Here is a 57,218-nt window from a genome sequence, read left to right as displayed (position 1 = left end):
TGTCGTGGGTCCAGATCGAACCGCAGTGGTACGACAGGGGGCTGAAGCCGGCGTCGTCCGTCGCCATGGTGCGCAGCCCGAACCCACCGGCGAGGACGTCGGTACTGAGCAGGTGCGCGACCTGGGCCTCCTCGTCGCGGTCGAGCAGGCCGGTGCCGAGCAGGTGGCCGATGTTGCTGGTCAGCGAGTCGACGGGCCGCTTGTCCCGGTCGAGGGCGAGCGCGGGTTGCGGGCCGTGGCGACCGTCGACCCAGAAGCTGCGCCGGAACCGGCCGACCAGCGCTGCGGCGTGCTCGCGCCAGCGGTCGGCGCCCGGTCGGCCGAAGGCGTCCAGCAGGGCGGCGCCGTTCACCGCCGCCTCGTGCGCGTACCCCTGCACCTCGGCCAGCACGATCGGCGCGGTGGCCAGGGAGCCGTCGTGGAAGCGGACGGCGTCACCGGAGTCCTTCCAGCCCTGGTTGGACAGTCCGTGCCCGGTGGTGTCGACGTATTCGACCAGGCCGTCGCCGTCCGGGTCGGCGTGCTCGCCGAGCCAGCGCAGCGCCGCCTCCAGGTGCGGCAGCAGCGGCTCGATCTGCTCGGCGGGCATCCCCCAGCGCCACGCGTCGTGCAGCAGGTTGACCCAGAGCATGGTGGCGTCGACGGTGCCGTAGTAGGCCGGTGGGAGGAGCAGCCCGTTCTCGGGTAGGGCGACCTCGTGCCGGCGCAGCTCGTGCAGGATCTTGCCGGGGGCCTCGCCGGTGGTCGGGTCGATCCGGGTGCCCTGCCGGCGTGCCAGCACGCGCAGGGTGCCGGCGGCCAGGTCGGTGCCGAGCGGCAGCATCATCCGGGCGGCCCAGAGGCTGTCCCGGCCGAACAGGGTGAGGAACCAGGGCACCCCGGCCCCGAGGAACACGTCCGCGGGTGAGCCGGTCTCGGCCAGTCGGAGGCCGCGCAGGTCGGCCAGGCTGCGGTCGAGCAGCCGGACCAGGCGGCGGTCGTCGGCGGTCACCTCGGGGCGGGACCACTCCGGCTCGCCGGCCGGGCCGACGACGACGGCCCGCGGGTCTTCGACGGTCAGCTGCCAGCGCAGCACGGTCTCGCCGCCGGGGGGCAGCTCGACCGGCCAGGCGAGCCGGGGCGCGGTGGCCCGTTCACCATTGGCGAGCACGTCGGCGTCGGGCGCGGTGACGGTGACGGTGATCCCGCCGGCCGACCAGGTGAGCGTGCCCGGCTGGCCGGTCTTGGCCTCCAGTGGGTCGGCGTTGGCACCGGACTTGACGACCTCGATGGGTGCCAGGTCGCAGCCGAGGTCGATGGTGACGGTGGCCCGTACGCCGACCGTGGCGGTGGAGACGATCCGCAGCTCTTCGGTGAGGCCGTTGCGGGTGGCCCGGCGGACCCGGTCGACGCGGACGGTGGGGTCGGGCGTGGGGTCACCGAGCCAGCGGGCCAGGCTGACGAAGCGTGCGCCGTGCGGGCCGTCGTCGCCGCGGGTCAGCCCTTCGAGCTCCCGTTCGTCGACCCGCAGCTCGGCGCGGGAGAGCACCCGGGCGTCGGCGTGGAAGACGCCCTGGACGCCGGTCGGGCGGATCTGCCCGGTCGCGTCCCCCAGCGCGCTGGTCGGGGCGAAGACCACCCCGGCCAACTCGTGCAGGAGGGGTTGCAGCTGGCGTTCGATCACGGTGTGGCTCCAGATCCTCGGGGTGCGGGGCGGACGTCTTGACAACGCGCCCCTGGCGGTGCAAAGTGCGAAACATTCCAGAAACTTGAACGATCTAATCCTGCCTTATCCAGATTGGATCGTTCAAGATGGCGAGAGGGATTAAGTGGCCGAAAAGGTGACCATCGCGACGGTGGCCCGGCACGCCCGAGTGAGCCGGCAGACGGTGTCCAACGTGCTCAACGCCCCGCACATCGTGCGGCAGGAGACCCGCGAGCGGGTCGAGGACGCCATCAAGGCGCTCGGCTACCGGGCCAACCAGGCCGCCCGGCAGATGCGCACCGGCCGGTCCCGCCTCATCGCCGCCCGGATCGAACCGACCCGCGACGGCATCAACGGCTCCGTGCTCGACCGCTTCCTGCACGGCCTCACCGAGACCGCCGACGCCGCCGGCTACCGGGTGCTGCTCTATACCGCCACCGACGACGAGCGGGAGATCGCCACCTACGGTGACCTGCTCGGCACCTACGAGCTGGACGCGTTCGTGCTGGTCGGCACCAAGTACGGCGACCCGCGTACCGAATGGCTCGCCGACCGGGACGTGCCGTTCGTGACCTTCGGCCGCCCCTGGGACGCGCTCGACGCGCACCCCTGGGTGGACGTGGACGGCGCCGCCGGCACCGCCCAGGCCACCCGACACCTGCTGGAGGCCGGCCACCGACGGGTCGCGTTCATCGGCTGGCCGGTCGGCTCCGGCGTCGGCGACGACCGGCGTGCCGGCTGGCGCGACGCGCTGCTCGCGGCCGACGTCGATCCGAGCGGGTTGCACCGGGAGACCGAGGACGGCATCGGCGAGGGTGAACGCCTGATGCGGGACCTGCTCGTGGCCGTGGCGCCGAGCGCCGTGGTCTGCGCGAGCGACTCCCTGGCCCTCGGCGCCCTCCAGGCGATCCGCGGCGTCGACCCGCCCGTGTCGGTGATCGGCTTCGACGACACGCCGGTGGCCGCCGCGGTCGGGCTGAGCAGCGTCAGCCAACCGCTCGGCGAGGCCGCCGCCCGCTGCGTGGACCTGCTCACCGGGGTCCTCGACGGCAACCACGAGACGCCCACTCCCGTGCTGCTCCAGCCCTCGCTGGCCCTGCGGCACACCGCGTAGTCACACCCCCCACCAGGAGAAACCAATGGCACCTCGAACCATCACCCGAGCGGCGGTGGCCGGCCTCGCCGCCGTCGCCCTTCTTGGCTCCGCCGCCTGCGGCAGCGGCTTCGACGACTCGTCCGGCGACGCCGCCCAGTCCAGCGGTCCGGCCAGCCTCCAGATCATGATCGGCTCGTCCGGTGAGGCCGAGACCAAGGCCGTGCAGGACGCCGCGGCGAAGTGGGCCGGCAGCTCCGGCAACACCGCGACCGTCACGCCGGCCCAGGACCTCACCCAGCAACTCGGTCAGGCCCTCGCCGGCGGCACCCCGCCGGACGTCTTCTACGTGGACGCGGCCCAGTTCGCCAACTACGCGAGCGTCGGGGCCCTCGAGCCGTACGGCGACAAGGTCAGTAACTCGGGCGACTTCTACGAGAGCCTGCGCACCACGTTCACGTACGACGGCAAGCTCTACTGCGCGCCCAAGGACTTCTCCACCCTGGCCCTTCAGATCAACACCGACCTGTGGACCAAGGCCGGGCAGACCGACGCCGACATCCCGACCACCTGGGAGCAGCTCACCGCGGTCGCCCAGAAGATCAAGGCCAAGGGGCAGGTCCCGCTGGCCCTCGGCGACACCCGGGACCGGATCGGCGCTTTCCTGGTGCAGAACGGCGGTTGGCTGATGAGCAAGGACGGCAAGCAGCCCACGGCCGACACCCCGGAGAACCTGGCCGCCCTCCAGTACGTCAAGACCATGCTGAGCACCGGCCTGGCCAAGTACCCGAAGCAGCTCGACGCCGGCTGGTCTGGTGAGGCGTTCGGCAAGGGCAAGGCCGTGATGACCATCGAGGGCAACTGGATCAAGGGCGCCCTGCAGAACGACTTCCCGAACGTGAAGTACAAGGTGGTGGCGCTGCCGGCCGGTGCCAAGGGGCAGGGCACGCTCTCCTTCACCCAGTGCTGGGGCATCGCCGCGAAGAGCAGGTACAAGGAGCAGGCGATCAAGTTCGTCGAGGCGATGACCAGCGGCGAGCAGCAGATGACCTTCGCCAAGGCGTTCGGCGTCATGCCGTCCCGCCAGTCCGCCCGCGACCAGTACACGGCCGCCTTCCCGGCGGACAAGGTGTTCATCGACGGTGTCGCGTACGCCCAGGGCCCGGTGAACGCCCCGAAGATGGACAGCGTCCTCAAGGACCTCGACACCGGTCTACAGGGGCTGGCGAACGGTGATCCGCAGACCGTGCTGCAGAACTTCGACAAGAACGCCAAGGCGGCGCTCGGCGGAAGCTGAGGTGCCGGCGGGGCCCCGGCGAACGGCCGGGGCCCCGCCGCATGTCGGCCCGAGAGAGGAGGGGAGGGAAGATGGCAACCGAGACACTGACCGCCGTGGCGACCGCGACCGGGGCGGGCCCGGGTCGACGCAAGGGCGGCATCCGGAGCAACGAGAACCTCGCCGGCTGGCTCTTCGTCGCGCCGGTGATCGTCATTCTGGGGCTGTTCCTGCTGCTGCCGATCCTGATGGCGTTCTGGGTCAGCCTGACCGACTGGAACGGCCAGGGCAGCCCGTTCACCGGCGACGTTCCGATCGTCGGCGCACACAACTACACCCAGTTGTTCACCGAGGACGGGCTGGCCCGCCGCGACTTCATGACCAGCGTCCGCAACAACATCTACTACGTGGCGATCGTGGTACCGACCCAGACCGTGCTCGCGCTCGGGCTGGCGCTGATCGTCAACAACCGGATGCTCAAGGGCAAGAGCTTCTTCCGCAGCGCCTTCTACTTCCCCTCGGTCACCAGCTCCGTCGCGATCAGCGTGGTCTTCCTGTTCCTCTTCGCCAACTCGGGCGCGGTGAACGCGTTGCTCGGCTTCGTGGGGATCGACGGGCCGGAGTGGTTCGCCGACTCCCGGGGCGTGCTGCACCTGCTGTTCGGCGTGGTCGGCGTCGACTCGCCGCCGGCGGCACTGACCGGCGGCGGCCCGTTCGGACTGACCTGGTGGGACTGGTTGGCCGGCCCCAGCGTGGCGATGATCTCGATCATCACGCTGGTCATCTGGACCACCTCCGGCACCTTCATGCTGATGTTCCTGGCCGGGCTGCAGAACGTGCCGGTCACACTGGACGAGGCGAGCATGCTCGACGGCGCGTCCCGGTGGCAGCGCCTGCGCCACGTCACCCTGCCGATGCTGCGGCCCACCACGTTCCTGGTGCTGACCCTCGGTCTGATCGGCTCCTGGCAGGTCTTCGACCAGGTGTACGTGATGAGCCAGGGCGACCCGGCCAAGACCACGCTCACCCCGGCCTACCTGTCGTACCGGACCGCCTTCCGGGACTTCGACTACGGCTCCGGCGCGGCGATCTCCTTCGTGCTGTTCCTGATCATCATCGTGCTCACGCTGATCCAGCGCCGGGCGCTGGCCGAACGGGACACCGACCGGCCGCGGCGCGGCTGGTGGCGTCGACGCGTACCGGAGAGGTCCTGAGATGGCCGTGCTCACCGACCGCCCGGCGGCGGCGCCCGCGCGGCGCGACGAGCGCGCGGCCCGCACCCTGGCCACCCGCTTCCTGGGGTACGCCACGCTGGTGTTCTTCGGGCTGGTGTTCCTCTACCCGTTCGTCATCCAGATCGGCAACGCGCTCAAGACCGAGCCGGACGCGGCGGCCAACCCGCTGTCGCCGTTCCCGGACCCGCTCACGCTGGCCGGCTTCGAGCGGATCTTCGCCGGCACCAACTTTCCGCTCTGGTTGGGCAATTCGCTGCTGGTGACGGTGCTGGTCACCGTCGGCCGGGTGTTCTTCGACTCGCTCGCCGGGTACGCGTTGGCCCGGCTGCGGTTCCGGGGTCGCGGCGGGTTGTTCGCCGCCGTCATCGCGGTGATGGCGGTGCCCGGGGTGGTGCTGCTGATCCCGAAGTTCCTGGTGCTCAACCAACTCGGCCTCTACAACAGCTACGCCGGTCTGGTGGTGCCGCTGCTGGCCGACGCGGCGGGCGTGTTCATCATGAAGCAGTTCTTCGAGTCGATCCCGATCAGCGTCGAGGAGGCCGCCCGGATCGACGGGGCCAGCATCTTCCGTACCTTCTGGTCGGTCGTGCTGCCGATGGCGAAACCGGCGCTGATCACCCTCACCATCCTGTCGTTCCAGGGCTCCTGGAACGAATTCCCGCACAGCCTGGTGTCGGTGCAGGACCCGGACCTGTTCACCCTGCCGCGCGGGTTGGCCGACCTGGTCAGCGGCTCGCTCGGCAAGGGCACCCAGTACCCGCTCAAGCTCGGCGCCGCGCTGCTGGCCACCATCCCGGTGGCGATCATCTTCGTGGTGTTCCAGCGGTACTTCGTCCGCGACGCCAACGACGGCTCGGACAAGGGCTGACCCGTCCGGTGTGGCGGCCCCACGCGGGGCCGCCACACCGGTTCACTCGGTCGGCACCTTCTCCGTCGGAACGGCCACGTGCAGGCGCACCTGCGGCACCAGCATGTCGTCGACGTCCAGCGCGCGGGCCGCCCCGTCGGGCTCCCACCCGGTGCTGGTGAGGAACTTGCGGGTCGCCTCGTCACCGTCGAACGCCCAGGCCACCGCCCGACTCATCCCGTCCTCGCGCCACAGGTCGACGGCGGCGGCGAGCAGCCGACTGCCGTGCCCCCGCCGGCCCCAGCGCGGCTCGACCAGCAGGTCGGTCACCGCGGCCACATCCGGGCCGAGCGCGTCCGCCGGCTCGCCCGGGGCCAACGCCTCGCCGTCGGCCGGGCCGGAGGCGGCGAACCCCACCAGATACGATTGCTCGGCCTGTTCGACGGCGACCAGCACCCGGTGCGCGCCGGAGGGCGGCTCCAGCACGGCGGCGCTCCACCGCCGGGCGAGGAACGCCTCGTCCAGGTTGTCGAGCACATGCCGAGGCAGGATCCGGCGGTACGCGACCCGCCAGGTCGCGAGCTGGATGCGTGCGATCTCGCCGGCGTCCTCGGGACGCGCCGGGCGGACGTACCCGAGAGCCATGGGACGGAAGCCTACGCAGGGCGGGGGAGACGACGGTGGCGCAGGGTGCCAACAGGACGACCGCGCAGGTCGTCGGGGTGGTGGTGCTCGCCGCGGCGGTCGCCGGGTTCCTCGCCGTCGCCGCCGTCCGGCACGGCTTCTTCGACCTGAAGGTCTACTACGGCGCGTTGACCTTCTGGGTGCACGACGGCGGGGAGATCTACGACTACCTCAAGCCGGGCACCCAGTACGGCTTCACCTACCCGCCGTTCGCGGCGCTGGTCATGCTGCCGATGGCGTACCTGCCGTGGTCGGCCGCGATCGTGGTGAGCGTGCTCGCCAGCGTGGCCACCACCACTGTGCTGATCTGGTGGTTGGTCGACCCGATCGCCCGCCGCGCCGGTTGGACCCGGTGGTTCGCCCTCGCCGTGGCGCTCTGCCTGGCCGCCGCGTTCGAGCCGATGCGGGAGACGGTCAACTTCGGCCAGGTCAACACGCTGCTGCTGTTCCTGGTGGCGGTGGATCTGCTGCGGCTGCTGCCGGCTCGCAGCCGGTGGACCGGCGTCGGCATCGGCCTCGCCACGGCGATCAAACTGACCCCGGGCGTCTTCATCGTCTACCTGTTGGTGACCGGGCGGTGGCGGGCGGCGCTCACCGCCAGTGGCACGGCCGCCGGAGTGTCGCTGCTGGCCGGCGCGCTCTTCCCGGACGCGTCCCGGGAGTTCTGGACCGAGGCGCTGTGGAACACCGGGCGGGTGGGCGAGTTGGCCTTCGTCTCCAACCAGTCGCTGCGTGGGGTGGTCGCCCGGCTCGACCCGGAACACCCGAACACGGTGCTCTGGCTGCTGCTGGTGCTCGGCACCCTGGCGCTGTGGGCCTGGCGGTCGCGAGCCGCCGTCGCGGCCGGCGACGAGGCGACCGGCCTGGCGCTGACCGGCGCGGTGATGTGCCTGGTCAGCCCGGTCACCTGGGTGCACCACCTGGTCTGGCTGCTGCCCGCGCTGATCCTGCTGGTCGACAACGCGATGGCCGCCCCGGCCGGCCGCCGACGGCGGGTGCTGCTGGTCGCCGCGACCATCGGGTACGCGCTGCTGATCAGCCGGACCGTCTGGTTCTGGGAGAAGGACTTCACCGGGGTCGACGGTTTCCTGGGCAGCAACGCCTACGTGTGGATCAGTTTGGCGCTGCTGGCCTTCCTGCCGATCCGCCGGTGGCTGGGCCCGGACGGGTCAACCGTCGAGGCGTCCGGCGTACCGCAGCTCGACGAGCCCGACCGGAGGGCTCCCGCCGGCCAGCGGCACCTGGTAGGTCGACCGTTCACCGTCCGGTGACAGGCCGGCCCGCTCGCAGAAGCGGCGGGCCCGCCGGTTCTGCGCCAGCACCCACGCCCGGTACCCGGTCCAACCCCGCTCGGTGAGACCGGCGCGGGCGGCGTCCAGCAGCGCGGCGGCGGTCCCGTCACCCCAGCACGCCGGCTCCACGTAGAGCGCCAGCAGCTCGCCGACCGTCGGGTCCAGGTCGTCGCGGTCCTGGTTGCGGCGGTACGGCCCGAAGGTGGTGAAACCCACGACCGACCCCTGCGCCTCGCCCAACAGGGTGGTGAACGGGTGCTCCGGATCGGCGGTGCCGACGTCGCGACGGCGCTGCGCCCAGGCCACCACGTTGAGCCGCCCCAGCACCTCGTCCGGCATGAAGCCCGCGTAGCCCGCCTGCCAGCCGTGCACGTGCACCCGGGCGACCGCCTCGGCGTCGTCCGGCTCCTCCCGACGGATGGTCAGCATTGCACCGTTCTATGCCCCGTTGGTCGTCACGTCCAGCTTCCCGCACCGACGTCGTACCGATGAATTAGGGTCGCCGACGATGACCGCACCGGAATCACTCTCGCTCGCCCAGGCCCGCCGGGTGGCGCTCGCCGCCCAGGGCTTCGCCGACCCGGCGCCGGCCGGGGTGCCCACCCGCCGGCACCTGCGTCGGGTGCTCAGCCGGGTCGGGTTGATCCAGATGGATTCGGTCAACGTCCTGCAACGCGCGCACTACCTGCCGCTCTACAGCCGGCTCGGGCCCTACCCGACCACGCTGCTCGACCAGGCCGCCTACCGGCGCCCGCGTGAGCTCTTCGAATACTGGGGCCACGAGGCGTCGCTGGTGCCGGTCGAGCTGCACCCGCTGCTGCGCTGGCGGATGGCCCGCGCGCACAGCGAGTCCTGGGGCGGCATGCGACGCATCGCCCAGGAGCAGCCGGAGCTGGTCGCCTGGGTCCGCGACGAGGTGGCCGCCCGAGGGCCGCTGACCGCCGCCGAGATCGAGCACGACGCGCCCCGAGAGACCGGCAACTGGGGGTGGAACTGGTCGGCGGTCAAGCGGGCGTTGGAGTTCCTCTTCTGGGCCGGGGAGGTGACCGCCGCGGAGCGCACCACCTCGTTCGCCCGCCGCTACGACCTGCCCGAGCGGGTGCTGCCCGCAGCGGTGCTGGCCGCGCCCACCCCGACCGACGCCGAGGCGTACCGCACGCTGGTGGGCCTCGCCGCACGTTCGCTCGGGGTGGCCGCCGAGCCGGAGCTGCGCGACTACTTCCGGCTGCCGCTGGCCGGTGCCCGGCAGGCCGTCGCCGAGCTGGCCGAGGCCGGTGAGCTGGTGCCGGTCACCGTGGCCGGCTGGCGTCAGCCGGCGTGGCTGCACGCGTCCGCCCGACTGCCCCGCTGGGTGCGGGGCAACACCCTGGTCAGCCCGTTCGATCCGCTGATCTGGGAACGTGCCCGCACCGAGCGTCTGTTCGACTTCAACTACCGGATCGAGATCTACGTCCCGGCGCCGCAGCGGGTCTACGGCTACTACGTGCTGCCGTTCCTGCAGGGCGACCGGTTCACCGCGCGGGTCGACTTGAAGGCCGATCGCAAGGCCGGGGTGCTGCTGGTCCCGGCCGCCTGGCTCGAACCGGGCGCGGCCCCGGGGGAGACCGCGGTGGCGCTCGCCGCCGAGCTGTACCGGCTCGCCGGATGGCTCGGCCTGGACGCGGTGGCACCGCCTGCGGGCGGCGACCTGGCCGGTCCGCTCACCGCCGCGTTGGCCGGCGTGTCCGGTGTACCGTGAGCGCGTGACGAGCGCTCCTGGACCGGTCGACCAGCCGCAGCCCGCCCCGGGGGCGGTCCACACGGCGTCGGCCGACGCGGGTTCCGGCGGCGCGGTGCCGCAGGGTTGGCCGGCGACCCCGCCGGGCGGTTACGCGGCGCCGGAGCCGGACCGGCTCACCCGGTTCGTGCTGCGACTCTACGAGCGCTCCCCGCGCTGGGCGGTGCCGCTGGCCGCGGTCGGTTGCGTCGCCGTCGGCATGAGTTATGCGCTGCTGAGCAACCCGACCCACGCCGACCCGGATGCCGCGCCCACCTGTCTGCTCAAGTTGACCACCGGGCTGGACTGCCCAGGCTGTGGTGGCACCCGCGCCCTCTGGTACGTGCTGCACGGCGATCTGCCGGCCGCCGCCCGGCACCACTTCCTGTTCGTCTTCGCGCTGCCGTTCCTCGCGTACCTCTTCGTGGCCTGGGCGGGAAGTCAGGCGTTCGGTTGGCGACTGCCCGAGCTGCGGATCAGCTCGAAGGTCATCGGTGGCTTCCTGGCCGCGTGGCTGGCCTTCTCGGTCCTGCGCAACCTGCCCTGGGCGCCGTTCACCTCGCTCTACGTCTGACCGTCGGGAGGGCCACTGGTGGCTGCCGTTCCGGTGGTGGAGGGGCCGGCGCGCGTCTCTCGTTGAGGGGAGTGGGACCTTGCTGTGCCCCTGTCGAGCTGCCCCAGATGTGGGGCGACGCGGGGGCGGGGTCTAGGTGCGGGAGGCCCGCAGCGCCTGCCCCAGATCTGGGGCAGCCCTACAGGCAGCCGAGAAGATGAACAAGGACCGGCAGCGCGTCGGCGAGCCTGTCGAGACCTTGGACACCTGGAGCCCCGGTGGTGCGGAGGGGTTAGGTGATTTTGCGGTAGCTGGGCGGTTTCTGCACCGCGAGCCCGAGTTGGGTGCGGGACCGCCGGCTACTACAGTCCCAGGAATGCCGGACATGGTGCAGCCCCAGGTCAAGTTGATCGCGTGGACCCAATTCGCGGCCCCGGACGACGTGCCGTGGTCGACCGACGCCGAGGGTGGCCAGGCGCTCGCCGAGTTCGCCGGCCGGGCCTGCTACCAGTCGTGGAAGAAGCCGAACCCGGCGACCGCCACGAACGCCGGCTACCTGGCGCACATTCTCGAGGTGGGCCACCTGAGTGTGCTGGAGCACGGGTCGGTCACCTTCTACTTCACCGGGGTGTCCCGCTCCTTCACGCACGAGCTGATCCGGCACCGGCACTTCTCGTACTCCCAGCTGTCCCAGCGCTACGTCCCCGAGCGGGACGCGGCCATGGTCGAGCCGGCCGTCATCGCCGACGACCCGGAGCTGCACAAGAAGTTCGTGGAGGCCGCCGAGGCGAGCGTCCGGGCGTACACCGAGTTGTTGGAGGGCCTCGAGCAGCGCTTCTCCGACGAGCCGAACCCGACGCTGCGCCGCAAGCAGGCCCGGCAGGCGGCTCGGGCGGTGCTGCCCAACGCCACCGAGACCCGGATCGTGGTCAGCGGCAACTACCGGGCCTGGCGGCACTTCGTGGCGATGCGGGCCACCGAGCACGCCGACGTGGAGATCCGTGAGCTGGCCGTGGAGTGCCTGCGCCAGCTCCAGGGGGTCGCCCCGAACGTGTTCGCCGACTTCGTGATCTCGACGCTGCCGGACGGCACCGAAGTGGCGGCCAGCCCGCACGAGGCGTCCTGAGCCCTTCCCCGGCGGGCCTCGGCTGGTCGTCCGCTAGGTTGGAGGGTATGACGCACGACCACCTCGACGCCGCGGCCCGACCGGCGTCCCGCCCCTTCGGCCGGCTGATCACAGCCATGGTGACCCCGTTCACCCCCGACGGCTCCCTCGACCTCGACGGTGCCGCCCGGCTGGCGAGCCACCTGGTCGACGAGCAGGGCAACGACGCGCTGGTGGTCAACGGCACCACCGGCGAGTCGCCGACCACCACCGACGCGGAGAAGGAACACCTGATCCGGGCCGTGGCGGAGGCCGTCGGTGACCGCGCCAAGGTGATCGCCGGTGTCGGCACCAACGACACCCGGCACACCATCGAGCTCGCCGCCGCCGCCGAGAAGGCGGGCGCGCACGGCCTGCTGGTGGTCACCCCGTACTACAACAAGCCGCCGCAGAGCGGGTTGCTGCGACACTTCACCGCGGTGGCCGACGCCACCGGCCTGCCGGTGATGCTCTACGACATCCCGCACCGCTCCGGCGTGCCGATCGACACCGAGACGCTGGTCCGGCTCGCCGAGCACGGCCGGATCGTCGCGGTCAAGGACGCCAAGGGCGACCTGGCCGCCGCCAGCTGGGTCACCAGCCGGACCACCCTCGCCTTCTACAGCGGCGAGGACGCCCTCACCCTGCCGGCGCTGGCCGTCGGATCCGTGGGCGTGGTCGGCACCTCGACGCACTTCATCGGGGCGCTGACCGCACAAATGATCGAGGCGTACGACGCGGGGGACATGCCGGCCGCGCTTGCCCTGCACCGGCGGCTGCTGCCGCTTTTCACCGGCATCTTCCGCACCCAGGGCGCCATCCTGGTGAAGGCCGGCCTGGCGTCGCTGGGCCTGCCGGCCGGCCCGGTGCGACCCCCGCTGGTGGACGCCACCGACGACGAGATCGCCCAGCTGCGCGCGGACTTCGCGGCAGCGGGCCTGGAGCTGCCCGAATGATCGAACGACACGATGGACGCCGAGTGACGGCGTCGCAGAATGAGGTGGACGCGTGACCGAGGCGCACATCGAGGCGGAACTACCCCCGCCGCTGCCGGAAGGTGGTTTGCGGATCATCCCGCTCGGCGGGCTCGGCGCCATCGGTCGGAACATGACCGTCTTCGAGTACGACGGCAAGCTGCTGATCGTCGACTGCGGGGTCCTGTTCCCCGACGTCGAGCAGCCGGGTGTGGACCTGATCCTGCCCGACTTCGGTCCGATCCTGGACCGACTGGCCGACGTCCAGGCGATCGTGCTGACCCACGGCCACGAGGACCACATCGGCGCGGTGCCCTACCTGCTCGCTCACAAGCCCGACATCCCGCTGGTCGGCTCACAGTTCACCCTCGCCCTGGTCGAGGCCAAGTTGGCCGAGCGGCGCATCCAGCCGTACACGCTGACCGTGCGGGAGGGTGGCCGCGAGCGGCTCGGCCCGTTCGAGTGTGAGTTCTTCGCGGTCAACCACTCGATCCCCGACGCCCTCGCGGTGGCCATCCGCACCCCCGCCGGCCTGGTCCTGCACACCGGCGACTTCAAGATGGACCAGCTCCCGCTGGACGGCCGGATCACCGACCTGGCCGGCTTCGCACGGCTCGGCGCCGAAGGCGTCGACCTGTTGCTGTCCGACTCCACCAACGCGGAGATCCCCGGCTTCGTCACGCCGGAGCGGGAGATCGGGCCGGTGCTCGACTCGATCTTCGCGAAGGCCAAGGGCCGGATCATCGTGGCCTCGTTCGCCTCGCACGTGCACCGCGTGCAGCAGGTCTTCGACTCCGCCGCCGAGCACGGCCGCAAGGTCGCGCTGATCGGCCGGTCCATGGTGCGCAACATGGGCATCGCCCGGGACCTCGGCCTGCTCAACATCCCGGCCGGCCTGGTCATCGGGATCGAGGAGGCGACCACGCTGCCGCCGGAGCAGATCGTGCTGATGTCCACCGGTTCACAGGGTGAGCCGATGAGCGCGCTGGGCCGGATGGCCAGCGGCGACCACCGGCACATCACCATCGCCCCCGGCGACACCGTCGTGCTGGCCTCCTCCCTGGTGCCCGGCAACGAAACCTCGGTCTACCGGGTGATCAACCGGCTGGCCCGGGCCGGCGCGGTGGTCGTGCACAAGGACGTGGCGAAGGTGCACGTCTCCGGGCACGCCCCCGCCGGGGAACTGCTCTACCTGCTCAACGTGGTCCGGCCCAGCAACCTGATGCCCGTACACGGCGAGTGGCGTCACCTGCGCGCCCACGCCCGGCTCGGTATCGAGTCCGGGGTCGCCGCCGACCGGGTGGTGATCTGCGAGGACGGCGACGTGGTCGACCTGGTCGAGGGCCGCGCCAGCCTGGTCGGGCACGTGAAGAGCCGGTACGTCTACGTGGACGGCCTCGCCGTCGGTGACGTCAGCGAGTCGCTGCTCACCGAACGGCGCATCCTCGGCGACGGTGGTTTCATCGCCACCACCGTGGTCGTCGACTCGGTCACCGGCAAGGTGGTCGCCGGGCCGACGCTCTCCGCGAAGGGCTTCTCCGAGGACCCGGAGGCGTTCAACCCGGTCATCCCGCTGGTCACCGAGGCGCTCAACCGGGCCGCGGCGGACGGCATCACCGACCCGCACCAGCTCCAGCAGATCGTCCGGCGGACCGTGGGGCGGTGGGTCAACGACGCGTACCGTCGTCGGCCGATGATCGTGCCCACCGTGGTCGAGGTCTGAGCAACTTTCGCTGACGCCGGTCCGCCCCCTTCCCGGGGTGGGCCGGCGTCGCCGCGCCGGGGTGTCAGGGCAGCGCGGCGACGGCCTCGGCGTACGCGACGCCGGTGGCGATGGCGGCGTCCATGAGGACCCGCAACTGCGCCGGGGCGACCCCGTGCGCCAGGTCGGTGGCGACGTCGCCGGCCAGCACCAACTCGTCGCCGAGGTCGTGCGCGTACGCCTTGGGCAGCAGTCGGTCGTGGTTCCACGCGTTGCAGAAGGCGTACGCCTCGGCGCGGCGGGTCGCCGGCAGCCGGCGGTCGGCCATGGCGCGGGCGTGCAGCACCTCACCGCGCTCACCGGCCCGCCGGAACTGGATCACCGCGCCGTCCCAGTGGCCGATGACCGTCTCACCCTCGTCCACCAGGTACTGGTCGCCGCGCCCGTCCAACACCGCGGTGATCATGCCGAGGGTGAGGGCGGACAACTCGCGCTCACCCATTCCGACCTCATCGTCGGGCCGGTGTGTGTCGGTCTCGTCGGGCCCGTCGGTCTCGTCGTCACCGGGCAGCGCGACCGGTGCCGCGAGCGGGCGTTCGGCAAGCCAGGCGGCCATCCGTCCGGAATGGTGCCCGGTGCCGTTGCGGGCGTCGAAACTGCCGGCCAACTCGCTGGCCATCCCGAACAGCAGCGCCCCGAGCGCGGTGACGTCCAGTTCGCTGGCTGTCCGCTCGCCGTACGCCGGGCGGGGCATCGTCCGCCCGCCCAGCCCGGCCTCCGCGGCGAGCCCGCAGACCAGCGCCCCGGCCGCGGCGAACTCCATGACGGCGAGGTCGTCGGTGGGCCGGTCCAACCGGGGCAGCTGCTCGGCCAGGATGGCCAGCCCGCGCTCCAGGTGCCCGCCCAGGGCGCAGAACCGCAGGTGCGCGGCGAGGTGCGGGAACGCCGCGCGTTCACGCCGGTGCCGGCGGTACGCCCGCACGTGTGCCGCCGCCGCCCGCTCCGGTTGGCCGGTACGCAGCGCCGGCAGCAGACCGGCGACCAGGTTCCGCTCGGGCTGGTCGGTGCAGGTGGACGGGTCCGCGTCGGAGTTGCTGAGTTCGGTGAGCGCGGCTGTCCACTCGCCCCAGCCGGTCAGCAGCTCGGCGCGGCGGGCCGAGGCGCAGCCCGGGCAGCCGCCGGCCGGGCCGGGCCGTTTTCCGGACCAGCGCTCGTACCAGTGCCGGGCGGTGGGCTCGTCGCCCAGGTGATCGGCGATCCGGCAGTGCAGCTCCGCCACGGTCGGGGTGTCCGGACCGTCCGCGCCGACCCGGTGGGCCAGGTCGTGCAGCAGGGACCGGGTCTGGTCCAGCCCGACCCGGGGGGTGCCGAGCAGCGCCTCCACCGCGTACCGCTGGTAGCGCAGCAGCAGCCCGGCCTCGGTGTCGGTGAGCAGGTCGGGCCGGTGGTCGGCGGCGGCCCGGCAGCGCCGGACCGGCTCCACCAGCCGCCACCGTTCCCCGTGCAGCAGGTACGCCTCGATCAGCGCGAACCGGGCGTCCATCCCGGACCGGACGTCGCCGGCCGCGTCGGCGCGTTCGGCGAGCCGTTCCAGCGCCACCTGCCGGGCCGGACCGTCGGGGAGGTCCCGGGCGTCGGCGAGCGCCGCCTCCAGCGCCGGTACCCGGCCCCGGGCCAGCCCGCCGCCGGTGGGTGGCGTGCCGGTGCGGCTGCCGGTGAACTCGTCGCGGCCGGTCATGACGGCACCGCGCCGGGCAGCCGACGGACCGCCACGGCCAGCTGGCAGCCGGTGGTGATGCCGCAGTCGAGCAGTTGGTCGAGCTGGTGGGGGGTGACCCCGCGTTCCAGGTCGGTGATCACCTCTCCGTACACCCGGGCCCGGCCGTCGTCGTCGACGTGCACGAACGCCTTGGGCCAGAGCCGGTCATGGTTCCAGGAGTTGCAGAACGCGTACAGGTCGGGCACTCGTTCGATGCCGAAGGTGGGATCGACCATGGTGCGGATCTGGAGCAGCTCCCCGTCCCCGCCGACGCGGAGGAACCAGATCATGGTGTCGTCGAAGTGGCCCACCAGCTCGCCGTCGCGGGTCAGACCGACGGGCCGGCCGCGGGCAGCGAGCACCGCGGCGACCAGTTCACCGGTCAGCGGACGCAGCGCACCAGGGTGCCCGGCCAGCGGATCGTCCGGATCGCCCTCGATTTCCGGCGACGCCATGGGGCATCCCTTCTGAGGCGGATATCACGACCGGCGGTGGGGTTCGTGTTGCGACGCGCGGACACGACCCGGAAAAGCGGGGATCTGCCCGGCCCCACCGTTACCGTGACTCTATGGCGGGCCGTACCTCTCAGGCGAGTCGGCGGCGCGGCGCGTCGCCGCGCGGTGGCACCAACAGTCGTGCCCGTCAACCGGCGAAGAAGGCCACCCGGGCGCCGGTCCGACGTCGTACCACCCCGCCGCGCCCCGGCCCGGCCGTCTACGTCGGCCGCGCGGTCGGTGCACTGTGGATGGGTCTGGCGCACGGGATGGGCTGGGCGGTGCGCGCCGCCGGCCGGCAGGCCGCCTCGGCCCGCGACCTCGACCCGGAGCACCGTCGCGACGGCGCGGGTCTGCTCATGTTCGGGCTCGCCCTGCTCACCGCCGTGGCGCTCTGGCTGTCCGGGGCGGGCCCGGTGGGCGCGCGACTGGCCGACACGATCCGGCTGTTCCTGGGCGCGATCTCGGTGGTCGTACCGGTGCTGTTGATGATCGGGGCGTGGCGGCTGATGCGTCAGCCGGCCGATCCGGAGCACCGGGGCCGCGGGTTGATCGGTTGGGGTTCGCTGCTGGTGTCGACCGCCGCGCTGCTCCAGATCGGTCAGGATCCGGTCGACCCGCTGGAACGGGACTTCGCCGGCGGGCTGGTCGGCGCGGGCGTCGGCGGGCTGTTGGAGCGCGCGGTGACCGCCTGGGTGGCGGTGCCGCTGCTCGTGCTGCTGCTGCTCTTCGGTCTGCTCGTGGTGACCGCGACGCCGATCAACAAGATTCCCGAACGGTTGGGTCTGCTCGCCGGTGGGCTGGTCGGTGCGCCGGAGACCGCCGAGGAGGACGCGGACGAGCCGGCCGCCAAGCCGGCGCGCAAGCGACCGGCGAAGCGGATGCCGCCGCCGCTCGACCCGGACGACTTCGAGGACCTGGAGGGCGCGGACCTCCAGGAGACCATGGTGCTGCCGCGCAAGTCACCGGCGAAGGTGCCGGCGAGCCGCAGGCCGCCGGTCGATCCGCCGGAGCACTCGCCCGCCCCGACCCGGGCCGAGCAGCTCGCGTTGACCGGGCTCGCCGGGGACTACACCCTGCCGCCGGCCAACATGCTCAGCGCCGGGGCCGCCGCGAAGACCCGCAGCAAGGCCAACGACGAGGTGATCGCGGCGCTGACCGGCGTGTTCGACCAGTTCGATGTGGACGCCGCGGTCACCGGCTTCACCCGTGGCCCGACCGTCACCCGCTACGAGGTGGAGTTGGGGCACGGCGTCAAGGTCGAGCGGATCACGCAGCTGTCCCGCAACATCGCGTACGCGGTGAAGTCGCCGGACGTGCGGATCCTCAGCCCGATCCCGGGCAAGAGCGCCGTCGGCGTGGAGATCCCGAACACCGACCCGGAGAATGTCGCCCTCGGCGACGTGCTGCGCTCGCGGGCGGCGACCAGCGACCACCACCCGATGGTGGTGGCGCTCGGCAAGGACATCGAGGGTGGCTACGTGGTGGCCAACCTCGCCAAGATGCCGCACATCCTCATCGCCGGCGCCACCGGCGCGGGCAAGTCGAGCTGTCTCAACACCCTGCTGGTGTCCATTCTCACCCGGGCCACCCCGGACGAGGTGCGGCTGCTGCTGATCGACCCGAAGCGGGTCGAGATGACCGGCTACGAGGGCATCCCGCACCTGGTCACCCCGATCGTGACCAACGCCAAGAAGGCGGCCGACTCGCTGGACTGGGTGGTCCGCGAGATGGACATGCGTTACGACGACCTCGCCGCCAACGGGGTCCGGCACATCGACGACTTCAACCGCAAGGTCCGCAACGGCGAGATCAAGGCCCCGCCGGGCAGCGAACGCGAGATGCGCCCGTACCCGTACCTGCTGGTGATCGTGGACGAGCTGGCCGACCTGATGATGGTCGCGCCGCGTGACGTGGAGGATTCGGTCGTCCGGATCACCCAGCTGGCCCGAGCCGCCGGCATCCACCTGGTGCTGGCCACTCAGCGCCCCTCGGTCGACGTGGTGACCGGTCTGATCAAGGCGAACGTGCCGTCCCGGTTGGCGTTCGCCACCTCGTCCCTGGCGGATTCCCGGGTCATCCTCGACCAGCCGGGCGCGGAGAAGCTGCTCGGCCGTGGCGACGGGCTCTTCCTGCCGATGGGCGCCTCCAAGCCGGTCCGCATCCAGGGCGCCTGGGTCACCGAGCGCGAGATCGCCGACGTGGTGAAGTTCTGCAAGGACCAGCGCGAACCGGAGTTCCGCAAAGACGTGCTGGCCCCGGCGCAGGAGAGCAAGAAGAAGATCGACGAGGACATCGGCGACGACCTGGACCTGCTGGTGCAGGCGGTCGAGCTGGTGGTCACCTCGCAGTTCGGCTCGACCTCGATGCTCCAGCGCAAGCTGCGGGTCGGCTTCGCCAAGGCGGGTCGCCTGATGGACCTGATGGAGACCCGGGGGGTGGTCGGGCCGTCCGAGGGGTCGAAGGCGCGCGACGTGCTGGTCAAGCCGGACGAGCTGGACGAGGTGCTGGTCGGCCTGCGCGGTGACGTGGACTGACCGGGAGCCGACCCGGGCCGCGTGGGCGGTCGACCCCGGACGCACGCCGGGCCCGCCGGATTCCGGCGGGCCCGTGCCGTGGCGGAGCGGTCAGTTGTTGATCAATGCGCCGATGATCACCAGGCTGATGATCGCGGCGACGACGCTCGCCACGGCCGCGTACCAGCCCAGTGGCTTGTCACCGAGCACCGCGCCGACGACGCCCGCGATGACGCCGAGCACGCCGAAGATGATCGGGTTGAGCAGCAGGGCCAGGACCGCGAAGACGAAGCCCACGATGGTGAGGATGCGGGCGGCGTTGCTGCGGGGACGGGCGGTGCTCGGCATGTCGGCCATGTCTTCCTCCGGGTGAGAGCCTGTCGTGACGAATCGATCACTACCCATTCTGGGCGCCGGTCACGCCTGCCGACCTGGCACTCAGTGGAAGATCTTCAACCCGATCACGCCCGCGACGACCAGCAGCAGGCAGAGGATCCGGGGCAGGCTCGCCGACTCGCCGAGCGCCAGCATCCCGACGAGTGCGGTGCCGACCGCGCCGATGCCGACCCAGACCGCGTAGCCGGTGCCGACGGGGATGTCCCGGAGCGCGTACGACAGCCCGCCCATGCTCAGCAGCAGAGCCACCACGAACACCACGGACGGGACCGGCCGGCTGAAGCCGGCGCTGCGGTCCAGGGCGATCGCCCAGGCCGCCTCCAGCAGTCCTGAGATCACCAGTACGAGCCAGGCCATCGTTCACCTCACCGCGAGCGCCCGGGGCTGCCGCGCCGGGACGAGTCGAGTCTGCACGTCACGCGGGGCGTCTTGGCCTGACCGGGTACGCCCACCACTCGTCCGGAGCGGCCACGAGCATTCGGGGCCACCGGTGCCGACGCTAGCACCGGTCCGGGCGGCGCGGCGGTGACCAGCGCCACGGCCCGTTGACTTCTACGTGACTTCAACTTGCAGTATCGGCATCATGACCCTGCTCTACGCCGACCCCGAGGTCGCCGCCGCGCTGGACGCCGCCACCACGGTCGACGCCATGCGCGCCGCACTGCTGGCCGCGTACGAGGGACGACTCGTCGCGCCGCCGCGGGCCGCCGCGCCGCTGGACGGCGGGCGGCTGGTGCTCACCGCCGGGCACCTGGTCGGCGAGTGGTACGGCTTCCGCTCGTACGACACCTTCGGCCACCCGCAGGGCGAGCAGTTGGTGGTGCTGCACGACGCCCGGACCGGGGCGATCCGAGCAGTCGCGGTCGGCGAGGAGTTGGGCTCCCGACGTACCGGAGGGTTGGGGGGCCTCGCGGTCGACGCGCTGTCCCGTCCCGACGCCGCCACCCTCGGGGTGGTCGGCTCCGGCCGACAGGCGTGGACCCAGGTCTGGGCCGCCGCCGCGGTCCGTCCGTTGCGTGAGGTGGTGGTGCACAGCCGCTCCGCCGCTCGCCGGGACGCCTTCGCCGCCCGGGTCCGTGGCGAACTGGGCGTGCCGGCCCGCGCGGTCGCCGACCCGGCCTCGGCCGTCGCCGGGCGGGACGTGGTGGTGCTCGCCACCACCAGCGCCACCCCGGTGCTCCGCGCCGCCGACCTCAGCCCCGGCACACACGTCAACGCGGTCGGCTTCAAGCAGCGCGACCGCAGCGAGTTCGGCACCGATCTGCTGGACGCCGCCGATCTGCTGGTCACCGACTCACCGGCCCAGGCGGCGGACTACCAACCGCCGATGCTCGCGGCCACACCCCCGTACGCCGGGCGGTTGCGGGACCTGGGGGCCATCCTGGCCGGCGCGGAGTCCGGCCGGACCAGCGCGGAGCAGGTCACCGTCTTCTGCTCCACCGGCCTGGCCGGCACCGAGGTCTTCCTGCTCGACGCGCTCACCCGGGTGGGCGCCGGGGCACGTTGACCGGCGGGCGGGACGGAGCCGACCGAAACGTGGTGTCGAGCGTCTCCGCAGCCCGCGTGCGTGGGCTTCCCAGGCCGGCCCGGTACCCTCGGATGGTGTCTGCCACCTCTCCTTCTCCCGCTGACCACGTCGAGGGTCGTCGCGTCGCCCTGCTGACCCTGGGCTGTGCCCGCAACGAGGTCGACTCGGAGGAGCTGGCCGCCCGCCTGCACGCCGACGGCTGGCAGGTGACCACCGACGGCGAGGGCGCCGACGTGGTGGTCGTCAACACCTGCGGTTTCGTGGAAAAGGCCAAGCAGGACTCGATCCAGACCCTGCTCGCCGCCGCCGGAACGGGCGCCAAGGTGGTCGCCGCGGGCTGCATGGCCGAGCGCTACGGGCGGGAGCTGGCCGACAGCCTGCCCGAGGCGCAGGCGGTGCTGAGCTTCGACGACTACCCGGACATCGCCGCCCGACTGAACGCGGTCGTCGCCGGTGAGCAGGTCACCGCGCACACCCCGCGCGACCGGCGTGAGCTGCTGCCGCTGACTCCGGTGCAGCGGCGCGACAGCGGGGTGTCGCTGCCGGGTCACGGCACCGTGACCCGCGGCACCGTCGACACCGACGAGCACACTCCGGCCCACCTGCGCCAGGTGCTGCGTCGACGGCTGGACACCGGCCCGGTGGCCTCGCTGAAGCTGGCCAGCGGCTGCGACCGTCGCTGCGCGTTCTGTGCCATTCCGGCCTTCCGTGGGGCGTTCGTCTCGCGTACGCCGGACGAGCTGCTCGCCGAGGCGGAGTGGCTGGCCAAGACCGGCGTACGCGAGCTGGTGCTGGTCAGTGAGAACTCCACCTCGTACGGCAAGGACCTGGGTGACCCGCGCGCGCTGGAGAAGTTGCTGCCGCAGCTCGCCGCGGTGACCGGCATCGTCCGCGTGCGGGTCAGCTACCTCCAGCCGGCCGAGACCCGCCCCGGGCTGGTCGAGGCGATCGCCGCCACCCCGGGCGTGGCACCGTACTTCGACCTGTCGTTCCAACACTCCAGCGAGCCGGTGCTGCGCCGGATGCGGCGTTTCGGCTCCACCGACCGATTCCTGGAGTTGCTGGCGAGTGCCCGTGCCCTGGCCCCGGAGGCGGGCGCCCGGAGCAACTTCATCGTCGGTTTCCCGGGTGAGACCCGCGCAGACGTCGACGAGTTGGTGCGGTTCCTGACCGAGGCCCGGCTCGACGCGATCGGCATGTTCGACTACAGCGACGAGGACGGCACCGAGGCCGCCGGCCTGCCCGGCAAGGTCTCCGCCGCGACGATCAAGCGACGTTACGACCGGCTCAGCGCCCTCGCCGACGAGCTCTGCTCGCAGCGGGCCGAGGACCGGCTCGGCTCGACGGTCGAGGTGCTCGTCGACTCGACCGCGGACGGCGTGGTGGAGGGTCGGGCGGCGCACCAGGCGCCGGAGGTGGATGGCTCCACCACCCTGGTCGCCCCGGCCGAGGGCGGGGTCGACCTGGCCGCGCTGCGCCCGGGTGACCTGGTACGCGCGACGGTGACCGGCACCGAAGGAGTGGACCTGCTCGCCGTGCCGGATGAGATGATCTCGGCGGCGCCCGGCGCGGCACGGTGACGGCGGGCCCGAGCGGAGCGGGGGAGCCAGGTGGTGCGGTGCCGGGAACGTCACGGCAGCCCGAGCGGAGTGCGGCGGTGACCGGGGCGACGGAGTCGACGCCGAGCCGGGTGGTGGCCGTGGTGCCGGTCGTCAACGCGGCCAACGCGCTGACCGCCCTGCGGCTGGTGCTGGTGCCGGTCTTCGCCGCCTCGGTGATCATGTCGGGGATGACCCACGCCGGTTGGCGGATGGCGGCCTGCCTGATCTTCGCGGTGGCCTCGGCGACCGACCTGGTGGACGGCTGGATCGCCCGCCGGTTCGGGCTGGTCACCTCGGTCGGCAAGGTGGCCGACCCGATCGCCGACAAGGCGCTCACCGGCGCCGCGCTGGTGCTGCTCTCCTGGTACGGCCAACTGCCCTGGTGGGTGACCGCGCTGATCCTCGTCCGTGAGCTGGGCATCACCGGGCTGCGGTTCTGGGTGATCCGGCACGGCGTGATCGCCGCCAGCCGGGGCGGCAAGGTCAAGACCGCGCTCCAGATCCTGGCCATCGCCTGGTACCTCTGGCCGATGCCGGACTCCCTCGCCGCCGTCGGCCCGTGGATCATGGCCGCCGCCGTTCTGGTCACGGTCGCCACCGGCTTCGACTACATAGCCCAGGCCCTCCGCCTCCGCCGCCCCGCCTGACCGTCTCCGGCCGGCCAGGCCGTCGCCCGCCCTGTTGATCATGAAATTTGTTGCCACCCGGGACGGCGTGTCGTGCCGCTAACTTCATGATCGACGCAACTGGGTCGGCAGGGTTGGGGGTCGGTGGGTGGGGAAGGAGTGGTTCATGCAGTGGGAGGCGGGTTCCGGGCGACCGGCGGATGGTGACGAGACGGGCAGTGCGGCGGCGGGCGCCGTGCACCGGCTGGCCCAACGGCACGAGACGCTGGCCACCGTCGAATCGCTCACCGGTGGGTCGCTGGCCGCCTCGATCGTGGACATCGCCGGGGTCAGCGGGATCTACCGGGGTGGCCTCGTGGTCTACGCCACCGAGTTGAAGGGCAGCCTGGCCGGCGTACCCGCCGACCTGCTGTCCGAGCGGGGCCCGGTGGATCCGGACGTGGCGGCGGCGCTGGCCGAGGGGGGTCGCCGGCGCTGCGGTGCGGACTGGGGGGTGGCCACCACCGGTGTCGCCGGCCCCGAGCCGCAGGACGGCAAGCCCGTCGGCCTGGTGTACGTCGCGGTCGCCGGCCCGAACGGCGGGACGGTCCGCCAGCTCGACCTGGCCGGCGGGCGGGATCATGTCCGTGCGGCAGCGGTGGTCGAGGCGCTGCGCCTGCTCTCCGAGCGCCTCCACGCCGCCGACGCCGCCGACGCCGAATCCGACTCCGAAGCCGCCGAATCCGACTCCGGCGCCACCGACTCCGACTCCGACTCCGATGCCGCAGAAGCCACGGCCGGGGCCGTCCCGGGCGGGGCGGGAACGGGCGGCGGCGTGCCCCGGTGAGCCCGTCGCGGCGAACCGACGGGCGGGGCGGGATGTCGCCCGGGCCCACAACGGGTACGGTTGCGGGAAGGCTCCGACGTTCGGGGTCGGCGCGGTCCGCCGCGACCGGCTGCCAGGCGCCGGGCGCGAGGTATCCCTCAGGGGGAGGTGCGATGATCCTGCTACGCCGGGTGATCGGTGACGCACTGCGAGCGCGCCGGCAGGGGCAGCAGCGCACGCTGCGTGAGGTCTCCACCGCCGCCAACGTCAGCCTCGGCTACCTCTCCGAGATCGAACGGGGGCACAAGGAGCCGTCCAGCGAGCTGCTCGCCGCGATCTGTGACGCCCTCGGCGCTCGCCTGTCCGAGTTGCTGCGTGAGGTGAGCGACACCGTGGCGCTCGCCGAGCAGATGCCCGGGGTGCTCGTCTCGATGCAGGACGAGCCGGCCGAGACCGCCGCCAAGACCACCGGCCGGGGTGTCCGTCAGGTCACCTCCGACGGCAAGGTCGCTGTCTCCGTCCGCCAGGACTCCCCGCTCAAGGCCACGCTGCGCAGCACCCGCGTCCGCCCGACCGAGCGCGACCGCGACGTGGTCTGCGCCGCCTGAGCCTCGCCGATCCGGTTGACCATGGGCGGGCTGGCCCCGGCCGCGTAGGGTTGCTCGCAGGAGCCGCCGGTGCTGTCGACCGCCCGGTACGGATGCCTCGTTGGCGTTCGGCTGGGACGATGGAGACCGGCCGGTCATGGTCGGTCCAGCCGGCCCGGCCGTGGTGGAGCGACGCTACTGAGGGGATACCACGGAGATGGCGAACCCGTTCGTCAAGGGTTGGAACTACCTGATGGCACTCTTCGGTGCCAAGATCGACGAGCACGCCGATCCCAAGGTGCAGATCCAGCAGGCCATCGAGGACGCCCAGCGGCAGCACCAGGCGCTGGTCCAGCAGGCCGCCGCCGTGATCGGCAACCAGCGTCAGCTGGAGATGAAGTTGTCCCGACAGATGACCGAGGTCGAGCGGTTGCAGGGCAACGCCCGGCAGGCCCTGGTGCTGTCCGACCAGGCCCGGGCCAAGGGCGACGAGGCCGAGGCGACCCGGTTCGAGCAGTCCGCGCAGACCCTGGCCAGCCAACTCGTCTCCGCCGAGCAGGCCACCGAGGACCTGAAGACCCTGCACGACCAGGCGCTGGGCGCCGCCGCCCAGGCCCGCCGTGCGGTCGAGAACAACTCGATGATCCTCCAGCAGAAGCTCGCCGAGCGCACCAAACTGCTCAGCCAGCTGGAGCAGGCCAAGATGCAGGAGACGGTGGCCCGCTCGCTGGAGTCGATGTCGTCGCTGACCGCGCCGGGCACCACCCCGTCGCTCGACGAGGTGCGCGACCGCATCGAGCGGCGGTACGCCAACGCGATGGGTCGCGCCGAACTGGCCGGCAACTCCGTCGAGGGCCGTATGTTGGAAATCCAGAAGGCCACCATCGACTCGGCCGGCTCCGCACGGTTGGAGCAGATCCGTTCCAGCATGGCGGGGGAGCAACTCGGCGGCGCGGCACAGCGACCGGCCGTGCCGCAGGCCGAGAAGGCCGCCCCGGCCAACGACCCGACGGCCGCCGCCCGGCTGGACGAGCTGCGCGCCAGCATGGCCCGCGAGCGGGGCACCGGCGACCCGACCGCCGCCGGCTGAACGACCGGACCGAGGGGGTCAGGGTGGCAGACGAGCGGACACGGTACTTCCGCAGGCTGGGTCGGCTTCGCCGGTCCGCCCGCCGGTGGAGTGTGCTGGCCGGTGGGCTCGGGGGCGCCGCGGCGGTGCTGACTCCGTACGCCGGCCTCGGTCTGCCCGACGCGGCCTGGGCCGGCGCCGCGGGCAGTGCGGTGGCGCTTGCCGCCTGGCGCTGGATCGACGTGCGTGCCCTGGCCGCCCAGCCGGCGCCCCCCGCGCTCGACCCGGCCGAGGCGGCGGCCCGGTCGCGGGCCCGGTTGGTCGCCGCCGTCGAGCGGCTGCCGGTCGGCCCCGGTGTGCTGGCCGAGGTGCGCCGGGTCCGTTCGCGGATCGCGCTGCGCGGCACCAGCGCCGGCGAGAAGTGGGCTCGACTGGACCGGGCGGCGCTCACCCTGGCCGGAATGGCCCCCCGGCTCACCGGGCTGGCCGAGCCGGCGGTGCTGGAGGCCGCAGCCGCCGACCGTTCGTTGCGCGACCTGGCCGCGCGGGTGGCCAGCGTCGAACGTGCGCTGCGGCTGGCCCCGGCGGACGCCCGGCCGCCCCTGACCGAGGCGCACGCCGTGCTGACCGCCCAACTGGAGGGTGGGGTGGCGGCGTACGAGCGGCTGGTGGTCGCCGCCGCCGGCTACCTGGCCGAGGACGCCCGACCGGAGACCGCCCACCCGGCCGCCGACCGGCTCACCGAGGCGACCGACCTGCTGCACGGCGTCGCCGGGGCCCTTGCCGAGTTGCGCGGCGTCGGCACCCCGCTGCGCGCGCCGACGCGCTGACCGGGGCCGCGCGTCGGCGCCGGCCGGTCACGGTGGCGTCGTCACCAGAACCGGCCCGCTGTACGGCGAGGTGCCCACGACGTTGAACGACCGGATCCGGTAGTGGTAGGTCACGCCCCGGGCCAGTCCGGTGTTGGTGAAGCCGCGGCCGGTGACGGTGAAGGTGGCCACCTCCTGGTCGAACGCCGGGTCCAGCGCCCGCTGCACGGTGAACCCCGACCCCGGGCCGCCGGGTGTGCTCGCCGCCCAGGCCAGGGTCACCGTCGCGGTGTCCGGTCCCGGTGCGCTGGCGGTGGCGCTCACCCCGGCCGGGGTGCCGGGCGCGGGAGGCGAGGTCACCGCGGCGACCGTCGACCACGCCGAGGCGGCCCCCAGGTAGGTGGTCCGGACCCGGTAGTAGTACGTTGTGTCCGGTGCGACGGTCGCGTCCAGGTGGTTGTCGCCCACCCCGATCGCCGTGGTGCCCGGGCCGCTGGTGAACGTCGGGTTGGTGGCCCGCTGCACGTCGATACCGGTGGCGAACGACCGGTTGGTCCAGCGCAGCGCCACCCGCAGCGGCGCGGCCGGCGGGAGCGTCGCGACCAGACCGCTCGGCGCGGCCAGGTGCACCGAGGCGGGCACTCCGTTGGACCAGGACGAGTAGCTGACCGCGTTCTCCGTCCGGATCCGGTAGTGGTACGTGACCCCGGGGGTGACTGTCGCGTCCGTGTAGCGGGTGGCGGCGGCCGCGACGGTGATCGTGGTGACCTCGCCGCCGAAGGTCGCGTCGGTGGCCCGTTGCAGCAGGTGGCTGGTGGCCGGTGGTCGTCCGCCGTTGCTGGTCCAGGCCAACGCGATCGCGGGTAGCGCGGTGGCCGAGCCGGGCACCGGTGTGGCGGTCAGCCCGGTCGGCGCCTTGGGTGCCACCCGCAGCACCAGCGGCCGGGTCATCCCGCCGTCGCGATGGCCGGCGAGTTGGCTGTGCCAGCGGTACTCCCAGCCCAGGTTGACCAGCTGGTTCACCACCGTGGCGGGTCGACCGTCCGCCGGGCTGATCGGGGTCGACCCGGTTCGGGTCCCGGGTGGGCGACCCGGGTCGAGCAGTCGGACGCTGTCGCCCAGCTTGAACGGCAGCGCCGGGGCGACCGGGCGCAACGCCACCACCACGTCCTCCCGGGGGTTGACCCGGACGATCCCCTTCCAGCCCAGCTCCGTGCCGTGCGGGAGCCGCACCGTGCCGTCCCAGCCGACCCGGTTGACCACCTGTACGTCGCAGCCGCCGATGTGCAACGGTTCGGTCTGCCGGACGTTGCCGCTGATCCGCCAGAGCTGGGTGCCGTCGGTGGCGGCGCCGATCGGCACGGCGGGGTCGGTGGCGAAGAGCACCTCGGTGACCGGATCGGTCGGACCGAGCGGCAGAGTCGCCGGGTTGAGCGGCCCGGCGTGCGGGTGCCCGACGCCGAGCCGCCCGGCCACCCGGCCGTGTTCCGGCTCGACGATCTGCTGCGCCGCCTTGACCGCGATCGGCAGGGTCACCGGGCCGGTCCCGGCCGCCGGCGTGAACGTCACAGTGGTGGCGTGCACCGGCACCGTAGTCAGCGCCGGGGTCCGGGTCCCGAACGCCGGGTCGTACGCCGGTTGCGGGACGATCGGCGGGCGTTGGCTGGCCGCGTACGCCAGGGGCAGTCGTTCGCGCAGTCGGCTCAGGTCGTACGGCGGCGCGGGTGTCCCGGTCACCCGGAACTGGAGCAGCGTACGGGTGTTCGGGCCGTACCCCGGTCGGGTCGGGGGCGGGCCACCCTCGGCGCTGTGGTCCGTGCCGTCGGTGTGCTGGTCGTAGCGGGGGTCGAAGCCGGGCAGCGGGGCCGGCGCGTCGTTGTACAGGATCAGCGTGCTGCCCGGCGGCACGGCGGAGAAGTCGGCGAGCACGTCGGCCCGCTCACCCGGGGCGAGCAGCAGAGTGTGCCCGTCGACGTTCAGCACGGTCGGGTCGAGCCGGTCGTAGCGGTAGCCGATCGGTCGGTTCGGCAGCACCACCGGGGCTGGCAGGAGGCCGGCCTCGTTACCGATCTGGACGAACTCCGGCCCGGCGGCGCGTGGGTCCGGCACACCGCCGTCGCGCCCGTCGATCGGCCACCCCGCCGGACGGTCCGCCGCCCGCGACGCGGGCACCATCGGCACCTCGCCGGCGTCGCCGTCGGCGAGCGCCCCGTCGGCCGTCCACATCGCCGCGTCCGAGCAGGCACGGTAGAGCTGGAGGTTGAGGCTGCGGTCCAGGCAGGCGTTGAGGATCCGGAACCGGTACGCGCGCGGGCGCACCTCCAGGTACGGGTAGGCGACGCCGTTGACGAGCGGGGTGTCGCCGTACGCCTCGGGAACGGCGGACGGGTGCGGCACGCCAGGGTTCACCGGCGGCTCGTCCGGCGCGCCCACCGGGTCGTGGTACGGGTTCGGCACCCAGCCGTCCGGGTGGGTGTCGTCCGGGGCGCAGGTGCGTGACCAGGGGCCGTAGTCCCACCGGCCGGTGGGGTTGCGGCCACCGGAGCGGTACGGGTTCTGCCGGGGCTGGTAGACGTGTGGGTGCCAGAGGCTTCCCCGGGCACCCCAGCGTTCCCGGTCCCACGTGGGGTCCTCGGCGGCGAGTTGGGTGTCGTCCGGGACGAACGTCTTGTCCTCGATCACCAGGGGCAGTTGGTCGTCCGGCAGCACCGCGTCGGCGACGAGTTGGTCCTCGGCCGGGTCGGTGAGCAGGTAGAGCGCGAGCTGTCCGGCGTAGACGGTGAGCCGGGCCAGGCCGAGGGTGTTGTCGTGGAACCACAGCAGCCGGCCGCTCTGCTCGTTCGGAAAGTAGAGCGTGGTGGCCCCGGCGCCCGGTGCCGGCATGTCCGGCACGTGGACCAGGCCCGGCCCGGTCGGGTACGGGGTGATCTCCCCGGCCGGCGTGATCCACTGCCCCGGGTTGCCCGCGCTGGTCCAGCCGGTCTGCGCCCCGGCCAGGTGCAGGACGGCCCGGTTCTGCGGGTACGGCGCCGGTCCGTCCAGTGGGCCGAGGCCGGCACCCTCCAGCGTGTCGTCGACCGGCAGGAACAGCTCACCGGCCCGACCGGTGGGGAGCTGGTTGATGAACTTCACCCGGACCGGTCGCCCCCGACGGGCGATGATCATCGGTCCGAGGTGCCAGGGGCGCTCCGGAGGAACCACGGTGTTGTGCCCGGCCGGGTCGGTGCCGAGGTTGAGCTGCCGGTAGCCGCGCAGCCGGGTGGCCGGCAGGTCCCGGTGCAGCCGTTGCGCGTACTCCTGGAGGCCGATCTCGTAGTAGTCGCTGCCCGGATAGCTGATCGTGTCCGGTGCCGCCACCGGCAGATGGCTGCCGAGGTCACCGCGGCCCTGGTGACCGGGGACGGGCAGCGGGTCGACGAACTTGCGCAGCCCGGTCCCGGGTGCCACCTGCCCGTCGGGGCCCCGCCTCGGGCGAGGGCTGTGGGCGTGGTTCGGCACCGGCCCGAAGTAGCGGGGCACCACGGCCGGGTCCAGGCTCGGCGTCGGAACGGCCTCCTCGGCGGTACGCGTGGCCGGCACGGACGCCACCCGGCCGTTGGCGTTGGCGTCGGTGTCGCGGGTGGTCCGCTCGAAGAAGGTGGAGCGGAGTCTGCGGAACATCGCCATGACTCTCCCCGGGTTCGGGGCGCGAAGTCCGCCACCCCGGCGTGGGGACCCCGGCACTCTGCTGACGGTCGGTGAGCGCTCAACCGCAGCATGCGACTCCGGCGGCCGGATAGGAATTACCCAATCGTCCGTTTCTGTGATGGGTCTTGTCCGACGGGTGCCCTGGTCAGCCGGATGACGCCGGACCGGGCCGCTCGGGCTGGCAGACCGGGCACCAGTAGGTGACCCGGTCACCCAGCTCCTCCTTGCGGATCGCGGTGCCGCAGCGGCGGCAGGGCTGGGCGCGGCGGCCGTAGACGTAACTGGTCTGCCCACGGTGCAGCGAGCCGGTGCTGCTCTGCGTCCACCGACCGCGGTTGGCGGCGAGCAGCCGCTGCGCGAGGGTCACCAGGCCGGGCAGATCGGGCACCCCGCCGACCGGTGTCCACGGTGACACCCCCCGCAGGAACAGCACCTCGCACTTGTAGAGGTTGCCCACGCCGGCGAGGTTGCGCTGGTCGAGCAGGGCCTCGCCGATGGTCTGCTCCGGGTGCTCGGCGAGCCGACGGACCGCCTCGGCCGGGTCCCAGTCCGAGCCGAGCAGATCGGGGCCGAGGTGGCCGACCAGTTGGTCCTCCTCGGCGGTCGGCACCAGGGCCAGCTCGTGCAGGTGGTAGCCGACCGCGACAGCGCTCGGGCTGCGCAGGATCACCCGGATCAGGTGCGCGGGCCGACCGCCCCAGCGTTCCCCCGGGGCGTACGCCCGCCAGGCGCCGTCCATCCGCAGGTGGGAGTGCAGGGTCCAGGCCCCCTCGGTCGGCGCGTCGAGGCGCAGCAGCAGGTGCTTGCCCCGGCTGGCCGACTCGCGGACGGTCCAGCCGGTGAGATCCGTGGTCGCCAGCTGCGGCACCCGGAAATCACTGCCGGTGATCCGCGCGCCGGCCAGCGCGCGGTGCAGCACGCGCGCGGTGTTCCATACGGTGTCGCCTTCGGGCACCCTGCCATCCTCCCTCTTTCGAGCAAGATTCGCATGTGTCGCTATTTGTACACCGGTTCCTCATGATCTCCTGACATGCGAGGGTCAGGGTGTTCTGAGGAGAATGCCCATGACGCGACCTTGTTGTCGTATCCCATCCGTCGCCCTCGTCGCCACCCTCTCCCTCCTGCTCGCCGCGGGGCTCCTACCCGCCACCGCCACCGTCCCGGCCGCACCCACCGGTGCGCCGATCACCCTGGTCGCGGCCGCGCCCGGCGACGAACGCTGGAGCGCCGACCTCACGATCGTCGACCGCGACGACGTCAACGTCCGACGCACCGCGGCCGGCCTACGGCTGCGCGAGGCCCGACCCACCGGGCACGGCGCGCGTAGCCCGCACAGCGCGGTGGCCGAGGGGATGCTGCTGACCGCTCCCCACGCCCTCGCCCGGCCGGCCACCCGGGTCCGCGCCGAGATCAGCGCCGCGGTCCCCACGGGGGCGACGGTGGAGGCGCAGGTCCGCGGCTGGCGGGCCGCCGGCTGGACGGAATGGCGGGCGGCCACCACCGGCGCGGTCTTCGACCGGCCGGTCACCCGGGTCCAGACCCGGGTGGTCCTCACCGCCCCCGATGGCGGCGCCACCGCGACGGTACGCAGCGTGCGGTTCACCGCCGACACGACGGCGGCCGTCTCCGCCGCCACACCCGGTCGCATCTACCGGGTGTACGCCACCCGCATCGGGCTGGTCGGCGAGCTGACCGCCAACGGCCGTACCGTCCAACCCCGGGACCACTTCGTGGCGCTGCCGTCGCGGCGGAGTCTCTCCCCGCTCAACACCGGCGACTACACCGTTCGGGTCTGCACGACCAGCGGCTCCCGTTGCGAGTACGCCCCGGTCTGGGACGTCGGGCCGTGGAACACCCGCGACGACTACTGGAACCCCTCATCGGTGCGGGAGAACTGGAAGACCCTGCCGCAGGGCCGGCCCGAGGCGCAGGCCGCGTACCAGTCCGGCTACAACGGCGGACGGGACCAGTTCGGGCGGACCGTGCTCAACCCGGCCGGCGTCGACCTCGCCGACGGCACGTTCTGGGACGGGTTGCGGCTGACCACCAACGCCTGGGTCGACGTCGCCTACCTGTGGACCGGGGGCGGGCCGCGCGGCGTGGTCGGTGACGGACCGCTGAACATCCGTACCGGACCCAGCACGTCGTCCTCGACCCGTGGCCTCGCCGCCCGGCTGGCCCACGTGCCGATCCAGTGCTACGTCATCGGCCAGTCGGTCGCCGGGCCGTACCGCACCACCACCCGCTGGAACCGCCTGGCCAGCGGCCAGTACGTCAGCCACGCGTACATCTCCACCGTGTACGGCGGCAGCGTGCCGGCCTGCTGAACCAGGCTGGCCCCGTCGGGCGTCGCGTCAGGGGCGCTCGTCGGGGCGGGCCGCGCGCACCATGTCCTGGTAGCGCGGGTGGCTGGCACCGTAGACGGCGTAGTTGAGTCGGGCGTGCGAGAGGCTCAGGTCGCCGTTCGGGCCACCCCGGACGGCGTCGGCGTCGGCGTCGGTCTGGCCGTCGTCGGTCCAGAAACAGACGGGGCAGGTCCCCCCGCCGGTCCTTGACGCACAGCAGGGACAGCCCACAGGAACCACATGCTCACCCACCGGAGAAGCATTCCACAGTCGAACATCACCCCGATACCCGCAGGAGGTCCCCCGGCGACACCTGAAGGACGTCCGCGGCCCGCCCGCCGTTGACCGCGACCGCGACCAGGCCGGCCGAGTCGACGTACACGACCAGGCCACCGGCCGGGGCGTCGCCGAAGGTCCGACCGTGCGCCGCCGGAAGGGCCGGCGCGGATCCCGGCGGGCCCACCCGGAGCGTTGCCGGCAGCGGATCGAGCAACTCCGGCGGTGCGGCCAGTTGGACGTTTCCGAAGTGGTCCACGGTCAACACCTCGGTGGTGAAGCCCTCGGCGTCCCGGGTCACCGTCGGCGTCGGCAACCGGACCAACCCCGCCGGGTCCACCGGCGGTCCCGCCTCGGCCAGCGGCGCGCCGAGCGCCAGCCGGGCCGCCACCGGCGCGAAGATGTCCCGGCCGTGGAACGTGCCGGACACCCGGGCGGCCAGCCAACGTGGCTCGGTCAGCTCGACCGCGTCGGTCACCCCGCCGAGCGCGGTGGCCGCGTCCAGCAGCAGACCGTTGTCCGGGCCGACCAGCAACCCGCCCGGGGTGGCCAGCGCGACGCCCCGCCGGGCGGTGCCCACCCCCGGATCGACCACCGCCACGTGCACCCCCACCGGCAGGTACGACACGGTCTGCGCCAGCACGGCGGCACCGCGCCGGACGTCCGCCGGCGGCACCAGGTGGGTCACGTCGATCACCCGGGCGGTCGGCGCGATCCGGGCGATGATCCCGTGACAGGCGGCCACGAAGCCGTCGGCGAGACCGTAGTCGGTGGTCAGCGAGATCCAGGGCACGGCGGACATCCCCGCAGGCTAGTGGAACGGGGTGGCGGATACGGGACAGCGCAGTGGCCGACCGGCCCCTCCCGCCACCGGTTGGCGTTGGGCAGACTGCCCTGGTGACAACACGGAACCTCCCCGCGATCGGAATCCTGCTGGTCGCCGTGGCGCTCGCCGCCGGCTGTGGCAGTGACGACGATGGTCGCCCGGAAGCGGCCCCGTCGGCCTCGTCCGAGTCGACCTCGACCGCGCCGACGACCCCGGCCTCGCCCGATGTCGCCGCCGCGAGCCCGCCGCCGACCGCCAGCCAGGGGCCGACGGAGCGGCGTGCGGCCAGCCCGCCGCCGGCGGTGCTACCCAAGCGTCCGGCCAGTGCGCCGGGTGCGAAGCAGGTCGTCGACGCCTTCCGGGCCGCGGGCCTGAAGGTGTCGCACCCGAAGGACCGCTCGGTCGACTGCGGGCCGGACGGCCTCGGCCTGGGGTGTTCCGAGTTGGTCGCCACCGACGGCGTCACCGTCTACGTGTTCCCGGACGAGACCAGCGCCAGCGACATCGCCGAGACCTGGAGCGGCCAGTCGTACCGGCGTGGCGCGGTGGTGCTCAACTACCTGGAGGCGAAGACCCCGGCCGCCGACCGGCCGCGCTACCAGAAGGTCCTCGACGGCCTGCGTTGAGTGGTGGCGGCGGCGATGCCGGGGGCATGTCGCTGCGATGAGCGGTATACCTCTGAGGCATAGATATGACTCACAGGTATACCGCTCGGTCGAATGTGACCGGGTCGCCGTTGCGCGTTCGGGCGCGTCAGCCGCGCAGGCGTAGCCCACGCGGAGTGGCCCGGAAGCCGGCGGCGGTCAGCGCGTCCCGCAGCGGCGAGGAGTGCACCGCCTCGCCGTCGGCCCGCTCCACCGACATCGCCCCCAACGCTCCGGAGTGGACCGCGTCGGCGAGCGCCTTGCCGGCCGCGGCGAGCGGGTCGGCGTCGTCGCTGAACGAGAGCAGCGTCCGGCCGCCGCGTTCGACGTAGAGGACGAGGTCGCCACCGACCTGTACCACCAGGGCACCGGCCTTGCGGCCGGCCCGGTGCCCGGTGGCCGGGGTGGCCCCGTCGCCGGAGTCGACGACCCGTTCCGGCCAGGGCAGCGCCGCGCCGTACGGGTTCGCCGGGTCGGTCGCGGCGAGCACGGTGGCCGCCGCGCCCCGGCCCCGGGCGCCGTCGGTCGGCTCGGCCAGCGCGCGCAGCCGGTCCACCGCACCGGGTACGGCGAACTGCGCCGCGCCGAGCCCTTCGACGAAGTAACCCCGGCGGGCTGCGCCGCGTTCCTCAAGCGCCGACAGCACCGGGTAGACCGCGGCGAAGCCGCCGACGACCTGCTCGGCCATCACCGCGCCGCGGGTGACCACCCCGTGTCGCTCCAGCAGCAGGTCGGCGAGCGCGGCGGCCCGCCGGGTCGGGTCGAGGTCCCGATCCGGGAGCCGCGACCAGCGGCCGGCGACCGTCGGCGGGCCACCTCGGGTGGGCAGCGCCACCCGACCCGGCCGCCGGTAACGGGTGCGGGGCGCGGACGGCCGTGCGCGGTGCGCGCCGCCGGCGCCCAGCACCGCGCGCAGCGGGGCGAGGGTGTCGTTGGTGAGGTGCCCCGCCCAGACCAGGTCCCAGATGACCCCGGTCAGCGCGGCGTCGTCGGTCGCGCCGACCCGGTCGGCCAACGGGCGGAAGAACAGCGCCTGCCCGTCACCGAGCGCGTCGAGCACCGCGTCGTGCAGCGGAGTACGGGTCAACGCCTCGTCGGGCGGCGGGAGCAGCAGCGGCGCGGCGTCCGCGTACGCCAGGGTGATCCAGCCGTCACCGCCGGAGATCGCGCCCGACCCCGCCCAGAGCACCTCCCCACTCGCGCACAGCTCGTCGAGCTGGGCGGGGGAGTAGTCCGCGACCCGCGCGGGCAGCACCAACCGCTCCAGGGCGGACGCCGGCACCGCCGCGCCCTGCAACTGCTCCACCGTGGCGGCGAGCGCCTCCACCCCTCGGGCGGACGAGCCGACCTGCTGCCAGCGGGGCAGGAACGTGGCCAGCGCCCGGGGCGGCACCGGCTCGATCTCCCGGCGCAGCGCCGCGAGTGAGCGCCGGCGCAGCATCCGCAGCACCTCGGCGTCGCACCACTGGGCGCCGGCCGAATCAGGGGTGAACTCCCCGGAGACCACCCGCCCGGTGGCGCCGAGTCGGCGCAGCGCCTGCTCGACGACGAACACGCCGAGCCCGAAGCGGGCCGCGCAGGTGGCCGCCGCGAACGGCCCGTGCGTGCGGGCGTAGCGGGCCACCAGGTCACCGAGCGGGTCGGCCACCGGCGCCAGGTACGCCTCGGCCACCCCCACCGGCAGCGCCACGCCGAGCGCGTCGCGCAGGCGGGCCGCGTCCTCGACGCCCACCCAGCGTTGCTCGCCCGCGATGCGCACCCGCAGCACCCGGCGGGTGGCCTCCAGCTCGCGCAGCCAGGTCTCCGGCACGCCCCGTTCGGTCAACTCGGCGTCGCTCAGGTCACCGAGCACCCGCAGCAACTCGACGACGTCCTCGGCGTCGCGGGGACGGCGCTGCTCGGTCAGCCACCGCAACTGCCGATCGGTCTCGGTGAGCACCGCCGGGTCGAGCAACTCCCGCAGGTCGACCCGGCCGAGCAGCTCGCCGAGGAGCGTGGAGTCCAGGGCGAGCGCGGCGGCGCGGCGCTCGGCGAGCGGGGCGTCGCCCTCGTAGAGGAACGCGCCGACGTAGCCGAAGAGCAGCGACCGCGCGAACGGGGACGGCGCGCTGGTCTCCACCTCGACCAGCCGGACCTTGCGGGTGGCCAGGTCGCGCATCAGCCCGGACAGCGCCGGCTGGTCGAAGACGTCCTGGAGGCACTCCCGGGCGGCCTCCAGGGTGACCGGGAAGTCCGCGTACTCGCGGGCGACGTCGAGCAGTTGCGCGGCGCGTTGCCGTTGCTGCCAGAGCGGTTGGCGGCGGCGCGGGTCGCGGCGCGGCAGCAGCAGTGACCGCGCGGCGCACTCCCGGAAACGGGCGGCGAAGAGGGCGGAGGTGCCGACCGACTCCTCCACGAGTTGGGTGATCTCGTCCGGCTCGAAGACCACCACGTCGGCGCCGGGGGGCTCGTCGGCGGTGTCCGGCAGGCGCACCACGATGCCGTCGTCGGAGGGCATCACCTGGGCGTCCATCCCGTACCGCTCGGCCAGCCGGCGGCCCACCGCGAGGGCCCACGGCCCGTTGACCCGGGCGCCGAGAACGCTGTGCACGGCCAGCCGCCAGTCACCCAGCTCGTCGCGGAACCGCTCGACAACGACCGTGCGGTCGTCGGGTAGCGAACGGGTCGCCTCCCGCTGCTCGCGCAAATACGCCATCAGGTTGCCGGCGGCCCAGTCGTCCAGCCCGCCGTCGCGCAGCGTGGTCAGAGCCGCCTCGTCGCTCTGGCGGAGCAGGGTGCGCACCCGGGCGCCGATGGCCCGGCCCAGCTCGACCGGCCGACCCAGCTGGTCGCCCTTCCAGAACGGCATGCGCGCGGCCTGCCCGGGGGCGGGCGACACCAGCACCCGGTCGGGGGTGATCTCCTCGATCCGCCAGGAGGACGACCCGAGCAGGAAGACGTCACCGACCCGGGACTCGTAGACCATCTCCTCGTCCAGCTCGCCGACCCGGGCGGCCCGCTCGGCGCCGGCCAGGAACACCCCGAACAGCCCCCGGTCGGGGATGGTGCCGCCGCTGGTCACCGCGAGCCGCTGTGCGCCGGGGCGGCCGGTGAGCAGGTCGGTGGCCCGGTCCCAGACCAGTCGGGGGCGCAGCTCGGCGAAGGCGGTGGACGGGTAGCGGCCGGAGAGCATGTCCAACACGGCGTGCAGCGCCGAGTCGGGCAGCTCGGCGAAGGGCGCCGCCCGGCGGACCAGCACGGCCAGGTCGCCGAGCGCCCACGGCTCCAGCGCCACCATCGCGACGATCTGTTGAGCCAGCACGTCCAGTGGGTTGCGCGGGTAGTGCAGCTCCTCGATCGCGCCGTCGGTCATCCGCTCGGCGACCACCGCGCAGGAGAGCAGGTCGCCGCGGTGCTTGGGAAAGACCACGCCCCGGGAGACCGCGCCCACCTGGTGCCCGGCCCGGCCGACCCGTTGCAGCCCGGCGGCCACGCTCGGCGGCGCCTCGATCTGCACCACCAGGTCGACCGCGCCCATGTCGATGCCCAGCTCCAGGCTGGAGGTGGCGACCACGGCCGGCAGCTGGCCGGACTTGAGCGCCTCCTCGATGTGCTTGCGCTCCTCCCGGGAGACGCTGCCGTGGTGGGCGCGGGCGATCACGGGTGCCGCCCCGGTGGCCGCGCCGGCCTGGGCCATCACCTCGGCCGGCGGCCGGTTGCGCAGCGGACCGGCGGGGCCACCCCACCGCTGCGCGCCGGAGGCCGGGCCGTCGTCGACCGCCGGGTGGTCGCCTGCCGGCGACCCCTCGGGTACGTCGAGCGCGCCTTCGTTGGACGCCGCGGCGACCGCTTCGGCGGCCAGCTCGTTGAGCCGGGCGCAGAGCCGCTCGGCGCTGCGCCGGGAGTTGGTGAAGACGATCGTCGAGCGGTGCTGCCCGATGAGGGTGAAGGCCCGCTCCTCCACGGCCGGCCAGATCGACGCCCGACGCGGCCCGGGGCCGCCGAGGTCGTCCTCGGAGGGTTGTTCCTGCTCGTCCAGGCGGGTCATGTCCTCCACCGGGACCTGCACGCTGACCTCGATGGTCTTCGGGGTGGCCGGCTGCACCACGTCGACCGGGCGGGCGCCGCCGAGGAACTGCGCGCAGGCGTCGATCGGCCGGACGGTGGCCGAGAGGCCGATGCGCTGCGCCGGGGTGGGCAGCAGCTCGTCGAGGCGTTCGAGGGAGAGGGCGAGGTGGGCGCCGCGTTTGCTGCCGGCCACGGCGTGCACCTCGTCGACGATCACCGTCTGGATGCCGCGCAGCGAATCGCGGGCCGCGGACGTGAGCAGCAGAAACAGCGACTCGGGCGTGGTGATGAGGATGTCGGGCGGGGTGCGGGTGAAGGCTCGTCGCTCGTCGGCGGGAGTGTCGCCGGTGCGCATGCCGACGGTGATGTCGGGCGGTGCGACGCCCAGCCGGGTGGCCGCCTGCCGGATGCCGGCCAGCGGGGCGCGCAGGTTGCGCTCCACGTCGACGGCGAGGGCCTTGAGCGGGCTGACGTAGAGCACCCGGCACCGCTGGCGGGCCTCGGCCGGGGCGGGCTCGCGGGCCAGTCGGTCCAGGGACCAGAGGAACGCCGCGAGCGTCTTGCCCGAGCCGGTGGGTGCCACCACGAGCGCGTTGCGACCGGCGGCGACCGACCGCCAGGCGCCGGTCTGTGCGGCGGTGGGCGCGGCGAAGGCGGCGTCGAACCAGGCACGGGTCGCCGGGCCGAACCCGGCGAGCACCGTGCCGCCGGCTGCGTCTGCCTCGGTCACCGGTCCATCCTGCTCCTCCGGTACGACAACGACGAGCGACCTCGCGACGGAATGAGCCAACAAAAGGCAAAAAGCGTGGAACGTGCGCTTAATACGTTAAGTCTCACTTAACTGCTTGCTTCTAAGGAGCAACATAAAGTAACTTCACTCGCAACGCGAACCGGGGTGAGGGGATTTGATGGCCGGCGAGCAGCACACCGTCGAACCGGGCACCGACGTGCTGATTCGCAAGGTCGACAGCCACCTCGCCGCGCTCCGCGCCGGACTGCACGGCCCCGAGCTCGAGCTGGCCGAACGTCTCGCCCGCTGCCTGCGCGAGCTGGTCCTGTGCACCGCCCACGCCAGTGCCGCCGACCGGGGGCAGGTCCGCGTCGCCGTCCACTACTTCGTGTTACGTCGTGAGAGCCGTGGCCGTCTGCTCGCGGTGCGGTCACTGACCGCCGCGGAGCGGGTGGTCGAACGGGTCGTCCGTCAGCTCGGCCGCCTCGACCTGCTGGCCGAGCTGCATCGCGACCGCCCCGCGCCGGACGACGCGCAACCCATCGGCAACGCGCTGCTGCGCTGACGCACCCCGCCTGTTCCCGTGTTGATCAAGAGGTTTGCGTCAGGAGCCGGGGCGAGGCTGACGCAAACCTCTTGATCAACGGCGGAGGAGCGGGGTGGGGTTGGGGTGGGGTTCGGGCGAATTCCGGCAAAATCGCCCGGCCGGGAACGAACTGGCGTCTGATCGCTGCTAGGCGCCACCGCTGCCACGGCGTCGGCCACGTCGATCGGGAGCGCAGGTGCTGGTACTGCTCGTCCTCCATCTCGTGGCGGCCCTCGCCGCGCCCCTGCTCGTCCGCTGGTGGGGTCCGCGCGCGTGCTACCCGCTGGCGCTGGCACCGGCCGCCGCGTTCTGCTGGGCGGTGGCCCGCACCCCGGTCGTCGCCGACGGCGGGGCGGTGGTCGAGACGTACCCGTGGATCCGACAGTTGGGCCTCGACATCGCGTTCCGGCTCAGCACGCTCTCCTGGCTGATGACGCTGCTGATCGGCGGCGTCGGCGCGTTGGTGCTGATCTACAGCGCCCGCTACTTCAGTGCCGGCTCCACCGGGCTGGCGCAGTACGCCGCGGTGCTGGTCGCCTTCGCCGGCGCGATGCTCGTCCTGGTCTTCGCCGACGACCTGCTGCTGCTCTACGTCGGCTGGGAGTTGACCACGATCTTCTCGTACCTGCTGATCGGGCACAGCACCGAACGGCGGTCCAGCCGCTGGGCGGCGGCCCAGGCGTTGACCGTCACCACGCTGGGCGGGCTCGCCATGCTGGTCGGGTTCATCATGCTCGGCGAGCACGCCGGCACCTACCGCTGGTCGGAGATCGCCGGGCAGCCGCTGCCCGGCGGCGGGTACCTGGTGGGCGCGGTGCTGCTGATCCTGACCGGCGCGCTGTCCAAGTCGGCGGTGCTGCCGTTCAGCTCCTGGCTGCCGGTCGCGATGGCGGCACCCACGCCGGTGAGCGCCTACCTGCACGCCGCCGCCATGGTCAAGGCCGGCGTCTACCTGGTCGGGCTGCTCGCGCCGGCGCTCGCCACGGTCGGCCCGTGGCGGCCGGTCGTGCAGGTCGCCGGGGTGGTCACCATGCTGATCGGCGGTTGGACCGCGTTGCGCCAGACCGACCTCAAGCTGCTGCTGGCGTACGGGACGGTCAGTCAGCTCGGCCTGCTGGTCGCGGTGACCGGCTCGGGCACCCCGGACGCGGCCCTGGCCGGCACCGCCATGTTGCTGGCACACGCGCTGTTCAAGGCGGCGCTGTTCCTGGTGGTCGGCATCATCGATCACGGTGCCGGCACCCGCGACCTGCGCGAGCTGTCCGGGGTGCGGCACTGGTCCCGGCCGCTGTTCGTGGTCGCGGTGCTGGCCGCGGCGTCGATGGCCGGAGTGCCGCCGCTGGTCGGCTTCGTGGCCAAGGAGGCGGTGTTCGGGGCGTTCACCGACCAACCGGCGCTGCTCACCGGTCTGGTCGCCGGGACGGTGCTCACCGTCGCGTACAGCGCCCGATTCCTCTGGGGCGCGTTCGCCGACCGGCCGGGGGTGACGCCCGTGCCGCCGGGGGCGATCGCCACGTCGCTACTGGTCCCACCCGCGGTGCTCGCCGGTGTCGGTCTGCTCGCCGGGCCCGCCGCGAGTGTGCTGGACGACCTGCTACGCCCGTACGCCGATCTGCTCGGTGGGGTCGGCGCGCACCTGGCGCTCTGGTCCGGACCGACCCCGGCGCTCGGCCTGAGTGTGTTGGCGCTCGGCGGCGGCGGCCTGCTCTTCGCCGTGCGCGGGCCGCTCGCCCCGGTGCTGGCCCGGCTCCGGTCGCCGGTGGGGGGCAACCAGGGGTACGAGTGGCTGGTGGGCCGGTTCGACCGGCTGGCCATCGAGGTCACCAGCGCGACCCAGCGTGGCTCCCTGCCGCAGTATCTGGGCGTCATCCTGGTCACCCTGGTGCTGGTGCCCGGTACGGCGATGGTCTCCGCCAGCCCCTGGCGGGCTCGGATTCCGCTCTGGGACACCCTGCTGCAACCGGTGGTCGTGCTGGTGATCACGGTGGCGGCGGTGCTGGCGGTCGGTGCCCGCCGCCGGCTGACCGCGATGCTGCTGGTGGGCGTGACCGGCTACGGCACGGCGATGCTGTTCGTCCTGCATGGAGCACCCGACCTGGCGCTCACCCAGTTCTTGGTGGAGACCTCGACGATCGCGGTCTTCGTGCTGGTGCTGCGTCGCCTGCCGGAGCGGTTCTCGGCCCGCCCGCTGCGCCGCACCCGGTGGGTCCGCCGCGCGATCGGGGTCGCGGCGGGCGTGGTGGCCGCCGGGCTGGCGCTCACCGCGGCCGCGGCCCGCCGGGCGCCGGACATCTCCGCCGCCTTCCCGGATCTGGCGGTGGTGCACGGGTACGGCCGCAACGTGGTCAACGTGACCCTGGTCGACATCCGGGCCTGGGACACGATGGGCGAGCTGGCGGTGCTGGTGGTGACCGCGACCGGGGTGGCCAGTCTGATCTTCGAGCGGTCCCGCACCGGGCCGCGGCCGCAGCGGGCCGAGTCGGACCAGCAGGGGGGTGGGCAGGGCCGGCCGGTGTGGCTGCGCGGCGGCCCCACCCTCTACGAGGAGCGTCGCTCGATCGTGTTGGAGGTGGTCATCCGGCTGATCTTCCACACCGTGGTGCTGTTCTCCCTGTTCCTGCTCTTCTCCGGGCACAACGCCCCGGGCGGCGGCTTCGCCGGCGGTCTGGTGGCGGGCCTCGCCCTGGTGGTCCGCTATCTGGCCGGCGGCCGGTACGAGCTGACCGAGGCGGCCCCGATCGGTGCCGGCGCGATCCTCGGCGCCGGGTTGGCGGTGTCGGTGGGCAGCGGTGTGGTGGCACTACTGGTGGGTGGGTCGGTCCTGGAGAGCGCCAAGGTCGACTGGGCCCTGCCGCTGATCGGCGACGTCCATCTGGTCACGTCGCTCTTCTTCGACATCGGCGTGTACCTGGTGGTGATCGGGTTGATGCTGGACATCCTGCGCAGCCTGGGGGCCGAGGTGGACCGGCACATCGAGGCCACCGGTACGGCAAGCGGCGGCCTTGCCGTCGACAAGGGAGAGCGGGCGTGAGCGCGAGGAGTGAGCCGGGTTTGCGAGCCCCGCAGTCGCGAACAGAGGTGTCACGGTGACGGCGGGTGGCGCGGGGCCGACGTTGGTGCTGGTGCTGGCCGTCGCGGTGCTGGTCGGTTGTGGGGTGATCCTGCTGTTGGAACGCAGCCTGACCCGAATCCTGCTTGGTGTGATCATGCTCGGCAACGGGGTCAACCTGTTGATTCTGTTGGGCGGCCGGTCGGGCGGGGCGCCGGTCGTCGGCACCGGGCCGGTGCGGCGGATGAGTGATCCGCTGCCGCAGGCGATGGTGTTGACCGCCATCGTGATCACGTTCGGGTTCACCGCGTTCCTGCTCGCGGTGGCGTACCGCAGCTGGTATCTCTCCGGCGACGACGAGGTGCCCGACGACCTGGAGGATCGGCAGATCATTCGTCGGGCCGGTCGGCGCGAGGCGGGCGCGGTCGACCTCGGTGGGGAGGGCCCGGACGGCGACCCGGAACAGGTCGATCCCGAGCCGGCCCGTCGTCGGCTGCGGCGCGGGGATGAGGCGTGATGAGCACTCTGGTGCCGCTGCCGGTGGTGGTGCCGCTGCTCGGCGCGGCGCTGACCCTGTTGCTGGCCGGCAGGCCCCGGCTGCAACGTGCGATCAGCGTGCTGTGCCTGGGTGGCACGCTCACGGTGGCGGTGCTGCTGCTGGTGCAGGCGTACCGGCATGGGCCGGTGGTGGTGGCGGTCGGGGCGTGGCCGGCGCCGGTCGGCATCGTCCTGGTGGCCGATCAACTCGCCGCGCTGATGCTGGTGGTGTCCTCGGCGGTGACCCTGTGCGTGCTGCTGTACTCGATCGGCCAGGGGCGCAGCGAGACCAGCGAGAGCAGCCCGGTGTCGATCTTCCACCCGACGTACCTGGTGCTCACCGCGGGTGTCACCAACGCGTTCCTGGCCGGTGATCTGTTCAACCTGTTCGTCGGGTTCGAGATCCTGCTGGCCGCCAGCTTCGTGCTGATCACCCTGGGCGGCACCGAGACCCGGATCCGGACCGGGTCGACGTACGTGGTGGTCAGCATCCTCGCCTCGATGATCTTCCTGACGTCGCTGGGTCTGGTGTACGCGGCCACCGGCACGCTGAACCTCGCCCAGCTCTCCCAGCGCCTCGACGAGCTGCCCGGCGGTGTCCGACTGGCCCTGGAGCTGATGCTGCTGCTGGCTTTCGCGATCAAGGCGGCGGTCTTCCCGCTGTCGGCCTGGCTGCCGGACAGCTATCCCACCGCGCCGGCCCCGGTCACGGCCGTCTTCGCGGGTCTGCTGACCAAGGTGGGCGTCTACGCGATCATCCGGACCGAGACGTTGCTGTTTCCCGGTGGGCGGGTCGACGTGCTGCTCATGGTCGTCGCCGGATTGACCATGGTGATCGGCATCCTCGGCGCGGTGGCCCAGTCCGATCTGAAGCGACTCTTCTCGTTCACCCTGGTCAGCCACATCGGCTACATGATCTTCGGGGTGTCGTTGAGCACCGCCGCCGGGCTCTCCGGCGCGATCTTCTACGTGGTGCACCACATCACCATCCAGACCACGCTGTTCCTCGTCGCCGGGCTGGTCGAAGAGCGTGCCGGCAGCACCGACCTGCGCCGCATCGGCGGGCTGGGCCGGGTGGCGCCGCTGCTCGGTGTGCTCTTCTTCGTCCCGGCCATGAATCTCGCCGGGGTGCCACCGTTCTCCGGCTTCCTCGGCAAGCTCGGCCTGCTCCAGGCCGGGGTGGCGGTCGGCGGTCCACTGCCCGGGGTGCTGGTCGCGGCCGGCACGCTGACCAGCCTCCTCACCCTGTACGTGGCGTCCCGGGTGTGGAACATCGCCTTCTGGCGCGCGCCCCGGCTCGCCACCAGCGAACCGGTCGTCCGGCTGCCGAGGCTGATGGTCGGGGCCACCGTGGCCCTGGTCGCCCTCGGGCTGGCGTTGACCGTGCTGGCCGGTCCGCTCTTCGACGTCACCGCCGACGCGGCGGCGGACCTGCGCCTGCGTACCCCGTACGTCCGTGCCGTGCTGCCGGGCGGCGTGCCGTGACCGGCTCGCGGCCGACGGCCGGGACCGCCGGCCGGCCGGAAGCGTTGCCGGGCCGGTTGGGGCGCTGGCGGGACCGGGCGGTGGCACTCGGGTGGCTGGTGCTGGTCTGGAACCTGCTCTGGGGTGACATCAACTGGGCCAACCTGGTCGGTGGCCTGGTGGTGGGTGTGGCGGTGCTGATCTTCTTCCCGCTGCCGGCGGTCAGCTTCGGTGGCCGGCTGCGGCCGTGGGCGCTCCTGGTGTTCGCGGGTCGGTTCGCCGTCGAGCTGGTCACCGCGAGCCTGCACGTCGCCCGGATCGCCGTGCAGCCCGGCTACCGGCCGCGCGGGGCGATCATCGCGGTCCGGTTGCGGTTGTCCACCGACCTGAACCTGGCGCTCACCGCCGAGGCGGTCTCGTTGGTGCCGGGCACGTTGATCCTCGAGGTGGACCGGGACTCCGGAACGCTCTACCTGCATGTGCTGGACACCCACGGCCCGGCGGACCTGGACGTGGCCCGGGAACGCACGCTCGCCGTCGAGCGGCGACTCGTCCGGGCGGTGGGCTCCACCGCCGAACTGCGCCACCTCGACGTCGCCTCGTCCGAGAAGGGAAACCGCCCGTGACCACGCTCCTGGCCGTCGTCCTCACCGTTCTGCTGTCGGTGACCGCGCTGCTCGCGCTGACCCGCCTCTACCGGGGCCCGTCGCTGGTGGACCGGGTGATCGCCGCGGACATGCTGCTCGCCACGATGGTCGGCGCGGTGGGCGCCGAAGCGGCGGTCAACCGGCACGCCAGCACCCTGCCCGTACTGGTGGTGCTCTCCCTGCTCGGCTTCGTGGGATCGGTGTCGCTGGTCCGCTTCGCCGTCCGGGAGCAGCAGTGATCGCGACGATCGCGGACTGGCTCGGCGCCGCCTGTCTGGTGGCCGGGGCGCTGCTCGGGCTGGCCGCCGGGATCGGCGTACTGCGTTTCCCGGACGCGCTGTCCCGGATGCACGCGGCCACCAAGCCCCAGGTGCTCGGGGTGCTCCTGCTGCTGCTGGGCATCGCGTTGCGACTGCGGTCCGCGGCGGATCTGGGCATGGTCCTGCTGGTGGCGGTCTTCCAGTTGGCGGCGGCTCCGGTCGCGGCACAGATGATCGGGCGGGCCGCGTACCGGTCGGGGCGGCTCGACCGGGGCCTGCTGGACGCCGACGAGCTGGCCGAACGCGGGTCGGGTGGCGGGTCGGCGGGGCCGGCGTGACGACCTGGGTCGCCCGGTGAACCGGATGATTCGCTCCTTCGGCCCACCCCCAGCGGAGTCCCAGCCAGCGCCGATAAAATAGCGGCATGATCGACTCTTCTGCCCAGGAGGGCAGCAGTAGCCAGCCGGGTCGTGCCCGGCATATCCCCGTACCGACGACCCCGGGAGCCCTGAGCGACCCGTGTTGATCGTCGTTGGTCTCCTTTTGATCATTGTTCTCACTGCCGCCACCGGCTATTTCGTGGCGCAGGAGTTCGGCTATGTCGCCGTGGACCGGGGCAAGCTGCGCCAGCTCGCCGATGACGGCGATCAGGCCGCCGCCCGGGCCCTGACCGTCACCAGCCGGCTCTCCTTCATGCTCTCCGGAGCCCAACTCGGCATCACCGTCACCGCGCTGCTCGTCGGTTACGTCGCCGAACCGTACCTGGGCGGCGGCCTCGCCGACCTGCTCGGCGTGGCCGGCGTCAGCGAGGCGGTCAGCCTGCCGCTGTCGGTGACGTTGGCCCTGGTCATCGCCACCATCGTGCAGATGGTCCTCGGTGAGCTGGCCCCGAAGAACCTGGCCATCGCGCGGGCCGAGCAGTTGGCCCGGGCGCTGAGCCGATCCACCCTGATCTACCTGGCCGTCGCCGGGCCGCTGATCCGGCTCTTCGACCGGGCCTCGGTCCGTCTGCTGCGACGCGTCGGCATCGAGCCGATCGAGGAACTGCCCAGTGGCGCCACCCCGGCGGACCTGGAACAGATCATCGCCGAGTCCCGCGAGGAGGGCAGCCTCGACGCCGAGATGTCCACGCTGCTCGACCGGGGTCTGGACTTCCGCGAGCTGACCGCCGGGGAGGCCATGGTGCCCCGGGTCGACGTGCACACCGTACGGGCGCACGAACCGGTCAGCAGGGTCGTCGAGCTGCTGGACACCGGTCACTCCCGCTTCCCGGTGCGCGGTGCGGAGGGCGTCGACGACCTGCTCGGCATCGTCGGCATCGCCGACGTGCTCGGCGTACCCCCGGACGAGCGCGCCACCACTCCGGTGAGCGCGGTGGCCGGGCCGCCACTACTCGTACCGGAGACGTTGCCCCTGCCCACGGTGCTCGACCGGCTGCGGTCCGGGCATCGGCAGATGGCGTGCGTGGTCGACGAGTACGGCGGTTTCGCGGGCGTCATCACGCTGGAGGACATCGCCGAGGAGTTGGTCGGCCCGATCCGGGACGAGGACGACCCGCCGGAGCGCGCACCGGCCCGGCAGGACGACGGGTCCTGGGTGGTGCCGGCCCGCTGGCGGATCGACGAGGTCGCCGACAGCACCGGCATCGCCCTGCCCGAGGCCCCGGAGTACGACACGCTGTCCGGGTTGGTGATGCGGGAGCTGGGCCGGGTGCCGGAGGTCGGTGACCGGCTGGAGATCAGCCTGCTGCCCGAGGGCGCGGACGGCGAGGACGACGAGGACGAGCCTCGGGCGCTGGTCGAGGTGCTGGCCGTCGATCGGCACGTGGCCGACTCGGTGCGGTTGCAGCTGACCAAGCCGGAGGTGACCGCATGAGCGCGAGGAGCGAGCTTGCGGGCCCCGCGGTCGCGAACGAGGGAAAGCACCGATGAGCCCGGGGATCGCGCTGTTCAGTTCGGTGATCCTGCTGGCGCTGAACGGGTTCTTCGTGGCCGCCGAGTTCGCCCTGGTGGCCAGCAAGCGCTACCGCCTGGAGCAGGCGGCGGCGAACGGTGGTCGGGCGGCCCGGGCCGCGCTGGACGGCGTACGCGAGCTGTCGCTGATGCTGGCCGGCGCGCAGCTGGGCATCACGCTGTGCACGCTGGGTCTCGGCGCGCTGGCCGAGCCGGCGATCGAGCACCTGCTCAGCCCGCTGCTGCACGCGGTGGGCCTGCCGGACGCGGCAAGTCACCTGATCGCCCTGGTGTTCGCCCTCGGGGTGGTGACCTTCCTGCACCTGGTGGTGGGGGAGATGGCGCCGAAGTCGTGGGCGATCACCGACGCGGAGCGCTCGGCGACGCTGCTCGCGTTGCCGTTCCGTGCCTTCGCCCGGGTCTCCCGGCCGGTGCTCTCCGCGCTGAACGCGCTGGCCAACGCGATCCTGCGGCTGGTCGGCGTCAACCAGCAGGACCAGCTCGCCCAGGTGCACGGCCCGGACGAGCTGCGGATCCTGTTGGAGCAGTCCCGTGAGCACGGGCTGCTCGGCGCCGAGCAGCACCAACTGCTGACCAGCATGCTGGAGTTGCAGGGCACGTCGGTGGCGCAGGTGATGGAACCGTTCGCCACCATGGTCACCGTCCGTCGGGACGACCCGGCCGGACGGATCGAGGAGGTCAGCCGGGACAGCGGCCGATCCCGGCTCGCGGTGCTCGACGAGGCGGGCGACGTGTGCGGCCTCGTGCACGTCCGGGAGGCGGTACGGGTGGTCACCACCGGCCGGGTCGCCACCGCCGGGGAGTTGATGACGCCCGCGTTCACCCTGCCCGCCACGTCGTCGGTGACCGAGGCGGTGGCGGCGATGCGGGCCCGGCAGTCGCAGCTCGCGCTGGTCCGCAACGGCGGTGGCCCGGCCCGACCGATCGGCTTCGTGGCTCTGGAGGACCTGCTGGAGGAGGTCATCGGGGAGTTCGACGACGAGACCGACACGGTGCCGCGCGGGCGGCGGTTGCGCTGACCCGCCGACCCGGCCGCACCGCAGAGGTGCGGCCGGGTCGACGCTGGGCATGGCGGCCCGTTCCACGTCGGCGGGCTTGAGATCACCTCGACGGGGTAGGCGCGGCTGGTGCGGGGTGTGCTGCCCCGTGCCGGGAGGGGGCGCGCGGTGCGGTTGACGGGGGTGTCACCGGAGTCCGGCGGGACCGGGCTGTCCGTGCAGACCACGCTCCCCAACCCGAGCACCCGCCCCGGCCTGAGCCTGCCCGGCCGGGTGACCCTGGCGGCCGGGCTGGACGACGTGTTGGTGCGGCACATCCGACTCGGCCTGGTCAGCACCGTCGAGCCGGACGACCCGGACGGGCCCCGGCGGCTCATGCAGTTCTACCAACTGCCGATCGCCGGCCGGTTCGTCGTCCCGGCCGGTCGACGGCGTGCGGTCGACTTCGCGTTGCCGCTGCCGTGGGAGACCCCGGTGACCACCTTCGGCGGGGTGCCGCTGTTGAGCCTGCGGATGGGCCTGCGTACCGAGGTGTCGCTCGACCCGGACCTCGACCAGGGGGCCATGGTGCCGGTCTTCGTGCACCCGATCCCCACCCAGCAGCACGTGCTGGCGGCGCTGGACACGCTGGGTTTCATGATCCGCCAGTCCGGTCTGGTCGAGGGCGGGTTGCCGGGGGTGGAACACACACTGCCGTTGCACCAGCGCTGGGGCTACTGGGTCGGGCCGCTCTACGCCGGTCCGATCACCGAGATGGAGGTGATCTTCGTGACCAACTCGGCGGGCCTGGAGGCGATCCTGTGGATGGACCGCAGGCTGGCGCTGGCCGGCATCACGCACCAAAGCATCAGCCGGTTCCGGATCTGGCACGAGGACGCCGGCCGGCGGGACTGGGTCGCCACCGTGGATGGCTGGATCCGCCAGGCGATCAACCGGCACGCCGCCGCCGCCGCGCACGCCGACTGGTCCGCGCAGATCGCGGGGTCAGCCCACGTCAGCCGCCATCCCGACGAGCCGATCCGACCGGGTTACGGCCTGGGCGGCACCGCCGGCGGCGCCGGGGTGGGCGGCGGCGGCTCCGGCGGCGACGGCACCTGACCCACCCGGCCCGCGCCCGCCCGCACCCACCCCCGCCCCGGTGGTTCAGCTGGCGTTGGCGGTGGCCAGTTTGAGGCTGAAGGCCAGGAAGAGGGCGGCTACCGCGGTGGTGCCGCCGGCGGCGAGGCGGCGGCGTTGGCGGAACTGGGTGGCCAGGAAGGTGCCCGCGAAGATCAACGCGGTCAGGTAGAGCGCGCTGGTCGCGGTGGCGATCAGGCCGAGCAGCAGGAACGACAGCGCCGGCCAGGCGTAACCCGGGTCGACGAACTGGATGAAGAACGAGACGAAGAACAGGATCGCCTTCGGGTTCAGCAGGCTGATCACCAGCGCCTTGCGGAACGGGCTGCGCATCGCCGACGGGTCGGCGGCGTCGATGAGCCGCGGGGTGCTCGGGTCGTTGCGGTCGCGCCAGCGCCGCGCGGCGCCGAGCAGCATGGTCACCCCGACATAACCGAGGTACGCGGCACCGGCGTACTTGATCACCAGGAACAGCGGCGGGTACGCCTTGAGCAGCGACGCCACCCCGGCGGCGGAGAGGAACATCAGCACCCCGTCGCCGACGAACACGCCAGCGGCGGCCCGGTAGCCGACCGTGACGCCCCGCTTGGCCGCGGTGGAGAGCACGAAGAGCGAGTTCGGCCCGGGCAGCAGGATGATGGCCACGGTGCCCAGCACGTACGTCCAGATGTCGGTGATCCCCAGCACGCCCGCCATCATCACGCCACCGGTGCCGTCCGCAGAAGTCTTTCTCGCAGCCTGACCTGTGCGTTCGGCCACTCGTCGACGGTCATCGCGTACTGCACGGTGTCGCGCCAGGAGCCGTCCGGGCGTTGCCGGTGCATCCGCAGCACCCCTTCCCGGGTGGCGCCGAGCCGTTCGATGGCCGCCTGGGAGCGAAGGTTGCGGATGTCGGTGTGCCAGGCCACCCGTACCGCGCCCAGGTCGTCGAAGGCCCGGCCGAGCAGCAGCAGCTTCGCCTCGGTGTTGATCCCGGTACGCCACCACGGTCGGCCGAGGAAGGTGTGCCCGATCGCCACCGCCCGCCGCTCCGGGTCGATCTCGTAGAAGGACGTGCTGCCCACCACGGCCCCGGTCGCCGCGCACCGCTGCACCCAGGCCACCCGCTCACCCCGGTGCTGGGCGGCCAGGGCGGTGGCGATCACCTCGGCGGTGTCCGCGGGCGCGGTGGGCGCGGCGACGCTCAGGTGCCGCCACACCTCCGCGTCCGCGGTGGCGGCGTGCAGCTCGTCGGTGTGCGCCAGCTCCAACGGCTCCAACCGGACGTGCTCGCCGTGCAGCGGCACCGGATCGTGCCAGGGCGTGCGGGCCGTGCGCAGGTACGCCGGCAGCGGCGCGGTGACCCCGGCGTCCGGCTCGGGTGGGCCGGCGGTCAGGCGCAGCGGCAGTACGCCGGCCCAGTGCGGCAGGTGCAGATCGGCCTCGTCCTCGCGGACCCCGCCGGCGCGGGCCCGCACGGACACCTCGCGCAGCGGCAGGGCCAGTACGGCCGTCTCGGCCAGCTCGCGACGGCTCGGCGGGCGGGTCGCCGCGCTGCGTCCCGGGCCGACCTTCTCGACCAGCGCGGTGAGCATGGCGAGCTTCTCCCGCTCGTCGGTGACCAGTCGGGCGGTGCCGTGGGCGACGACCGAGCGGTAGTTGGCGCTGTGGTGGAACTGGGAGCGGGCGTAGACGAGCCCGTCGAGCAGGGTCACCGCGACGCAGACCGGCAGCCCGTCGTCGCCCCGGGCGGCGAGCAGCGGCCGGCTGCCGGTGGAGCCGTGCAGGTAGAGCGTGTCGCCGACGCGGACGTGCAGGGTGGGCAGCACCCGTGGCTGGCCGTCGACGGTGAAGCTGAGCGCACAGTCGTACGCCTCGTCGAGCACGGCGTGGGCGGCGGCCTCGTCGTAGCTCATCCTGTCGCGGGAGCGGTGGGGTGTGGTCCGGGCGGTGGGTGGATACATGCGCGCGCCCCTTTGTTCTAGTACAATCTCTTGTTTGTGTCAGCACGCTATCAGCTCACCGGTTCGACAGCCGTCGAGATTTCGGCCAGCATCGAGTCGGGCATCCGTACCGGCGCCCTGCCGCCCGGGGCCGCCCTGCCGCCCGTGCGGGCACTCGCCGCCGAGTTGGGCGTCAGCCCCGCCACCGTCGCCCGCGCCTACCAGGAGCTGCGCCAGCGTGGCCTGCTCGCCACCGCCGGTCGGCACGGCACCCGGGTACGCCCCCGCCCGCCGGTGGCCGCCCGACGCTCCGCGCTGCGCCCCGCACCGTTGTCCGGCGCCCGAGACCTGTCCCGGGGCGAACCCGACCCCCGGCTGCTGCCCCCGCTGGGCCCGCACCTGGCGGCGCTCGCCGCCGAGGGGGGTCCGTCGGTCGGCTACTCCGACGCCGGAGTGCTGCCCGAACTGGCGGAGGCGGCCCGCGCCCGGCTGCGCGCCGACGGCGTACCGGCCGGAGAGCTGACTCTCACCGGTGGGGCGCTGGACGGCATCGAGCGGCTGCTCGGCGCGCACCTGCGCCCCGGCGACGCGGTGGCGGTCGAGGATCCGGGCTGGGCCAACCTGCTCGACCTGGTCGCCGCGCTGGGGTTGCGCCCGATCGGCGTGCCGCTGGACGACGAGGGACCGCTGGTCGCCGGGGTGGCCGCGGCGCTCGCCGCCGGAGCCCGGGCGCTGATCGTCACCAGCCGGGCGCAGAACCCGACCGGCGCCGCCGTCTCCGCGGCCCGCGCCAAGGCGCTGCGGACGCTGCTCGCCGGCCGGCGGGACCTGCTGTTGATCGAGGACGACCACGCGGCCGAGCTGGCCCGCGTACCCCTGCACCCGCTCGCCGGCGCGACCGCGAGTTGGGCCTTCCTCCGCTCGGTGAGCAAGCCGTTCGGCCCCGACCTACGGCTGGCGGTGCTGGTGGGCGACGAGACGACCGTGGCCCGGGTGAGCGGCCGTGCCCGGGTCGGCGCCGGCTGGGTCTCCACCGTGCTGCAACGCCTGGTGCTCGCCCTGTGGCGCGACCCGGCGGTCACCGAGTTGGTGCGGCGGGCGGCGCAGAGCTACGAACAGCGGCGCGAAGGGCTGCTCGCCGCGCTGGCCGAGCACGGCCTGACCGCCCACGGCCGCAGCGGCATCAACGTCTGGCTGCCGGTGACGGACGAGACCAGTACGGTGACCGCGCTCCGCGACGCCGGCTGGGCGGTGGCCCCCGGCGCGCTCTACCGGATCGCCGCCCCGCCCGCCCTGCGCGTCACCGTCAGCTCGCTGGACCCCGCCGACCTGGCCCCCCTGGCCGCCGCCCTGGCCCAAGCCGAAAATCCACCCCCCACCCAGGGCTTCCCCACCTGACCCACCCCACCCCCACCCCACCCCCGCCCGCCCCCGCGATCTTGCGGTATGTGTTGACGAAATGTCAGACCTGTGGTTGTTGGTCGGGACAGGAAGTGCAAGATCGCGGGGATTCGGGACGGTCGGGACGGGTATGCGGCGCCCGGAGGTGTGGGGACATGGCTTCTTCTGGGGCTCGTAAGGGGATTTGGATCGCCATCGCGGTGGCGATCATCATCATCGTCATCGTGCTGATCGCGCTCGCGTCCGGCGGCGACGGGGGCGGGGGCGGTTACTGACCCGCAGCGGGCGGCGCCACCCTCGGCCAGCGAGCCGATATCGACCGCGGCGAAGCGCCGGGGCGTACCCGGCACTGGGCACCGAACGGGTATATAACAGTCGGCATGGCCGAGCAGACCGGGAGCGCCCCGGGCGCCCAGCGCTTCATTCCGCCCGACGCCGACACCATCGACGACCTGCGCACCGCCGCCGGCGGCTGTCGGGGCTGTGAGCTGTACCGGGACGCCTCGCAGACAGTCTTCGGCCGGGGCGACGAGAGCGCCCGCGTGGTGCTGGTCGGCGAGCAGCCCGGCGACATGGAGGACCAGAAGGGGCTGCCCTTCGTCGGCCCGGCCGGGCGGCTGCTGCGCCGCGCGGTCGACGACGCCCAACTGGACCCGAAACAGCTCTACCTGACCAACGCCGTCAAGCACTTCCGCTTCGAGTTGCGCGGCAAGCGGCGCATCCACCAGACCCCGGACCAGGTGCACATCACCGCCTGCCGGCCGTGGTTGGTCGCCGAGTTCGCCCGGCTGCGTCCGGAGATCGTGGTGGTGCTCGGCGCGACCGCCGCCAAGGCGCTGCTGGGCCCGTCCTTCCGGGTCACCCGGCAGCGGGGCGAGCTGCTGCCCTGGCCGGAGTCGGCCCAGCACCCGGAGGATTTCCGGGGGGTGCCGGTGGACGACGCCGGCAAGCGGGCCGACGCACCGCCGACCCGGCTGCTGGCCACCATCCACCCGTCCGCGGTGCTGCGCGCCGACGACCAGGACAAGGCGTACGAGGGGCTGGTAACCGACCTCACCGTCGCTGCCCGCGCGATCGCCGGACGGCGGCGGACCACCCGTTCGTCGTGACCCTGCCGGACACGGCGGGCAGTCGTCGTCCCGAGCCGCCGGACCGGTCCGGCGGGAGCACTCAGGAAGCCGTGTCGGAGTAGACCTCGACGTCGTAGAGCAACTGCACGTGCTGACTGCCGTTCGTGACGCCGACGAAGATCGGATCACCGGCCGGGGTGCGGCCCTGACGCCACACCTGTTCCCGGGCCGCCTCCCGCGACTCGTGATGGTTCCTGCCCTCCTGGTGCAGTTGCAGGACGCGACGAGCGGTGCTCCGGTCGCTGTCGACGCGGACTCGCAGCAGAGGCATGTCAGGACCTCCTTGCCGATCGGCAGAGTCGAACTGTCGCACGTGGGCCGTCCCGGCCCCCAGCGAGTTTCCGCGTTCGGCACCGGCACGCGGCTGCCGATGCGGACAGCAACCCGCGGGGGCTGCGCGAGTGCGGCCTCCACGCCGCTGGCGAGCCCGATACCTACCGGAAACGGCATCGCGCGATCCACGTAACAGCCTCTCTGCAGACTCATGCGAGTCGATCTTGTTGGGGAGGCCGTTATGAGCGATCAGACGCAGTCGATGGTCAGCCGGCGTGGGTTCCTGCGCGCCGTCGGCATCAGCGGCGGAGCCGGCGCGATGCTCGCCACGATGGGCGCGATGGGGCTGGCTCCCAGCGCGGCCGCTTCGTCGACCCCGGAATTCCGGGCGCCGGAGCGCTCCGACTTCTCCCTGACCGGGCGGTCGGGTGCCAGCGTGGTCGTGCTCGGCGGCGGCATCGCGGGGCTCACCACGGCGTACGAACTGGGCAAGGCGGGCTACCACTGCACCATCCTGGAGGCCCGGCACCGCGTCGGTGGGCGGAACCTGACCATCCGGGGCGGCGACGTCGAGACCGACCTCGACGGACGCACCCAGCGGGCCGGTTTCTCCGACGGGGTCTACTTCAACGCCGGGCCGGGCCGCATCGCACAGTGGATGGTCACCATGGACTACTGCCGTGAGCTGGGCGTACCCATCGAGGTCTTCACCAACCAGAACGCCGATGCCTGGATCTACAACGAGTCCGCCGGGATGACCGCACCGATCCGGTACCGCACCGCCAAGGCCGACGTGTTCGGTTACGTCTCGGAACTGCTCGCGAAGGCCACCGACCAGGGCGCGCTGGACGCCCGGCTCACCACCGAGGACCGGGACCGGCTGCTGTCGTTCCTACAGAGCTTCGGCGCGATCGGCGGACGGACCAGCGACTTCGCGTACACCGGGACCAACCGTCGTGGCTACCTCGCCTACCCGGGGGCGGGCAACGACGTGGGGAGCCCGCTCGGCACGCCGCCGGCGCTCTCCGACGTCTTCGCCAGCAACGTCGGCCGGTACTTCTCCTTCGAGTTCGGTTACGACCAGGCCATGCTGATGTTCCAGCCGGTCGGCGGAATGGACCAGATTCCCCGGGCCCTGGCCAGGGCGGTGGGCCCGCACCGGATCCGACTCGACGCCGAGGTGACCGCGGTGACCGACCGGGGCAGCCGGGTCGAGGTGACCTACCGGCAGGGCGGCCGGCAGGCGCAGATCACCGCCGACTACTGCGTGGCGGCGCTGCCGCCGCACCTGATGGCCCGCGTACCGCACAACCTCGGTACGGCGGTGACCACGGCCCTGGCCGACTTTCCGGTCACCGCCGCCGGAAAGATCGGACTGGAGTACCGCAGCCGTTGGTGGGAGACCGATCAACGGATCTACGGCGGCATCACCGAGACCGATCTGGACCTGTCGCACATCTGGTACCCGTCCTACGGCTTCCACGGCAAGCGCGGCCTGGTCGTCGGCTACTACAACACCGGGGCGAACGCTCGGGCGTACAGCGCGCTCACCCCGGAGCAGCGCCGCGAGCGCGCGGTCGGCCAGGGCGTGAAGATCCACGGCGACAAGTACCGCAGCGAGCTGGTCACGTCGTACTCCCACGCCTGGGACCGGACCCGCTACATCGAGGGCGCCTGGACCTCGCCCCGGTACGGCACGCCCGGATACAACCTGCTGCTCCAGCCGGCCGGGCGGGTCTACTTCGCCGGGGACTGGCTCAGCCACGAGGTGGCCTGGCAGCACGGCGCGTTCGTGGCGGCACGTTCGGCGGTCTCCGCGCTGCACCAGCGGGTGCTGGCCAGCTGACCGTCGCGGGCCGGTCCGAGGTCGCGGGTGCGCCGGGGCTGACGGGCGGGCGGCGGTCAGGCGGCCGGTCAGGCGGGCGGGCTGTCGGGCGGCGGTCGGGTGGGCGGGCTGTCGGGCGGCGGTCGGGTGGGCGGCGGGCGGCGGGCGGCGCGGTGGGTGCGCGAGGATGGGTCACCACCGTCCCGAGGAGCACCGATGGCCACCGACCTGACCGCGCCGCGTACCGCCGCCGGCCCGGATGTCACGTCGATCCAGCGGCGCACCCTGCGGCTGCTCTTCACCACGCAGATCATCGGTGGCGTCGGCGTGACCATCGGCATCGCCGTCGGCGCGCTGCTCGCCGCCCGGATCGCCGGTACCGCGGTGGCCGGGGTCGCGCAGAGCGCCGGCGTCGTCGGCGCGGCGCTGCTCGCCGTCCCGGTCACCCGGATCATGGCCCGGCACGGTCGCCGGCCGGGCCTGGTGTTGGCGTACGCGGTCGGCGCGGTCGGCGGCCTGCTGGTGGTGTTGGCCGCCGCCACCCGCTCGGTGCCGCTGCTCCTGCTCGGCATGCTCCTCTTCGGCGGGGGCACCGCCGCGAACCTGCAGGCCCGCTACACGGCCGTGGATCTCGCCGAGCCGGCCCGCCGGGGGCGTCAGCTCTCCCTGATCGTCTGGGCGACCACCATCGGTGCGGTGGCCGCGCCGAACTTCGCCGCGCTGGCCGACCGGGTCACCACCGGCTGGGGGCTGCCCCCGTTGGCCGGCCCGTTCGCGTTCAGCGCGGTGGCGTTCGTGCTGACCGGCGGCGTACTCCTCGTGCTGCTCCGCCCCGACCCGCTGCTCACCGCGCGGCGGCTCGCGGCGGCCGGGGCGCCCGCCGCCGACCGGCCGCCGGTCGCCGACGCGGCGGCGGGCGCGGTGGCGGCCGACGCGTCCGCGGCCGGTGGCCCGGCGCCGGCCGCCGCGCCGGTCCAGGAGCGCCCGCCGCGCGGCGCCGGGATGCGTGCGGCCTGGTCGGTGGTACGCGGGCAGCCCGCCGCCCGGCTCGG

At 73.0% G+C, this 57,218-nt stretch carries 48 protein-coding genes, 1 pseudogene and 1 riboswitch (2 of these 50 cut by a window edge); of the genes and pseudogenes, 34 read left to right on the top strand and 15 right to left on the bottom strand.

What is annotated here, in order from left to right:
* Positions 1–1,663, bottom strand: partial view of a glycogen debranching N-terminal domain-containing protein gene (locus AB0J33_RS25210; RefSeq protein WP_363616532.1) — the 5' portion only. 443 nt of this gene lie to the left of the window's left edge; the window shows 1,663 of its 2,106 coding nt (coding positions 1–1,663); it begins with the start codon at positions 1,661–1,663; the stop codon falls past the left edge of the window.
* 145 nt (positions 1,664–1,808) lie between these two features.
* Here AB0J33_RS25210 and AB0J33_RS25205 point away from each other — a divergent pair, with 145 nt between their 5' ends.
* The 4 genes from AB0J33_RS25205 to AB0J33_RS25190 all read left to right on the top strand — a co-directional run bounded on the left by AB0J33_RS25205 (position 1,809) and on the right by AB0J33_RS25190 (position 6,156).
* Entirely contained in the window at positions 1,809–2,798 is a 990-nt protein-coding gene (locus AB0J33_RS25205) for a LacI family DNA-binding transcriptional regulator (protein ID WP_363616530.1), read from the top strand.
* A 25-nt stretch (positions 2,799–2,823) separates the two neighbouring features.
* Positions 2,824–4,074 carry an extracellular solute-binding protein gene (locus tag AB0J33_RS25200; RefSeq protein WP_363616528.1) on the top strand — a complete coding sequence of 417 codons (1,251 nt, stop codon included), beginning with the start codon at positions 2,824–2,826 and terminating at the stop codon, positions 4,072–4,074.
* 71 nt (positions 4,075–4,145) lie between these two features.
* Positions 4,146–5,267, top strand: coding sequence for a sugar ABC transporter permease (locus AB0J33_RS25195; RefSeq protein ID WP_363616526.1), 1,122 nt, complete (start codon positions 4,146–4,148; stop codon positions 5,265–5,267).
* A gap of 1 nt (position 5,268) precedes the next feature.
* Positions 5,269–6,156, top strand: a complete 888-nt coding sequence (locus AB0J33_RS25190) for a carbohydrate ABC transporter permease (protein ID WP_363616524.1) — start codon at positions 5,269–5,271, stop codon at positions 6,154–6,156.
* A gap of 42 nt (positions 6,157–6,198) precedes the next feature.
* On the opposite strand, the gene AB0J33_RS25185 is transcribed toward AB0J33_RS25190, so the two are convergent.
* Positions 6,199–6,780: a GNAT family N-acetyltransferase gene (locus AB0J33_RS25185; RefSeq protein ID WP_363616522.1), complete on the bottom strand. Its 582-nt coding sequence runs from the start codon at positions 6,778–6,780 to the stop codon at positions 6,199–6,201.
* A 35-nt stretch (positions 6,781–6,815) separates the two neighbouring features.
* On the opposite strand from AB0J33_RS25185, the gene AB0J33_RS25180 reads away from it, so the two are divergent.
* Positions 6,816–8,090 (top strand): glycosyltransferase 87 family protein, encoded by a 1,275-nt coding sequence (locus tag AB0J33_RS25180; protein ID WP_363616520.1) that lies wholly within the window; start codon positions 6,816–6,818, stop codon positions 8,088–8,090.
* Here AB0J33_RS25180 and AB0J33_RS25175 read toward each other — a convergent pair.
* Complete coding sequence (locus AB0J33_RS25175) at positions 7,989–8,540, bottom strand: GNAT family N-acetyltransferase (RefSeq protein WP_363616518.1); 552 nt, start codon at positions 8,538–8,540, stop codon at positions 7,989–7,991. The two genes, AB0J33_RS25180 and AB0J33_RS25175, sit on opposite strands and share 102 nt — an antisense overlap.
* Positions 8,541–8,619: 79 nt before the next feature.
* Between AB0J33_RS25175 and AB0J33_RS25170 the strand changes: the two genes are divergently transcribed.
* The 5 genes from AB0J33_RS25170 (at position 8,620) to AB0J33_RS25150 (ending at position 14,261) form a co-directional block, all read left to right on the top strand.
* Positions 8,620–9,849: a crosslink repair DNA glycosylase YcaQ family protein gene (locus AB0J33_RS25170; RefSeq protein ID WP_363616516.1), complete on the top strand. Its 1,230-nt coding sequence runs from the start codon at positions 8,620–8,622 to the stop codon at positions 9,847–9,849.
* A 94-nt stretch (positions 9,850–9,943) separates the two neighbouring features.
* Positions 9,944–10,441 (top strand): DUF2752 domain-containing protein, encoded by a 498-nt coding sequence (locus tag AB0J33_RS25165; RefSeq protein ID WP_363616619.1) that lies wholly within the window; start codon positions 9,944–9,946, stop codon positions 10,439–10,441.
* Between the two features lie 364 nt (positions 10,442–10,805).
* Positions 10,806–11,546: an FAD-dependent thymidylate synthase gene (gene thyX / locus AB0J33_RS25160; protein ID WP_030336847.1), complete on the top strand. Its 741-nt coding sequence runs from the start codon at positions 10,806–10,808 to the stop codon at positions 11,544–11,546.
* A 47-nt stretch (positions 11,547–11,593) separates the two neighbouring features.
* A complete protein-coding gene (dapA, locus tag AB0J33_RS25155; protein ID WP_363616514.1) occupies positions 11,594–12,520 on the top strand; it encodes a 4-hydroxy-tetrahydrodipicolinate synthase in 927 nt (308 codons plus the stop codon).
* A 52-nt stretch (positions 12,521–12,572) separates the two neighbouring features.
* Entirely contained in the window at positions 12,573–14,261 is a 1,689-nt protein-coding gene (locus AB0J33_RS25150; protein WP_139584782.1) for a ribonuclease J, read from the top strand.
* 64 nt (positions 14,262–14,325) lie between these two features.
* On the opposite strand, the gene AB0J33_RS25145 is transcribed toward AB0J33_RS25150, so the two are convergent.
* Entirely contained in the window at positions 14,326–15,978 is a 1,653-nt protein-coding gene (locus AB0J33_RS25145) for a YbjN domain-containing protein (RefSeq protein ID WP_363616512.1), read from the bottom strand.
* Positions 15,975–16,454, bottom strand: a complete 480-nt coding sequence (locus AB0J33_RS25140; RefSeq protein WP_363616510.1) for a YbjN domain-containing protein — start codon at positions 16,452–16,454, stop codon at positions 15,975–15,977. The genes AB0J33_RS25145 and AB0J33_RS25140 overlap by 4 nt, the downstream gene beginning before the upstream one ends.
* Positions 16,455–16,567: 113 nt before the next feature.
* Between AB0J33_RS25140 and AB0J33_RS25135 the strand changes: the two genes are divergently transcribed.
* Positions 16,568–19,030 carry a DNA translocase FtsK 4TM domain-containing protein gene (locus AB0J33_RS25135; protein ID WP_363616508.1) on the top strand — a complete coding sequence of 821 codons (2,463 nt, stop codon included), beginning with the start codon at positions 16,568–16,570 and terminating at the stop codon, positions 19,028–19,030.
* A gap of 90 nt (positions 19,031–19,120) precedes the next feature.
* Here the strand turns inward: AB0J33_RS25135 and AB0J33_RS25130 are convergent, their stop codons facing one another.
* Positions 19,121–19,366: a hypothetical protein gene (locus AB0J33_RS25130; protein WP_112586600.1), complete on the bottom strand. Its 246-nt coding sequence runs from the start codon at positions 19,364–19,366 to the stop codon at positions 19,121–19,123.
* 81 nt (positions 19,367–19,447) lie between these two features.
* On the bottom strand, positions 19,448–19,762 hold the full coding sequence (locus tag AB0J33_RS25125; protein WP_363616506.1) for an SMR family transporter: 315 nt from the start codon (positions 19,760–19,762) through the stop codon (positions 19,448–19,450).
* A 61-nt stretch (positions 19,763–19,823) separates the two neighbouring features.
* Positions 19,824–19,896: riboswitch (guanidine-III (ykkC-III) riboswitch) on the bottom strand.
* A 92-nt stretch (positions 19,897–19,988) separates the two neighbouring features.
* Between AB0J33_RS25125 and AB0J33_RS25120 the strand changes: the two genes are divergently transcribed.
* From AB0J33_RS25120 to AB0J33_RS25090, 7 genes and pseudogenes are all read left to right on the top strand, one after another.
* Entirely contained in the window at positions 19,989–20,912 is a 924-nt protein-coding gene (locus AB0J33_RS25120) for an ornithine cyclodeaminase family protein (RefSeq protein WP_363616504.1), read from the top strand.
* A gap of 92 nt (positions 20,913–21,004) precedes the next feature.
* The gene (gene rimO / locus AB0J33_RS25115; protein WP_363616502.1) at positions 21,005–22,513 is read left to right on the top strand and encodes a 30S ribosomal protein S12 methylthiotransferase RimO; all 1,509 of its coding nucleotides are present in this window, start codon (positions 21,005–21,007) and stop codon (positions 22,511–22,513) included.
* A gap of 77 nt (positions 22,514–22,590) precedes the next feature.
* Positions 22,591–23,181, top strand: coding sequence for a CDP-diacylglycerol--glycerol-3-phosphate 3-phosphatidyltransferase (gene pgsA, locus AB0J33_RS25110; protein ID WP_363616500.1), 591 nt, complete (start codon positions 22,591–22,593; stop codon positions 23,179–23,181).
* A 145-nt stretch (positions 23,182–23,326) separates the two neighbouring features.
* Positions 23,327–23,845, top strand: a pseudogene (locus AB0J33_RS25105) (CinA family protein); the annotation flags it as partial.
* 293 nt (positions 23,846–24,138) lie between these two features.
* Positions 24,139–24,573 (top strand): helix-turn-helix transcriptional regulator, encoded by a 435-nt coding sequence (locus AB0J33_RS25100; RefSeq protein ID WP_363616498.1) that lies wholly within the window; start codon positions 24,139–24,141, stop codon positions 24,571–24,573.
* A gap of 196 nt (positions 24,574–24,769) precedes the next feature.
* A complete protein-coding gene (locus AB0J33_RS25095) occupies positions 24,770–25,642 on the top strand; it encodes a PspA/IM30 family protein (RefSeq protein WP_363616496.1) in 873 nt (290 codons plus the stop codon).
* A gap of 23 nt (positions 25,643–25,665) precedes the next feature.
* Positions 25,666–26,451: a hypothetical protein gene (locus tag AB0J33_RS25090; protein ID WP_363616494.1), complete on the top strand. Its 786-nt coding sequence runs from the start codon at positions 25,666–25,668 to the stop codon at positions 26,449–26,451.
* Between the two features lie 27 nt (positions 26,452–26,478).
* Here AB0J33_RS25090 and AB0J33_RS25085 read toward each other — a convergent pair whose 3' ends face one another.
* Positions 26,479–30,096, bottom strand: coding sequence for a hypothetical protein (locus AB0J33_RS25085; protein ID WP_363616492.1), 3,618 nt, complete (start codon positions 30,094–30,096; stop codon positions 26,479–26,481).
* Between the two features lie 166 nt (positions 30,097–30,262).
* Complete coding sequence (locus AB0J33_RS25080; RefSeq protein WP_363616490.1) at positions 30,263–31,072, bottom strand: DNA-formamidopyrimidine glycosylase family protein; 810 nt, start codon at positions 31,070–31,072, stop codon at positions 30,263–30,265.
* Positions 31,073–31,181: 109 nt separating this feature from the next.
* Here AB0J33_RS25080 and AB0J33_RS25075 point away from each other — a divergent pair, with 109 nt between their 5' ends.
* Positions 31,182–32,444: a hypothetical protein gene (locus AB0J33_RS25075; RefSeq protein ID WP_363616488.1), complete on the top strand. Its 1,263-nt coding sequence runs from the start codon at positions 31,182–31,184 to the stop codon at positions 32,442–32,444.
* A 27-nt stretch (positions 32,445–32,471) separates the two neighbouring features.
* Here AB0J33_RS25075 and AB0J33_RS25070 read toward each other — a convergent pair whose 3' ends face one another.
* Both AB0J33_RS25070 and AB0J33_RS25065 read right to left on the bottom strand, forming a co-directional pair.
* Complete coding sequence (locus AB0J33_RS25070) at positions 32,472–32,714, bottom strand: CPCC family cysteine-rich protein (RefSeq protein WP_357349926.1); 243 nt, start codon at positions 32,712–32,714, stop codon at positions 32,472–32,474.
* Positions 32,715–32,739: 25 nt separating this feature from the next.
* Positions 32,740–33,540 carry an SAM-dependent chlorinase/fluorinase gene (locus AB0J33_RS25065; RefSeq protein ID WP_363616486.1) on the bottom strand — a complete coding sequence of 267 codons (801 nt, stop codon included), beginning with the start codon at positions 33,538–33,540 and terminating at the stop codon, positions 32,740–32,742.
* Between the two features lie 95 nt (positions 33,541–33,635).
* Between AB0J33_RS25065 and AB0J33_RS25060 the strand changes: the two genes are divergently transcribed.
* Positions 33,636–34,190: a hypothetical protein gene (locus AB0J33_RS25060; RefSeq protein ID WP_363616484.1), complete on the top strand. Its 555-nt coding sequence runs from the start codon at positions 33,636–33,638 to the stop codon at positions 34,188–34,190.
* A 127-nt stretch (positions 34,191–34,317) separates the two neighbouring features.
* Here the strand turns inward: AB0J33_RS25060 and AB0J33_RS25055 are convergent, their stop codons facing one another.
* On the bottom strand, positions 34,318–38,985 hold the full coding sequence (locus tag AB0J33_RS25055; protein WP_363616482.1) for an ATP-dependent helicase: 4,668 nt from the start codon (positions 38,983–38,985) through the stop codon (positions 34,318–34,320).
* 178 nt (positions 38,986–39,163) lie between these two features.
* Here AB0J33_RS25055 and AB0J33_RS25050 point away from each other — a divergent pair, with 178 nt between their 5' ends.
* From AB0J33_RS25050 to AB0J33_RS25005, 10 genes are all read left to right on the top strand, one after another.
* Entirely contained in the window at positions 39,164–39,550 is a 387-nt protein-coding gene (locus AB0J33_RS25050) for a hypothetical protein (protein ID WP_363616480.1), read from the top strand.
* 217 nt (positions 39,551–39,767) lie between these two features.
* The gene (locus AB0J33_RS25045) at positions 39,768–42,602 is read left to right on the top strand and encodes a Na+/H+ antiporter subunit A (RefSeq protein ID WP_363616478.1); all 2,835 of its coding nucleotides are present in this window, start codon (positions 39,768–39,770) and stop codon (positions 42,600–42,602) included.
* Positions 42,603–42,657: 55 nt separating this feature from the next.
* Complete coding sequence (locus AB0J33_RS25040; RefSeq protein ID WP_363616476.1) at positions 42,658–43,137, top strand: Na(+)/H(+) antiporter subunit C; 480 nt, start codon at positions 42,658–42,660, stop codon at positions 43,135–43,137.
* Positions 43,137–44,642, top strand: coding sequence for a Na+/H+ antiporter subunit D (locus AB0J33_RS25035; RefSeq protein ID WP_363616474.1), 1,506 nt, complete (start codon positions 43,137–43,139; stop codon positions 44,640–44,642). Before AB0J33_RS25040 ends, AB0J33_RS25035 begins: the two co-directional genes overlap by 1 nt.
* Positions 44,639–45,247 (top strand): Na+/H+ antiporter subunit E, encoded by a 609-nt coding sequence (locus AB0J33_RS25030; RefSeq protein ID WP_363616472.1) that lies wholly within the window; start codon positions 44,639–44,641, stop codon positions 45,245–45,247. The genes AB0J33_RS25035 and AB0J33_RS25030 overlap by 4 nt, the downstream gene beginning before the upstream one ends.
* On the top strand, positions 45,244–45,507 hold the full coding sequence (locus AB0J33_RS25025; RefSeq protein ID WP_363616470.1) for a monovalent cation/H+ antiporter complex subunit F: 264 nt from the start codon (positions 45,244–45,246) through the stop codon (positions 45,505–45,507). Before AB0J33_RS25030 ends, AB0J33_RS25025 begins: the two co-directional genes overlap by 4 nt.
* Positions 45,507–45,866 (top strand): monovalent cation/H(+) antiporter subunit G, encoded by a 360-nt coding sequence (gene mnhG, locus AB0J33_RS25020; RefSeq protein WP_363616617.1) that lies wholly within the window; start codon positions 45,507–45,509, stop codon positions 45,864–45,866. Before AB0J33_RS25025 ends, mnhG begins: the two co-directional genes overlap by 1 nt.
* 181 nt (positions 45,867–46,047) lie before the next feature.
* Positions 46,048–47,403 carry a hemolysin family protein gene (locus AB0J33_RS25015; protein WP_363616468.1) on the top strand — a complete coding sequence of 452 codons (1,356 nt, stop codon included), beginning with the start codon at positions 46,048–46,050 and terminating at the stop codon, positions 47,401–47,403.
* A 52-nt stretch (positions 47,404–47,455) separates the two neighbouring features.
* Positions 47,456–48,520, top strand: coding sequence for a hemolysin family protein (locus AB0J33_RS25010; RefSeq protein WP_363616466.1), 1,065 nt, complete (start codon positions 47,456–47,458; stop codon positions 48,518–48,520).
* A gap of 147 nt (positions 48,521–48,667) precedes the next feature.
* Positions 48,668–49,597: a sporulation protein gene (locus tag AB0J33_RS25005; protein WP_363616463.1), complete on the top strand. Its 930-nt coding sequence runs from the start codon at positions 48,668–48,670 to the stop codon at positions 49,595–49,597.
* Positions 49,598–49,642: 45 nt separating this feature from the next.
* Here the strand turns inward: AB0J33_RS25005 and leuE are convergent, their stop codons facing one another.
* Both leuE and AB0J33_RS24995 read right to left on the bottom strand, forming a co-directional pair.
* Entirely contained in the window at positions 49,643–50,314 is a 672-nt protein-coding gene (gene leuE, locus AB0J33_RS25000) for a leucine efflux protein LeuE (protein ID WP_363616461.1), read from the bottom strand.
* Complete coding sequence (locus AB0J33_RS24995) at positions 50,314–51,558, bottom strand: bifunctional pyridoxamine 5'-phosphate oxidase family protein/GNAT family N-acetyltransferase (RefSeq protein WP_363616459.1); 1,245 nt, start codon at positions 51,556–51,558, stop codon at positions 50,314–50,316. The genes leuE and AB0J33_RS24995 overlap by 1 nt, the downstream gene beginning before the upstream one ends.
* A 36-nt stretch (positions 51,559–51,594) precedes the next feature.
* Between AB0J33_RS24995 and AB0J33_RS24990 the strand changes: the two genes are divergently transcribed.
* The gene (locus AB0J33_RS24990; protein WP_363616457.1) at positions 51,595–52,935 is read left to right on the top strand and encodes an aminotransferase class I/II-fold pyridoxal phosphate-dependent enzyme; all 1,341 of its coding nucleotides are present in this window, start codon (positions 51,595–51,597) and stop codon (positions 52,933–52,935) included.
* Between the two features lie 383 nt (positions 52,936–53,318).
* Positions 53,319–54,047 carry a UdgX family uracil-DNA binding protein gene (locus AB0J33_RS24985; RefSeq protein WP_363616455.1) on the top strand — a complete coding sequence of 243 codons (729 nt, stop codon included), beginning with the start codon at positions 53,319–53,321 and terminating at the stop codon, positions 54,045–54,047.
* A 61-nt stretch (positions 54,048–54,108) separates the two neighbouring features.
* Here the strand turns inward: AB0J33_RS24985 and AB0J33_RS24980 are convergent, their stop codons facing one another.
* Complete coding sequence (locus tag AB0J33_RS24980) at positions 54,109–54,339, bottom strand: hypothetical protein (protein ID WP_363616453.1); 231 nt, start codon at positions 54,337–54,339, stop codon at positions 54,109–54,111.
* A gap of 243 nt (positions 54,340–54,582) precedes the next feature.
* On the opposite strand from AB0J33_RS24980, the gene AB0J33_RS24975 reads away from it, so the two are divergent.
* Together AB0J33_RS24975 and AB0J33_RS24970 are read left to right on the top strand one after the other, a co-directional pair.
* The gene (locus tag AB0J33_RS24975; protein WP_363616451.1) at positions 54,583–56,187 is read left to right on the top strand and encodes an FAD-dependent oxidoreductase; all 1,605 of its coding nucleotides are present in this window, start codon (positions 54,583–54,585) and stop codon (positions 56,185–56,187) included.
* Between the two features lie 195 nt (positions 56,188–56,382).
* Positions 56,383–57,218, top strand: the 5' portion of a protein-coding gene (locus tag AB0J33_RS24970; protein WP_363616449.1) for an MFS transporter. The gene runs 553 nt beyond the window's last position; 836 of the gene's 1,389 nt are visible here — the first part of the coding sequence; it begins with the start codon at positions 56,383–56,385; its stop codon lies beyond the right edge, outside the window.

It is taken from the genome of Micromonospora sp. NPDC049645, from assembly GCF_040675155.1.
In the GTDB taxonomy this organism is placed as follows: domain Bacteria; phylum Actinomycetota; class Actinomycetes; order Mycobacteriales; family Micromonosporaceae; genus Micromonospora.
The sequence above is the reverse complement of the archived record's forward strand: the minus strand, read 5'-3'. Positions and strand labels throughout refer to the sequence as shown.

Bases quoted from the DNA above. Each gene is read 5' to 3' on its own strand.
- AB0J33_RS25010 (WP_363616466.1), top strand. From the start codon at position 47,456: ATGAGCCCGGGGATCGCGCTGTTCAGTTCGGTGATCCTGCTGGCGCTG.
- AB0J33_RS25195 (WP_363616526.1), top strand. From the start codon at position 4,146: ATGGCAACCGAGACACTGACCGCCGTGGCGACCGCGACCGGGGCGGGC.
- AB0J33_RS24980 (WP_363616453.1), bottom strand. From the start codon at position 54,339: ATGCCTCTGCTGCGAGTCCGCGTCGACAGCGACCGGAGCACCGCTCGT.
- AB0J33_RS25145 (WP_363616512.1), bottom strand. From the start codon at position 15,978: ATGACCGGCCGCGACGAGTTCACCGGCAGCCGCACCGGCACGCCACCC.
- AB0J33_RS24975 (WP_363616451.1), top strand. From the start codon at position 54,583: ATGAGCGATCAGACGCAGTCGATGGTCAGCCGGCGTGGGTTCCTGCGC.
- AB0J33_RS25130 (WP_112586600.1), bottom strand. From the start codon at position 19,366: ATGGCCGACATGCCGAGCACCGCCCGTCCCCGCAGCAACGCCGCCCGC.
- AB0J33_RS25170 (WP_363616516.1), top strand. From the start codon at position 8,620: ATGACCGCACCGGAATCACTCTCGCTCGCCCAGGCCCGCCGGGTGGCG.
- AB0J33_RS25175 (WP_363616518.1), bottom strand. From the start codon at position 8,540: ATGCTGACCATCCGTCGGGAGGAGCCGGACGACGCCGAGGCGGTCGCC.
- AB0J33_RS25035 (WP_363616474.1), top strand. From the start codon at position 43,137: ATGAGCACTCTGGTGCCGCTGCCGGTGGTGGTGCCGCTGCTCGGCGCG.
- AB0J33_RS24995 (WP_363616459.1), bottom strand. From the start codon at position 51,558: ATGTATCCACCCACCGCCCGGACCACACCCCACCGCTCCCGCGACAGG.
- AB0J33_RS25100 (WP_363616498.1), top strand. From the start codon at position 24,139: ATGATCCTGCTACGCCGGGTGATCGGTGACGCACTGCGAGCGCGCCGG.
- AB0J33_RS25065 (WP_363616486.1), bottom strand. From the start codon at position 33,540: ATGTCCGCCGTGCCCTGGATCTCGCTGACCACCGACTACGGTCTCGCC.
- AB0J33_RS25125 (WP_363616506.1), bottom strand. From the start codon at position 19,762: ATGGCCTGGCTCGTACTGGTGATCTCAGGACTGCTGGAGGCGGCCTGG.
- AB0J33_RS25085 (WP_363616492.1), bottom strand. From the start codon at position 30,096: ATGGCGATGTTCCGCAGACTCCGCTCCACCTTCTTCGAGCGGACCACC.
- AB0J33_RS24985 (WP_363616455.1), top strand. From the start codon at position 53,319: ATGGCCGAGCAGACCGGGAGCGCCCCGGGCGCCCAGCGCTTCATTCCG.
- AB0J33_RS25120 (WP_363616504.1), top strand. From the start codon at position 19,989: ATGACCCTGCTCTACGCCGACCCCGAGGTCGCCGCCGCGCTGGACGCC.
- thyX (WP_030336847.1), top strand. From the start codon at position 10,806: ATGGTGCAGCCCCAGGTCAAGTTGATCGCGTGGACCCAATTCGCGGCC.
- AB0J33_RS25200 (WP_363616528.1), top strand. From the start codon at position 2,824: ATGGCACCTCGAACCATCACCCGAGCGGCGGTGGCCGGCCTCGCCGCC.
- dapA (WP_363616514.1), top strand. From the start codon at position 11,594: ATGACGCACGACCACCTCGACGCCGCGGCCCGACCGGCGTCCCGCCCC.
- AB0J33_RS25135 (WP_363616508.1), top strand. From the start codon at position 16,568: ATGGCGGGCCGTACCTCTCAGGCGAGTCGGCGGCGCGGCGCGTCGCCG.
- AB0J33_RS25050 (WP_363616480.1), top strand. From the start codon at position 39,164: ATGGCCGGCGAGCAGCACACCGTCGAACCGGGCACCGACGTGCTGATT.
- rimO (WP_363616502.1), top strand. From the start codon at position 21,005: ATGGTGTCTGCCACCTCTCCTTCTCCCGCTGACCACGTCGAGGGTCGT.
- leuE (WP_363616461.1), bottom strand. From the start codon at position 50,314: ATGATGGCGGGCGTGCTGGGGATCACCGACATCTGGACGTACGTGCTG.
- AB0J33_RS25190 (WP_363616524.1), top strand. From the start codon at position 5,269: ATGGCCGTGCTCACCGACCGCCCGGCGGCGGCGCCCGCGCGGCGCGAC.
- AB0J33_RS25185 (WP_363616522.1), bottom strand. From the start codon at position 6,780: ATGGCTCTCGGGTACGTCCGCCCGGCGCGTCCCGAGGACGCCGGCGAG.
- AB0J33_RS25095 (WP_363616496.1), top strand. From the start codon at position 24,770: ATGGCGAACCCGTTCGTCAAGGGTTGGAACTACCTGATGGCACTCTTC.
- AB0J33_RS25140 (WP_363616510.1), bottom strand. From the start codon at position 16,454: ATGGCGTCGCCGGAAATCGAGGGCGATCCGGACGATCCGCTGGCCGGG.
- AB0J33_RS25075 (WP_363616488.1), top strand. From the start codon at position 31,182: ATGACGCGACCTTGTTGTCGTATCCCATCCGTCGCCCTCGTCGCCACC.